The organism is Pseudomonas mosselii, assembly GCF_019823065.1.
Taxonomy (GTDB): domain Bacteria; phylum Pseudomonadota; class Gammaproteobacteria; order Pseudomonadales; family Pseudomonadaceae; genus Aquipseudomonas; species Aquipseudomonas mosselii.
The window spans coordinates 4,224,553-4,282,223 of record NZ_CP081966.1; the positions used below are offsets into that span (position 1 = coordinate 4,224,553).

The window sequence follows — 57,671 nt, forward strand, 5'->3', positions numbered from 1 at the left end:
CCCCACATGCTCCACATCATGGACGCCGAGCTTATCGAGGGAAACTACGTACTCTACCAAGGTGATCTCTCCACTAACTGTATTGGAAAAGCTCAAGGGCGCCCGCCTGCCTGACTGACTGGGCCGGACGCTTGTGGCCTGGACCTGGAAAATAAGTGAGAATGCCGAGCAACCGCGTTCGGCAAACCGAACCTATCATATCCAGAAATCTTCGGCAGCTTAAGGCCCCCAGGTGCAAATGAAACGAACCGCGTTCTTCATCTCCGACGGTACCGGCATCACTGCAGAAACGCTGGGCCAGAGCCTGCTCGCACAATTCGAGAGCATTCCGTTCAATAAATTCACGCGCCCCTACATCGACACGCTGGACAAGGCCCGGGCCATGGTCCAGCAGATCAACGCCGCGGCCGAGCGCGACGGGGTGCGTCCGATCATTTTCGACACCATCGTCAACCAGGACATCCGCGAGGTCATGGCCACGTCCAATGGCTTCATGATCGACATCTTCTCGACGTTTTTATCCCCGCTCGAGCAGGAATTGACCGCCCATTCGTCGTATTCCGTGGGCAAGTCCCACTCGATCGGTGGCAATTCCAACTACATGGAGCGCATCGAGGCGGTCAACTTTGCCCTCGACAACGACGACGGCGCGCGCACCCACTATTACGACAAGGCCGACCTGATCCTGGTCGGTGTGTCGCGCTGCGGCAAGACCCCGACCTGCCTGTACATGGCCATGCAGTTCGGCATCCGCGCCGCCAACTACCCGCTGACCGAGGACGACATGGAGCGCCTGCAACTGCCGGCGGTGCTGAAGAAGCACCACAGCAAGCTGTTCGGCCTGACCATCGACCCCGACCGCCTGACCGCCATCCGCCACGAGCGCAAGCCCAACAGCCGCTACTCGAGCTTTGCCCAGTGCGAGTTCGAGGTGCGCGAGGTGGAGAACCTGTTCCGTCGGGAGAACATTCCCAACATCAACTCCACGCATTTCTCGGTGGAGGAGATCTCGGCGAAGATTCTGGTGGAGAAAGGCGTGGAGCGCAGGTTCAAATAACACACCGTTCCCACAGAGATTGTGCCAGCAGATATGAAAAAGCCCCGGCATCACTGCCGGGGCTTTCTTTTACCTCAACGCCAGGCTCAGGACGGAATCACCGCCGCCTGCCCGCTCATCGCCAGGTCGACCAGCTCGCGGTTGGCCACCGCGTACATCGCATAGTCGGTGCCGCTGGCATTGCGCAGGTCGTCGAGCATGGCGCGCCAGCGCTCGACCATCACCCGGTGCTGCTCGCACCACAGCGCCACCCGTGCATCCATGTCTTGCGGCGCGTCGGCCATCTGCAACACCGAGATGGTGATCGCCCGCTGCTGCAGGTCGATGTCGTCGCGGAACGCCTCACGGGCCAGGGCCTGCCAGTTGTTCTCCACCGGCAGGTTGCTGATTTCCTGCAGGTACCAGGTCAGGTCCAGCGAGCTGCCCACGGCGAAGAAGGCCTTGGCCACCTGCGCCGGATCGTGACCGGTGACGTCCGAGGCCTCGATGATCGGCAACAGGGTGTACAGGTGGGTGGTGCCCGCCACCATGCGCGCCAGCAGTTCCGGCACGCCGGCCTCGACGAAGCCTTGGTAGCGGACCATCCAACGCTCACGGGTCGGACCTTCCAGCAACTCGTCCAGTTTCAGGCCCAACTGGGCGATCTTCGGCCCGAAGTGGGCGACATCGCGACCCGCGTCCTGCTCGTTGCGACGGCTGCGCAGGAACCAGCGGGTGGCGCGGCGGCCCAGGCGCATCAGCTCGTCCATCAGGGTCAGCTGGATCTCGGCAGGGACTTGGTAGTCCAGAGCCTCGATCTGGCGGAACCAGTGCGGCAGGTGGAAGATGTCGCGCACGATCACATAGGCGCCGGCGACGTTCGCCGGGCTCATGCCGGTGGACTCCTTCAGGCGCTGAACGAAGGTGATGCCCATGTTGTTGACCAGATCGTTGGCGATCTGGGTGCTGACGATCTCGCGCTTGAGGCGATGGCGGCGCATCGAGTCGGCGAACTTGCTTACCAGCGACGGCGGGAAGGCCGTTTCCATGTCACGGGTCAGGTAGTCGTCGTCCGGCACCAGCGACTTGAGCAGTTGCTCCTTGAGATCGATCTTGCTGTACGAGATCAGCACCGACAGCTCGGCGCGGGTCAGGCCGTGACCGGCCGCCAGGCGCTCGGCCAGTTGCTCTTCGGTGGGCAGGAACTCGATGGCGCGGTCCAGCTTGCCACGGGCCTCAAGGTCGGCCATCAGGCGCTTGTACTCGGCGATTCGCTCTCGGGCGCGACGGGCAGCCAGCGACAGCGCTTGCGTCTGCTTGTAGTTGTTGCCCAGCACCAGCCCTGCGACTTCGTCTGTCATGCTGCCCAGCAGCTGGTTGCGCTGCTTCTCGGTCATGTCGCCACCCTGCACCACTTCGTTGAGCAGGATCTTGATGTTGACCTCGTGGTCGGAGCAGTCCACGCCGCCGGCGTTATCGATGAAGTCGGTGTTGGTGGCGCCGCCGTTGAGGCCGAACTCGACCCGGCCGAGCTGGGTCATGCCCAGGTTGCCGCCCTCGCCCACCACCTTGCAGCGCAGCTCGTTGCCGTTGACGCGCAGGGCGTCGTTGGCCTTGTCGCCGACATCAGCGTGGCTTTCGCTGCTGGCCTTGACGTAGGTGCCGATACCGCCGTTCCACAGCAGGTCCACCGGCGCCTGCAGCAACGCGTGCAGCAGCTCGGTCGGGGTCAGGCGGTCGGCCTCGATGGCGAAGCGTTCCTTCATCTGCGGGCTGATGGCGATGCTCTTGGCGCTGCGCGGGAAGATCCCGCCGCCTTCGGACATGATGCTGGTGTCGTAGTCGCTCCAGGCCGAGCGCGGCAGGTCGAACAGACGCTTGCGCTCGACGAAGCTGGTGGCCGGATCCGGATTCGGATCGATGAAGATGTGCAGGTGGTTGAACGCGGCCACCAGTTGCAGCTTGTCGGACATCAGCAGGCCGTTGCCGAACACGTCGCCGGCCATGTCGCCGACACCGACCACGGTGATCGGGTCTTCCTGCACGTTGATGCCGCGTTCGCGGAAGTGACGCTGCACGCCGACCCAGGCACCACGGGCGGTGATGCCCATCTTCTTGTGGTCGTAGCCAGCCGAGCCGCCGGAGGCGAAGGCGTCGCCCAGCCAGAAGCCATAGTCGATGGCGATGCCGTTGGCGATGTCGGAGAAGGTCGCGGTGCCTTTGTCGGCCGCCACCACCAGGTACGGATCGTCCTCATCGTGACGCACCACGTTGGCCGGCGGCACCACTCCACCGTCCTTGAGGTTGTCGGTGATGTCGAGCAGGCCGGAGATGAAGATGCGGTAGCACGCCACGCCTTCGGCGGCGATTTCGTCACGGCTGCCGCCCAGCGGCAGGCGGCGCGGCAGGAAGCCGCCCTTGGCGCCCACCGGCACGATCACCGAGTTCTTCACCTGCTGAGCCTTGACCAGGCCGAGCACTTCGGTGCGGAAGTCCTCTTCGCGATCCGACCAGCGCAGGCCGCCGCGGGCGACGTTGCCGAAGCGCAGGTGCACGCCCTCGACCCGTGGCGAATAGACGAAGATCTCGAATTTCGGCACCGGTTTCGGCAGTTCCGGGATCAGCTTGGGGTTGAACTTGAAGCTGAAGTACGACTTGTTCTGGCCGTTGGCGTCCGGCTGGTAGAAGTTGGTGCGCAGGGTGGCCTTGATCAGGTCCAGGTAGCGACGCAGGATGCGGTCCTCGTTGAGTACCTGGACCTCGTCCAGGGCGCTGAGAATCGCCTGCTCCAGGCGCTGTTGCTTGTCGTCCAGGTCCTCCTGGGTCAGCTTGCGCGCCAGGTAGAAGCGGGTCTTGAACAACCGGGTCAGCTCGCGGGCGATGTCGGTGTGGTTGTTCAGGGTGCTGGCGATGTAGCCCAGATCGAAGCCCAGGCGAATTTGCTTGAGGTAGCGGGCATAGGCGCGCAGCAGCGCCACGTCGCGCCACGGCAGACCAGCAGTCAGCACCAGGCGGTTGAAGGCATCGTTTTCGGCGTCGCCCTTGACGATATGGACGAAGGCGTCCTGGAAGGTGTCGTTGAGCTGCTGGATATCAAGATTGAGGCCTTCGCTGTAGGTGAAGGCGAAGTCGTGGATCCAGAACTCGCGGCCGCTGGCGTGGCGCAGGCGGTACGGGAACTCGCCGAGCACGCGCAGGCCGAGGTTTTCCAGGATCGGCAGCACGTCCGACAGCGCCAGCGGCGTATCGGCGTGGTACAGCTTGCAGTGCAGCTGGCGCTCGCCCAACTGGGTCAGCGGCTGGTAGAAGCTCATGGCCAGCGGCTTGGCTTCGGACAGGTTCAGCACATGCTGCATGTCGACCACGGCCGAGTGCGCGGCGAAGCGCTCACGGTAGCCGGCCGGGAAGCCTTTCGGGAAGTCGGCCAAAATATTGGTGCCGTGGGCCTCGCCGAAGTTCTCCACCACCAGCGCCGAGAAATCGTCCTGCCACGAACGGCAGGCCTGGATCACTTCGTTTTCCAGCTGCTGCGGATCGATGTCGATGCGGTTCTTCGGGTCCACCCGCAGGATCAGCTGCACGCGGGCCAGCACCGACTCGGAGAAGAAGGTCCAGAACTCGCAGTCGGTGGCCTTCAGGCGCTCCATCAGCACCTGCTGGATCTTCTGCCGCACCTCGGTGGAGTAGATCTCACGTGGCACGTAGGCCAGGCAGTAGCAGAAGCGGCCGTACGGGTCCTTGCGCAGGAACACGCGGATCTTGTTGCGCTCCTGGATCTGCACGATCGACATGACAGTGCTGAGCAGTTCGTCGACCGGGGTCTGGAACAGGTCGTCGCGCGGCAGCACCTCGAGGACCTGGGCCAGCTCCTTGCCCAGGTGGGCTTTGGGGTCGAAGTTAGAACGGCGTTCGACCTCGGCGACCTTGCCACGGATGTACGGGATGGTGTGCACGCTCTCGCCGTACACCGACGAGGTGTACAGGCCCATGAAGCGGCATTCCTTGATGACCTTGCCGTCCTGGTCGATCTGGCGGATCGACACGTAGTCCGGGTACGCCGGGCGGTGCACGCGGCTTGGCTGCGAGGCCTTGGCGAACGACAGCAGGCGCGGCTCGCGCAAGTAGGCGACGGCGTAGTCCTCGATGCGCAGGTCGTCGGCGCCCAGGCCTGCGCGCAGCAGGCGGGCCAGGCCCAGGAACGAGGCCTCGTCGTAGACAAGGTGGCCGCCGTCGGCATCGGACTCGACAGTAAACTCCTCGTAGCCGAGGAAGGTGAAGTGGTTGTCCAGCAGCCACGACAGGAAGCTCTTGACCTCGGCCTTGTCGTTCTGCGCCGGGCCGAAGGCGTTCTGCTCCACCAACTCCAGCAGCTCGCGGATCTTGGCTTTCATCGGCTCGAAGTCGGCGACCACGCCGCGCACTTCGGCCAGCACCTGCTCCAGCTCCATGCTCAGGGTGTTGAGCTCGGCGGCATTGGCGCAGCGGTCGATCTCCAGGTACATCAGCGACTCATGGCTGACGCCCTCGCCCTGGGTGCCTTTTGGCAGCAGCTCGACCAGCTCGCCCTTGGCGCCGCGGCGCACGCTGAGCACGGTGGTCTGCAGGGTGTGGATGCTGTAGCCGCGGCGGTTGAGTTCGGTGCGCACCGAGTCGACCAGGAATGGCAGGTCGTGGTGCAGCACCTCGACCACGGTATGGGTCGATTGCCAGCCGTGGCGTTCGTAATCAGGGTTGTAGACCCGCACCTGCGGGTGTTCGGGGTCGAAGCGCTCGATGATGCGCCAGGCGGACAGCGTGCAGCCGGCAAGGTCCGACAGCCTGCGCTGAGTGAGTTCGTCCAGAGAGATGATGCCGAAGAACTGCTCGGCGAACAGCGCCACTTGTGGCAGGGACTGTTCGCTGATGTGCTGCGCCAGGGCCGTCTGCAGTTGATGCTGGAAGTCGGCTTTGCTGGCTGCGGTGAAAAACGCCATCTGTGGTACTCCGCTTGGGCTTTGTTATAGGTGAAGCGTCGCGTACGTCCGCCGGGTACGGATCAACGATAGCCAACCCGCGGCAAGCCGGACGGTAAAACCAGGCGTTGGACATGAACGTCATGTCCACCGACTGGGCAGCTTAACGACTGAACGGTCACCGCGGCTTGCAGCGCTGCGACAATTTCGGTCAATGCGCGGTAACTTTACGTTTATCGCGGCCGCCAAGGCTGTCAGAATTCCTTTCCTTTGCCATTGACCCGAGCCGCCCATGCAACTGAAAACCGCCCTGCTCTTCGCCACCCCCTGTGACGATGAGGAAGACAACATGGCGACCCTGTGCTGCCACAGCGACAAGGGCCAGATGTTCCTGCTGACCCGTTATCCGGACGAGGACACCGTCGACCTGACCCTGGATGACGAGCCGTCGACCCTGGACGGGCTGAAGGTGACCCTGAGCGCACAGCGGCTGCTGATCGAGGTGGCGGCGGGGGATCGTGATGCGCTGAAGGGGGATGAAACGCTGGAGATCATTCTGACCAGCGCCGGAACCGACCTGGATGAAGTGAAGGAAACGTTGCAGAACATCCTTGCCGGGACCGGGACATTCGTGTCCGAAATCTGAGCTGTTAAATCGCTCCTACAGGGACCGCGCAAGCCTTCAGGAGATTGACAGGCCACTATCGAGACAGGCATTGTCTGACAACCTGACCAATAAGAACCCCTGTCCATGCTAGAGCTCCAGCGCCCCGACACCCTCGTCGAACGTGTCGTCAGCGCCATCCGCGCCGAGATCGATTCCGGCCGCCTGGCCGCCGAATCGCGCCTGCCCACCGAACAGCAACTGGCTGAACAACTCAATGTCAGCCGCTCGGTGGTGCGCGAGGCCGTGGCGCAGCTCAAGGCCGACGGGGTGCTGATCGCCCGCCGCGGGCTCGGCTCGTACATCTCGCAGACGCCCAGCGGCACGGTGTTCCGCTTCCCCGGCAGCCAGGGGCGCAAGCCCGACCTGGTGCAGATGTTCGAGATGCGCCTGTGGATCGAAACCCAGGCCGCCGCCATCGCCGCCCGCCGCCGCGACGCCGACGACCTCGCGCGCATGGCCAGCGCCCTGGGCACCATGGAAAACCCGCGTAGCGACTTCGCCACGGCCTCGGCCGCCGACGTGGCCTTCCACCGCGCCATCGCCGAAGCCAGCAAGAACGACTACTTCGTCGCCTTCCACGATTTCCTCGGCGGCCAGCTGGCCGCCGCGCGCCGCACCGCCTGGGAAAACTCCGCCACCCCGGCGGTGGGCGGTTCGGCCGATGCCCTGCGCGAGCACCGGGCGCTGTACCAAGCCATCGCCGACGGTGACCGCCAGGCGGCTGCCGGCTGCGCTGAAGCCCACCTGCGCGCCTCTGCCAAGCGCCTGAAACTCGACCTTCCCGACCTCGACTGACTCCGGAGAACCCCATCGCGACCTGGCGAGGCTTTCACGCGAACTACTTAGTCTGACAACCTGATAAGCAGATTCACCGACAAGAATACCAAGGTACCCTGCATGACCTACGACTACTGCATCATCGGCGGCGGCATCGTCGGCCTCGCCACCGCGATGGCCCTGCTCGAACGACGCCCCGGCGCTTCGCTGCTGATCCTGGAAAAGGAAGCCAGCCTCGGCCGTCACCAGACCGGCCACAACAGCGGCGTGATCCATGCCGGCATCTACTACGCCCCCGGCAGCCTCAAAGCCGACCTGTGCAAGCGCGGCGCCCAGGCCACCAAGGATTTCTGCGGCGCGCACGGCATCGCCTTCGAGGTCTGCGGCAAGCTGCTGGTGGCCTCCAACGACCAGGAAGTGCAGCGCATGCAGGCGCTGTACGAGCGCTCGCAGCACAATGGCCTGAAGGTCGAGCGCCTGGATGCCGACGCCCTGCGCGAGCGGGAGCCGAACATCGTCGGCAAGGGCGCGTTGTTCCTCGATGCCACCGGAATCGTCGACTACCAGCAAGTGTGCGACGCCATGGCCAAGGTAATCCGCCAGGCCGGCGGCGAACTGCGCCTGTCCACCACCGTGCGCGCCATCCAGGAACATGGCGACCACGTCGCGATCAGCGCCGACGGCAACGCCTGGCGCGCCCGCCAGCTGGTGGCCTGTGCTGGCCTGCAGTCCGACCGCTTGGCGCGCCTGGCCGGGGTCAGGATCGACCATCAGATCATTCCCTTCCGCGGCGAGTACTACCGCCTGCCAGCGAGCAAGAGCCAGATCGTCAACCACCTGATCTACCCGATCCCCGACCCGGAGCTGCCGTTCCTCGGCGTGCACCTGACGCGGATGATCGACGGCAGCGTCACCGTCGGCCCCAACGCGGTGCTCGGCTTTGGTCGGGAGAACTACCGCAAGTTTTCGGTGAACTGGCGCGATGTCGCCGAGTACGCGCGCTTTCCGGGCTTCTGGAAAACCCTCTGGAACAACCTCGGTTCCGGCACCACCGAGATGAAGAATTCGCTGTTCAAGCGCGGCTATCTGGAGCAGTGCCGCAAGTATTGCCCGTCCCTCGAAGTCGAGGACCTGCTGCCCTATGAAGCCGGCATCCGCGCCCAGGCGGTGATGCGCGACGGCACCCTGGTGCACGACTTCCTGTTCGCCGAGACGCCACGCATGGTGCATGTGTGCAATGCGCCGTCGCCCGCCGCCACCTCGGCGATCCCCATCGGCCAGATGATCGCCGAGAAGATTCTCCAGGCCCGCTGATCCACCCGCTGCATCCACAATTACAAAGACAACAAGGAAAACCTCAATGTCGGTACACGAAACAGCCCTGGCCGCGAGCGAAACCCCCGAACAGCAACGCAAGCGCCTGCGCAAGGTGGCGGCGGCGACCATCTTCGGCTCGATGCTGGAGTGGTACGACTTCTACCTCTACGCCACCATGGCGGCGATCGTCTTCTCGAAGATCTTCTTCGACCCGAGCAACCCGGCGGTGGCCTCGCTGCTGGCGTTCTCCACCTTCGCCATCGGCTTCATCGCCCGGCCCTTCGGCGGCGTGCTGTTCGGCTACCTGGGCGATCGCTTCGGGCGCAAGCACGTGCTGGTGATCACCTTTTGCATGATGGGCCTGTGCACCATGCTGATCGGCCTGATCCCCGGCTACGCCACCATCGGCATATGGGCGCCGATCCTGCTGGTGATCATCCGCATCATCCAGGGCCTGGGCGCCGGTGCCGAACTGTCCGGCGCGGCGGTGACCTCCTACGAGCACGCCAGCGAAGGCAAGCGCGGCAGCCAGGGCGCCTGGCCGGCGCTGGGGCTGAACCTGGGCCTGCTGCTGTCGTCGCTGACCGTGTACCTGTTGACCATGAACGGCAACGAGTTCCTGCTGGCCGGCGGCTGGCGCATCCCGTTCATCGCCAGCATCGCCCTGGTGGCGGTGGGCCTGTGGGTGCGCAAGAGCATCCCCGAGACCCCGGACTTCAAGGAGCTGGACAAGGACGACGACAAGCCGCAGGTGTCGCCGCTCAAGCTGCTGTTCCGGAACGACCTCAAAGGCCTGGCGGTGGTGTTCTTCGTGGCCGTGGGCTACAACGCCCTGAGCTACATCTTCAAGACTTTCTCGCTGGCCTACCTGACCCAGTTCAAGGGCGTCGAGGCCCACGTCACCTCGCTGTCGGTGACCTTGGCCAGCCTGGTGGCGATCTTTGCCGTGCCGTTCTTCGGCTGGCTGTGCGACAAGTGGAGCAGCAAGACCGTGCTGATGCTCGGCGGGTTGCTGTCGGCGCTGTTCGCCTTTCCGTTCCTGCAACTGCTGTCGACCGGCGAGCCGATGATGATCTACCTGGCCATTGCCGTGGGCACCGGGATCCTGGCGCCGATGATGTTCGCCCCGCAGGGCTCGTTCCTCAGCCGACAGTTCCCGACCCAGACCCGCTCGTCGGGGTTCGGCACCGGGCGCGAGGTCGGTACCGCCGTGGCCGGTGGCCTGGCGCCGCTGGGCGGGCTGGCGCTGGTGGCCGGGTCGGCGACTCACTCCACCGATGGCGTGGCGTTGATCCTCGCGGTGGCCGGGGTGCTGGTGGTGGTGTTTGCGTTCCTTGACCAGGGCTGGCGGCATTCGAAGTCGAAGAATTAAGCGACACCAACGATCTTGATCTTGATCTTGATCTTGATCTTGATCTTGATCTTGATCTTGATCTTGATCTTGATCTTGATCTTGATCTTGATCTTGATCTTGATCTTGATCGCAAGGCTAACCCCTCCTCACTAGCGACAGCTACGCCAGCCCAGGCGCCGCCCGTAACTTCGCGACTTCAGGAGGCCGAACGCAGGTCTTGCGCAGGGAGGTGACGGGCATGGATGCCCGTCAAGCGCTGGGGCCCAGGATGGGCCCTGCAGCGCGGTCCTCCCGGGAGCAAGGCCGGAGTGAGGGGACCCGAAGCGAAGCGTAGGGCCGGATGAATGGAGCGAGGATTTTTTGGTTCCTTTTTGATCCTTCAAAAAGGAACTCGCCGTAAGGGCGAAAAGGTGACTATGCGTCGACATCGCAAACGAATGCACTTACAACCATTAAAACCAGCGCCGACCGACTTTGACTTTGACTTTGACTTTGACTTTGACTTTGACTTTGACTTTTAGAGCATGTGTTTTGAAAACTATATGCGCATTCATTCGCGATGGTGACGCGAAGTCACCTTTCCGCCCTTACGGCGGGTAACTTTTTGAAGGATCAAAAAGTCACCAAAAAATCCTCGCTCCATTCATCCGGCCCCTACGCTTCGCTCCGGGGTCCCCTCGCTCCGTTCTTGCTCCCGGGAGGACCGCGCTGAACGCCCCATCCTGGGGCGCAGCGCTTGACGGGCATCCATGCCCGTCACCTCCCTCCGCAAGAACTCCGCTCGGCCTCCTGAAGTCGCAATTGGTGGCGCCTGAACTATTGCGCACTTAGAAGCAAGATCAAGATCAAGATCAAGATCAAGATCAAGATCAAGATCAAGATCAAGATCAAGATCAAGATCAAGATCAAGATCAAGAAATATGAATCACCTGCAGAGCAGGAAAACATCTGTGGGTGAGAGTAGGCGCCGCGTTACGTGTAATGACTACCCCTCAAAGCGACCACCGTCAACAGACAACGAAGCGCACACCCAGCAACCCCATCCAACACCTGTAACAGACTTCCCTGCCACGATAGGTTCCCACTGCCTCACCTCTATCCTTTACACGATTTTTGCAAACCGCCATTGGTCGCCACCCCCCCGGATGGATTAAAGTATCCCCCCTCGCCCGGCAAGCGCCCTCAGCGCGCCAGGGCCCATCCCCAGGAACCGCCAACGATGGAACACCGTGAAGCGCTGATCGCGCTGCGCACCTTTCTCTCCTCCCAGATCCTCGGCCAGGAAAAACTGGTCGAGCGCCTGCTGATCGTGCTCCTGGCCGACGGCCACATGCTGGTCGAAGGCGCCCCGGGCCTGGCCAAGACCAAGGCCATCAAGGAGCTCGCCGAGGGCATCGAGGCGCAATTCCATCGCATCCAGTTCACCCCCGACCTGCTGCCCGCCGACATCACCGGCACCGAAATCTACCGCCCGGAAACCGGCAGCTTCGTGTTCCAGCAAGGACCGATCTTCCACAACCTGGTGCTGGCCGACGAAATCAACCGCGCCCCTGCCAAGGTTCAATCGGCGCTGCTCGAAGCCATGGCCGAGCGCCAGGTCAGCGTTGGACGCAGCACCTACGAGTTGTCGCCGCTGTTCCTGGTGATGGCCACGCAGAACCCGATCGAGCAGGAAGGCACCTACCCGCTGCCCGAGGCCCAGCTCGACCGCTTCCTCATGCACGTCAAAATCGGCTTCCCAGACGCCGCGGTCGAGCGACGCATCCTCTTGCAAGCCCGGGGCGAGGCACTGGGTGGCGAGGTGAAGCCCGAGCGCCGGGTTAGCCAGCAGGCCATCTTCGCCGCCCGCAAGGAAATCCTCGGCCTGTACATGGCAGATGCCGTGGAGGAATATCTGGTGCAGCTGGTCATGGCCACCCGCACCCCGGCCAAGTTCGACAGTGAGCTGGCCGACTGGATCGCCTACGGCGCCAGCCCCCGCGGCTCAATCGCCTTGGACCGTTGCGCACGCGCCCACGCCTGGCTGGCCGGGCGCGACTTCGTCAGCCCCGAGGATATCCAGGCAGTGCTGTTCGACGTGCTGCGCCACCGCATCATCCTCTCGTTCGAGGCCGAGGCGGCCGGGGTCGACCAAGACCGCGTGGTCCAGCGCATCCTCGACGTCGTCGCCGTCGCCTGACCCCATGCCCACCTCGCAGTTGGCCGAACCCGGCATCCGCATCGGCCTGGCCGACCTGATCGACATGCGCCACCGCGTGCGTGAGATCCAGCTGTTCTCCCGGCCCGGCCAGCGCAGCCCGCTGGTGGGCCTGCACCACTCCAAGCTGCGTGGCCGCGGCGTGGACTTCGACCAGGTGCGGGTCTACCAGGCCGGTGACGATGTGCGCAACATCGACTGGCGCGTCACCGCGCGCACCCAGGAGCCGCACACCAAGCTTTTCCACGAAGAGCGCGAGCGGCCGATCTTCATCATGGTCGAGCAGAGCCAGCGGCTGTTCTTCGGCTCCGGGCTGATGTTCAAGTCAGTGCTGGCGGCCCAGGCCGCGGCCCTGTTCGGCTGGGCGGCGCTGGGCCACAACGACCGTATCGGCGGGCTGGTGTTCGGCGACAGCGAGCCCCACGAGATCAAGCCGAGGCGCAGCAAGCAGAGCCTGCTGCAACTGCTCAACCGCCTGGCCAAGGTCAACCAGGCCCTGCACACCGAGGCCGTGCCACAGCCCGACAGCCTGGGCCTGGCCCTGCGCCGGGCACGCGAGGTGCTGCGCCCGGGCAGCCTGGCCATCGTCATCTGTGACGAGCGTGCCCTGAGCGCCAGCGTCGAGCAGCACCTGGCGATGCTGTCGCGTCACTGCGACGTGCTGCTGATGCCGGTCAGCGACCCGCTCGACCATGCCCTGCCCGCCGCCGGCCTGCTGCGTTTCGCCCAACGCGGCGCGCAACTGGAACTCGACACGCTGGATGCCAACCTGCGCCAGGCCTACCGCCAGCAGGCCGAGGCGCGCATCGAGCGCTGGGAATTGCTGGCGCAGAAGCTGCGGGTGGTGCTGATGCCGCTGAGCACCCAGAGTGAGATGATCGAGCAATTGCGCGAATACCTGAACGCGCAGCGTCCCGGGAGCGCCAAATGACCCCCCTGGATCAGTTGCAACCGCTGATCGCACCGCCGGCCATCGGCCTGTGGCCACCGGCCCCAGGCTGGTGGCTGTTGCTCGCCTTGCTGCCATTGCTCGGCTGGGGCCTGTGGCGCCTGCGCCACTGGCGCCCGGGCAAGCGCAAGGTGGTGCGCGCCGAACTGCCGCTGGACCCGATTCGTGTCGAGGCCCTGGCCGAGCTGGCGCGCCTGCCACGCCCCTATGACGGCGCGCCGGCCGGCGCCTGGCTGCAGCAGATCAACGCCCTGCTCAAGCGCCTGTGCCGCAACCACTATCCCGGCGCCAACAGCCACACCCTCAATGGCCGGCAGTGGCTGGCGTTTCTCGACAACCGCTGCCCGGCCGCCGGCCTGACCCGTTGGATGGTACTGGTCGAAGGCGCCTACAAGCCCGAGTGCAAGCTCGACGACAAGGCCATCGCCGGGCTCACCCAGGCGGTCGAAACCTGGATCCGCAAGCATGTTTGAACTGGCCTGGCCGTGGATCTTCCTGCTGTTGCCGCTGCCCTGGCTGGCGCGCTTGGCGCTGCCTGCCGCCGACAGCGGCGAGCCGGTGCTCAAGGTGGGCTTTCTCGACGAACTCGAAGGCCTGGCCGGGCGCCGCGCGCGGCTGAACCTGCCAACCTGGCGCCAGCAGGCGCCGTTCATCCTGATCTGGCTACTGCTGTTGCTGGCCGCCGCCCGCCCACAGTGGCTGGGCGATCCGCTGCCGGTGTCGGCCAGTGGCCGCGACCTGCTGGTGGCAGTGGATGTGTCGGGCTCCATGGACTTCCCCGACATGCAGTGGAAGGACGACGAGATCAGCCGTCTGGACCTGGTCAAGGCGCTGATGGGCGACTTCCTCCAGGACCGCCAGGGCGACCGCGTCGGCCTGATCCTGTTCGGCAGCCAGGCCTACCTGCAGGCCCCGCTGACCTTCGACCGGCGTACCGTGCGCACCTTCCTCGACGAGGCGCAGATCGGCATCGCCGGCAAGAACACCGCCATCGGCGACGCCATCGGCCTGGCGGTCAAGCGTCTGCGCCAGCGCCCGGCGCAAAGTCGGGTGCTGATCCTGATCACCGATGGCGCCAACAACGGCGGGCAGATCCACCCACTGACCGCCGCCCGCCTGGCCGCCCAGGAAGGCGTGCGCATCTACACCATCGGCATCGGTGCCAACCCTGAGGCCAGCGGCACGCCGGGCCTGCTCGGGCTGAACCCGAGCCTGGACCTGGACGAAGCCTCGCTCAAGGAAATCGCCGAAATTACCCACGGCAGCTACTTCCGCGCCCACGACGGCGCCGAGCTGAACGCCATCGGCGACACCCTTGACCAACTGGAACCGGTGGCCCAGCAGCCGACCCAGGCGCGCACCGCCCACGCGCTGTACGCCTGGCCGCTGGCCCTGGCGCTGCTGCTCAGCGTGCTGCTGGTGGTGGCCGTGCAGTGGCCGGACAACCTGCTGCAACGCCTGCTGCGCAAGCCACGCTTCCTGCAGCCCCACCCGGAATGGCGCCAGCGCCTCAAGCGCCTGCGCCTGAGGAGGCGGCGATGATCGAACTCTGGCCCCAATGGCTGCGCCCGCTCTGGCTGCTGGTGCTGCCCCTGCTCGGCTGGCTGCTGTTCAAGCTCTGGCATCGGCGCAAGCGCGCCGGGCGCTGGCAGTTGATCCTGCCGCAGCCGTTCCACGCGGTCTTGCTTGGCGGTGGCAGCGGCAGCACCAGCAAGCTGCCGTGGATCGCCCTGGGCCTGGCCTGGCTGCTGATCGTCCTGGCCCTGCTCGGGCCGAGTTGGCAACGCCTGGAAGAAACCCGCCAACGCCCGGCCGACCCGCTGGTGATCCTGCTCGAACTGACGCCGCAGATGCTCGCCGAGGACAGCACGCCGAACCGCCTGGAACAGGCCCGGCGCAAGATCCTCGACCTGCTTGAGCACCGTCGCGACAGCCAGACCGCGCTGATCGTCTACGCAGGCTCCGCCCACACCCTGGTGCCGCTATCCGATGACCTGGGCACCACGCGCAATCTGCTTGAGGCCGTCGACCCGTCGATCATGCCGCAGCCCGGCCAGCGTGCCGACCTCGCCGTGCACAAGGGCCTGGCCCTGCTCGCCCAGAGCGGCCTGGGCCAGGGCCGCCTGCTACTGATCGGCTCGTCGCTGAGTGAACCGGAGCGCGAAGGCATTCGACAGGCCCTCGGGCGCCAGGGCCCAAACCTGCTGATGCTGGGCGTCGGCAGCGCCGAGGGTGCACCGGTACGTCAGGCCAACGGCGAGTACCTGAAGGACGACCAGGGCGGCATCCTCCTGCCACGCCTGGACAGCGCCTCGCTGAAAAGCTTCATCGGCTCGACCGGCGGGCGCTACCGCCATGCCCGCATCGACGACCTCGACCTGCGCGGCCTGGGCTTGTTCGACAACCCGCGACTGTTGCACAACGATGGCCAGACCCTGCAACTGGACAGCTGGGCCGACCAGGGCTACTGGCTGCTGTTGCCCCTGCTGCTGCTAGCCGCCTGCGCTGGCCGGCGCGGCTGGTTGTTCTGCCTGCCGCTGCTGCTGGCCTTGCCGCAACCGAGCCAGGCCTTCGAATTCAATGACCTGTGGCTGCGCCCCGACCAGCAGGGCCAGCGCCTGCTGGAGCGGCAACGCCCGGCCCAGGCGGCCCACCACTTCGAGGACAGCCAGTGGCGCGGCATGGCCCTGTACCAGGCCGGCGATTTCGAAGGCGCCGCCGCCGCCTTCGCCCAGGCCGGCACAGCGGCCGCCCACTACAATCGGGGTAATGCCCTGGCCCGCGCCGGGGAACTGGAGGCGGCGCTGGACGCCTATGAACAGGCCCTGGAACGCCAACCCGACCTGAAGGCGGCACTGGACAACCAGGCCCTGGTCCAGCAACTGTTGCAACAACGCCAGGCCAGCGCCGAGACCCAACCGAACAACGCCGATGCCCAAGGCACACCCGGCAGCGAAACCGAAGGCAACAGCAGCTCGACCAGCAGCCAGGCCCAGGGCACGCCAGGCAGCGACGAACAGGCCCAGGGCCAGCAGAACGGCGACAGCCAGGGCAACACCCAGGCCCCGCCCGGCGCTGCCGGCGGCGATGACGACAGCCTCACCCAGCCGCCCCAGCGGCCGCTCTCCACCAGCCTCGACGCCGAACAGCGCCAGGCCCTGGAGCAATGGCTGCGGGAGATCCCCGACAACCCGGCGGAACTGCTGCGGCGCAAATTCTGGTACGAACAGCAATTGCATCAGGAAACCCCACGATGAGTCGCCTCGGCGTCTTTCTCCTAGGCCTGCTGTGGAGCCTCGCGGCCCAGGCCGAACCGATCCTGCAGGCCAGCGTCGACCGCACGCGCCTGGAAGCCGGCGAAACCCTGGAACTCACCCTCGAGAGTCAGGACGTCACCCAGTTCGGCAAGCCCGACCTGCGCTCCCTCGAGCCCGACTTCGAGGTGCGCGGCACGCGCCAGCTCAACAGCTTGCATACCCTGGACGGCGAAACCCGCGCCAGCACCCGCTGGATCATCACCCTGCTGCCCCGGCGCAGCGGCAGCCTGCGCATTCCCGAGCTGCAGCTGGGCCAATCGCGCAGCCAGGCCATCGAACTGCAGGTGCAGCAGGCCGACAGCCAGCGCCCGGACGCGGCTGCGCAGGTGTTCGTCGAGGCCACCCTGGACAGCAGCGAGGTCTATGTCCAGGCCCAGGCCGTGCTGACCCTGCGCATCTACCATTCGGTGGCGCTGTACGACGACAGCAGCCTCAGCCCACTGCAGCTGGAAAACGCCAAGGTCGACCCGCTGGGCGAGTCGCGCACCTACGAGAAGGACATCAACGGCGTGCGTCACGGGGTGATTGAGACCCGTTATGCGATCTATCCGCAACAGAGCGGTAGCCTTGAAGTGCCGCCGCTGCGCTTCACCGCCACCGCCGCCGACAATGGCGAACAACCGGCCGGCACGCCGCGGGTCGGTCGCCAGGTGCAGGTCAGCTCGCTGCCGCTGCGTCTGACGGTCAAGCCGATCCCGGCCAGCTACCCAGCCGACCGCCCTTGGCTGCCGGCCCGCAGCCTGACCCTGGAAGAACACTGGAACCCCGACCCGGAGCGCCAGCCGACGCAGATCGGCGACTCGCTCACGCGCAACATCACCGTGCGCGCCGAGGGCCTGTCGAGCACCCAGTTGCCGCCACTGCCGGCCACCGAAGCCGCCGGTCTGCGCCGCTACCCCGACCAGCCGCTGCTGCGCAACGAGATCGGCGAGCGCGGCATGGTCGCCAATCGCGAAGAGCGCGAGGCGCTGGTGCCGACCCACGCTGGCGAGCTGGCCTTGCCGGCGCTGGAGGTGACCTGGTGGAACACCCGCGAAGACCATCTGGAGCACAGCAGCCTGCCGGCCCGCACCCTGAACGTGCAGGACAACCCGGCGCTGAGCGCCGACACCCCGGCCGGCGACGGCAACCTGAGCCCCGGCCCGCTCTGGCCCTGGCAACTGGCCACGCTGGTCCTGGCCCTGACCACCCTGCTCGGCTTCACCCTGTGGTGGCGGGCCCGCTCGCAACCGGCGGTGCTGCGCGCGGCACAGACCGGCCCGAGCCCGCGCACGCTGCTCGATGACCTCAAGCGCGCCTGCCAGGCCAACGACCCGCAGGCCACCCGCCAGGCGCTGGACGCCTGGGCCCGGCAGCAGCCGGAAACCCTGGCCGAGATGGCGGCGCGCTTCGTGCCGTTGTCCGATGCGCTGGATGGGTTGAATGGCGCGTTGTACAGCGAGAGCGGGCAATACTGGCACGGCGACGAGCTGTGGCGCGCGATTGGCGCGATTCCGCCGGCCGAGCAGGTGCTGGCGCCGTCGGGCGAAGCCGGCAGCTTGCCGCCGCTGTATCCCAAGTAGCCTCATCGCGGGGCAAGCCCGCTCCCACGGCCCCGCGATGAGTTACCATAGCGCCCTAATCCAAACGCCCCCTGCCGCTCACCCAACGGATCTTCCATGCGTCTGTTTCACACCTCCGACTGGCACCTGGGCCAGAGCCTGCATGGCCAGGAACGCGATTTCGAACACGCCTGTTTCATTGACTGGCTGCTCGGCCAGCTGCGCCTGCGCCAACCCGACGCGCTGCTGATCGCCGGCGACATCTTCGACACGGTCAACCCGCCGGTCAAAGCCCAGGAGCGTCTCTACGACTTCATTGTCCAGGCCCACGAGCAACAGCCCAAGCTGGATATCGTGATGATCGCTGGCAACCACGACTCCGGCTCGCGCATCGAGCTGCCGGCGCCACTGATGCGCCGCCTGCGCACCCACGCCCTGGGCCGGGTGCACTGGCTAGACGAGGGCCAGCTGGACACCGAGCGACTGCTGATCCCGTTGACCAACGCCCGTGGCAAGGTCGGCGCCTGGTGCCTGGCCCTGCCCTTCCTGCGCCCCGCCGAAGTCACCGGCCCCGCGCTGGGGGACGACTACCTGCAGGGCATCAACCAGGTCCATGAGCAACTGATCGCCGCGGCGCAGAAGAAGCGCAAGAAAGACCAGGCACTGGTCGCCATCAGCCACGCGCACATGGCCGGCGGCAGCATCTCGGAAGACTCCGAGCGCAGCCTGATCATCGGCAACGCCGAGGCCTTGCCGGCCAGGCTGTTCGACAAGGCCATCAGCTATGTCGCCCTCGGCCACCTGCACAAGCCGCAGAAGGTCAACCGCGAAAACCGTATCCGCTACAGCGGCGCGCCGATCCCGTTGTCGTTCGCCGAGATCAACTACCCGCACCAGGTCCTGGAGGTGGAGCTGGACGGTGCCGAGCTGGTCAGTGTCGAGCCGCGTCCGGTGCCCCGCGCGGTGGCCCTGCAACGGGTCGGGCCGGCGCCGCTGGGCGAATTGCTCGAACAGCTCGGGCAACTGCCGGTGATCGACCTGCTCGAAGACCCCAACCGCCAGCCCTGGCTGGAAGTGCGGGTGCGCCTGGACGAGCCGCAGCCCGACCTGCGCCAGCAGATCGAAGGCGCCCTGCAGGGCAAGGCCGTGCGCCTGGTGCGCATCAGCGCCGAATACGCCGGCAGCGGCCGCGCCGAGGACGACGAGCACGCCTTCGTCGAGCTGGCCCAGATGACCCCGCAGGACCTGTTCGGCCGTGCCTGGGAGCAGGCCTATGGCAACCCCGCCGACGACCAGGCCCTGGCCGATTTCGCCGAATTGCTGCAGGACGTCCTGCAAGAGGAGGAGCAGGCATGAAGATCCTCGCCATCCGCCTGAAGAACCTGGCCTCGCTGGCCGGCCCGATCGATATCGACTTCACCGCCGAGCCCCTGGCCAGCGCCGGCCTGTTCGCCATCACCGGCCCCACCGGCGCCGGCAAGAGCACCCTGCTCGACGCCCTGTGCCTGGCGCTGTTCGGCAGCGTGCCGCGCTTGAACGACATCGCCCGGGAAGCCAAGGTCCCGGACGCCGATGGCGAGATCCCCACCTCGGATCCGCGCAACCTGCTGCGTCGCGGCACTGGCAGCGGCTTCGCCGAGGTCGATTTCGTCGGCATCGACGGCGGCCGCTACCGCGCCCGCTGGGAAGCCAACCGCGCTCGCGAAAAGGCCACCGGCAAACTGCAGAACAGCCGCCAGAGCCTCTACGACCTGGACAGCGAGCAACTGCTGGGCAGCGGCAAGAACGAATACAAGCAACTGGTCGAGGCGCGCCTGGGCCTGAACTTCGAGCAGTTCACCCGCGCGGTGATGCTGGCCCAGAGCGAATTCGGTGCCTTCCTCAAGACCGACGACCGTGAGCGCAGCGAACTGCTGGAAAAACTCACCAACACCGCAATCTACACCCGCCTGGGCCAACGCGCCTTCAGCAAGGCGCGGGAAACCGGCGAGGTTCACAACGACCTGAAGAAGCAGGCCGAGCACCTGCTGCCAATGGAAGCCGAAGCCCGCGCCGCCCTCGACCAGGCACTGGAACAGGCCCAGCAGCAGCTCAAGGCCGAACAGGCGCGCCAGCGCCAGCTGGAACAGCAGCGCACCTGGTTTGCCGAACAGCAGCGCCTGCAGGCGCTGCACAGTGAAGCCGGCACGGCCCTGCAAAACGCGGAACACGAGTGGCAACAACTGGCCGAACAGCGCGTCGACCTGCAACGCCTGGAACGCCTGGCGCCCCAGCGCCACCAGTTCCACCGTCAGCAGCACCTGGCCGCGCAACTGGCCCCGGTACTGGCCGATATCGACCAGCAACAGCGCCAGCACACCGAACTGCAGCAACACACCGACGCGCTGCAGCTGGCCCTGGAAACGGCCCGCCAGCACCTGATCGAGCACCAGGCCCTGCACGGCGAAAACGCCCCGCGCCTGCGCCAGGCCTTTGCTGCCCAGGGCGACCTGGCGCGCCTGGACAAGGAGCTTGCCGAGCAACGTGAAGCCTGCACCCGGGTCGAACAGGAAGTCGGTACAGCCCAGCAGCAACTGCTGCAGCTGGAGGACAGCCAGCAGCGCAGCCTGCAACAACTGGCTCGGATCGACAGCGCCCTGGCCGAGAGCGAAGCACTCGGCAGCCTGGCCGACGCCTGGCAAGCCTACCTGCCGCAGCTCAAACAGGTGATGCTGATCGGCGGCCGCCTGGCCAAGGGCCGCGAAGAGCTGCCCGGCCTGCAGGCCCAAGCCAGTCAGGCCAACGCCCAACTGCAAGCCCAGCGCGAGCATTTCGAGTTGCTGTTCCGCGAGGCCGGGGCCGAACCCCAGGCGCTGGCCGAGCAGATCGACCTGCTCGGCGCCATGCTCCAGGACAACCGTAAGCAGCAACGCGCGGTCGAGGAGCTGTCGCGCCTGCATGGCCGCGAAATGGAACTGCGCAACGGCCTCGATGCGCTGCGCGAGCGCCAACAATTGGCCATGCAGCAACGCCAGCAACTGATCGGTGAAGGCACGGCGGCCAAGGCCGAACTGGAGGGCGCCGAGCAGGCGCTGACCCTGACCCGCCAGTTGCTCGAGCGCCAGCGCCTGGCCCGCAACACCAGCGTCGAGGAACTGCGCGCCCAGCTGCGCGATGGCGAGCCCTGCCCGGTGTGCGGCAGCGCCGAGCATCCGTTCCATCAGCCCGAAGCGTTGCTGCACAGCCTCGGGCGCCACGACCAGGCCGAGGAAGCGGCGGCGCAGCAGCAGGTCGAACAGCTCAATACCCGGTTGGTGGAGCTGCGCACCCAGCTGGGCGTGGTCAACGCCCAGCTCAAGGATTACCAGCAGCAACAGCAGCAGTTGGGCGAGCAGCTGCAGCCCGTCCTCGAGCAGGTCCAGGCCCATGCCTTGTGGCCAGCGCTGGCGCCGCAGGACGACAGCGGCCGGGGCAAGTGGCTCGACGGCCAGTTGCGCCGCCTCGGCGACGAGATCGACCGCGACGAGAAACGCCAGGGCGCCCTGCTCGCCCTGCAAAAGGACGCCGCGCGCCTCACCCAGCAATTGCAGGCCGCAGGCGAAGCACAGCAACAGGCCCAGCGCCACCTTGACCAGCAGCACCAGGCCCTGGCCGCCGACGAGCAGCAACTCGCGCAGGCCCTCGAAAGTCTCGAAAGCGTGCTGCCCCCGGACATTCTCCAGGCCCTGCGCGACGACCCGGCCAATGCGTTCCTCGGCCTCGACCAGCAGATTGCCCAACGCCGTCAGCAACTCGACCTGCGCAAGGACGAGCAGGAAGAACAGCAGGCTCGCCAGGTCCAGCTGGACAAACAGCGCGATCAGCAACAGGCGCGCCTGCACAGCCAGCAACAGCTGCAACAGAAGCTTGCCGTGCTGGACGAACAACGCCGCCAGGCCCAGGCCACCCTGGGCGAACTGCTCGGCGATCAGCCCAGCGCCGAAGCCTGGCAGCAGCACATGGACACCCAGCTGGAGCAGGCCCGCGCCGCCGAGGCAGACAGCGCCCGGCAATTGCAGGCGCTGCACACACAAGGTGTGCAACTGGCCGGCGAACTCAAGGCCAACCAGCAGCGCCAACAGGCACTGGAGCAGGAGCACCAGCAGCTGCAGGGCGAAATCGCCCAGTGGCGCAGCGAACACCCGGAACTGGACGACGCCGGCCTCGACCGCCTGCTGGCCATCGACGACAGCCAGGTGGGCGAGCTGCGCCAACGCCTGCAGGCCGCGGAAAAAGCTGTCGAGCAAGGCCGCGTGTTGCTAGGGGAGCGTGAACAGCAACTGCAGCAACACACCGCACAAGCCCACGGCGAACTGTCCGTCGAAGCGCTGGAAACCGCCCTCGCCGAGCTGGCCGTGCAGCTGTCAGCCCAGGAGCAGCAATGCGCTGAGCTGCGCGCCCAACAAGCCGAGGACCAGCGCCGGCAACAGGCCAGCCAGGCCCTGGCCGAACAGATCGACCAGGCCTACCAGCAATGGCAACGTTGGGCACGCCTGAATGCATTGATCGGCTCGGCCTCGGGCGATGTGTTCCGCAAGATTGCCCAGGGCTACAACCTCGACCTGCTGCTGCACCACGCCAACAGCCAGTTGCGCCAGCTGGCCCGGCGATATCGCCTCAAGCGCGGCGGCAGCGCCCTGGGCCTGCTGGTGCTGGACACCGAGATGGGCGACGAGCTGCGTTCGGTGCATTCGCTGTCGGGCGGCGAGACCTTCCTGGTGTCGCTGGCCCTGGCCCTGGGCCTGGCATCCATGGCGTCGAGCACCCTGCGTATCGAATCGCTGTTCATCGACGAAGGCTTCGGCAGCCTCGACCCCGAGTCGCTGCAACTGGCCATGGACGCCCTCGACGGCCTGCAGGCCCAGGGGCGCAAGGTGGCGGTGATCTCCCACGTGCAGGAGATGCACGAGCGCATTCCGGTGCAGATCCAGGTGCGCCGCCAGGGCAATGGCCTGAGCGACGTGCAGGTGTGCGGGTGATCCTCTACTCGTTCCGCCGCTGCCCCTGGGCCATGCGCGCGCGCCTGGCACTGCGCTACGCCGGCTGCGACGTACAGGTCCACGAGGTGAAGATGAAGGAAAAGCCGGCCGAGCTGCTGGCACTGTCGCCCAAGGGCACGGTGCCGGTGCTCGATACCGGGGATGCGGTGCTGGAGGAAAGCCTGGACATCATGCGCTGGGCGCTGGCCCGACATGACCCCGAGGACTGGCGCCTGCAGGCAGACCCCGCCGCCGCGCGGCAGGCCGAAACGCTGATCGCGCGCAACGATGGCACCTTCAAGGCGCAAGTGAACTTGTACAAGTACGCCGAGCGCTACCCCGAGCACACCCGGGCGCACTACCGCGCCCAAGCCGAGCCTTGGCTGGCCGAGCTGGAACGTCTGCTCGAAGGCAGACCCTATCTGCTGGCCGCTCACCCAAGCCTGGCCGACGCCGCCTTGCTGCCCCTGATGCGCCAGTTTGCCGGGGTCGAACCCGAATGGTTCACCGAGGCGGCTTATCCGCGGTTGCGCAGCTGGTTGCAGGGCTGGCTGGCATCGCCGCTGTTCAAGGCCGTGATGGCCAAGTGAGACAGCGTGTCGCTCAAAGCGCCAGGATCGGCGCGGACATCAACAACAGCACTACCGCCGTGATACGCCACATCATGCTCTGCCCCTTTGGCGAGTCAAAAATTTAGCGTCAAATTAAATCACATGGCGTTGTGCTATTACCAATGGCTTTACACACTCAATTGGCATGCTTGCTCAGGGCGGCGTGGAAATGCGCGCTCTGCTGCAGGTATTTCTGGGTGTAGCTGTGGGTGTTGGACGCCTTGGCGCTTTGCTCCAGCTGGGCGTGGGCCGGCAGTACGACGGAGGCGGAGATGGCGGAAGCGGCGATGACCGGGAAGAGATTGAAGTTCATGTGGGCTGACCTCGACTTCGGTGGTTGACGTTGGCCCGTCGGGGGCCTTGGGTCAAAACTTACGCCGATGGACTCGACCACTGAAATTCATTGCAGCAGTAGCGATTATCACGCCTATCGATAATTGGAAGCCCCCCTGTGGGAGCGGCCTTGCGTCGCGAAAGGGCCGCACAGCGGCCCCGGCGATTCTTGCGTCAACGCTGAAATTCTGGGGCTGTTACGCAGCCCATTCGCGACGCAAGGCCGCTCCCACAGGGGGCGAGACAACCCGGCGGAGGATGATCACTCCAGAAACTTGAGGTCCGAAGGCGCCTGCTGGGGCAGTTTCTGCACCGTATCCCCCAACTTGCCGCTGCGCGGGTCGCGGCGCATGACCACGATCTGGTTGCTCTTCTGGTTCGCCACCAGCAGGTAGTTGCCATCCGGGTCGAGGGCAAACTCCCGGGGATGGTCGCCTTCCACCGAACGGCGCTGCAGCAGGGTGAGCCGGCCATCGTCCTTGCCCACGGCATACACCACGATCTCGTTGGCCGTGCCACGATTGCTGACATAGAGGAAACGCCCATCGGCCGACAGGTGCAGGCCGCCCGCGGCCTTCGCCGCGAAGTCCTTGCTTTCGGTCAGCGGCAGGCGCTGGCGCTCGGTCAGCGCGCCGTCCTGCACATCGAACACCACCACCTCGGCGCTCATCTCCAGGGTCAGGTAGGCATGCCGGCCCTTTGCGTCGAACAGCAGGTGACGTGGGCCGCTACCTGGTGGCAGTGTCACCGAGGGCGGGATCGCCGGGCTCAGCGGATGCTCGGGGCTGGCGCCGTCATAGCGGTAGATGAACACCTTGTCGGCGCCCAGATCGCTGGCGTACAGGTGGCGGCCATCGGGCGACAGCACCAGCGAATGCACATGGGCACCGGCCTGGCGCTCGGGATTGACCTGGCTCGGCGCATGCCGGGCCTGCTGCACCACCGGCTTGAGCTTGCCGTCGCGAGCCACCGGGATCACCACCAGGCTGCCACCGGGGTCGGGGGCTACGGCGTAGTTGGCGACGAACAGGTAGCGCTGGTCGTGGCTGAGGCTGGCGTGGGTCGGCTCGTCACCCTCGCTGGGCACCTGGTTCAGCAGCTTGATCTCGCCCTGCTTGCCCAGCGAGAAACCGCTGACCTGGCCCTTGGGTGTTTCATTGACCGCGAACAACTGGCGCCGGTCGGCGGACAGCACCAGCCACGAAGGGCTGACGCTCTTGACCACCTGCCGGGGCGTGGCGTCGATCTGACCGGTGCGGGCGTCGAAGTCGTAGCGGTAGATCCCTTCGCTGCCATTGTCGGTGTAGCTGCCCACCAGCAACGTGGCGGCCTGGGCGTTGACTGAAAACGCCATGAGGCTAGCGCTCAGCAGGTGGGTCCATTTCCTGTTCATCGTCTTCTTCATCCGGGGCACGAAAAGCACTCATACAGACTAGACGATGCTCGCCTTCGTCACTGGCCAGGCTCCAGTCGTCGCCCGCGCCGGTGGCGGCGGCGACCTGGTCGGGGGTGAAGGACCAGCGACGCAGCTGGCGGCCGTCCATGCATTTGATGGTGAGGCCGGATGCGTCGAAGGTGAAGTCGAAGGCGTGCAGGCCATCGATCAGGAGCATGTCGCAGGATGCGAGGGCGGTGGCGAGGGTGGTCATGGAGGCACCGATTGAGAAAATGGCCGCCATTATACGCATCGCGGGGCAAGCCCGCTCCCACGCCATGTAGGTAGTGGGAGCGGGCTTGCCCCGCGATCAGGCCCAGGTCAGTGAGCGAAGATCGAGCCACCCTCCTTGCCCGCCAGTTTCTCCGGCTTGATCAGGAACCGCGCCAGCGCCGGCAGCAGCCACAGGGCGCCGAACATGTTCCACAGCAGCATGAAGGTCAGCATCAGGCCCATGTCGGCCTGGAACTTGATGGCCGAGAAGATCCAGGTGCACACGCCGATGGCCAGGCACAGGCCGGTGAACAGCACCGCCTTGCCGGTGGAACGCAGGGTCTCGTAGTAGGCCTCCTGCAACGGCAGGCCGGCACGCAGGAAGCTCTCCAGGCGGCTGTAGATGTAGATGCCGTAGTCCACGCCGATGCCCACGCCCAGCGCCACCACTGGCAACGTGGCAACCTTCACGCCGATGCCCATGAACGCCATCAAAGCGTTGCCCAGCACCGAGGTCAGCACCAGCGGCAGGACGATGCACAGCGTCGCGGCGAACGAGCGGAAGGTGATCATGCACATCACCGCCACGCAGATATAGACCAGGATGAGGATGGTCAGCTCGGCCGACTTGATCACCTCGTTGGTGGCCGCCTCGATGCCGGCGTTACCCGCCGCCAGGAGGAACTGCAGGCCTTCCTTGTTGTGGCTGTCGGCAAAGGCCTTGGCCGCGGCGGTGACCCGCTCCAGGGTCTCGGCCTTGTGGTCGTTGAGGAACACCAGCACCGGCGCCAGCGAGCAGTCGGCGTTGTACAGGCCGTCGGCGCGGGCGATGGAGTTGTTGAGGATGTCCGGGTTACGCGACAGGGTCTCCCATTTCAGGCTGCCCTCGTTCATGCCCTTGATGACCTGTTTCGACACGGTCACCAGGGAGATGGTCGACTGCACCCCCGGGGTGTTGTCCATGGTCCACATCAACTCGTCGATCGGCGCCATGGTCGAGTGGATCGAGCAGCTCTCGGCCGGGGTCTTGACCATGATCACCAGCACGTCGGAACTGGTCGAGTAGTTGCTGATGATGAAGCTGTTGTCCTGGTTGTAGCGCGAGTCCGGGCGCAGCTCCGGCGCGCCCTGGTCGAGGTCGCCGATCTTCAGGTTCTGGCTGTACCAGAGGCCGCCGACGAAGGCCAGCAGCGCCAGTACCACCGACACCGGCGCTACCTTGGCACTGGCGAAGTTGGACAACAGGCGCCAGAACGGGTGCTCGCGGGTGGCGTCCTTCTTGCTGCGGGCGATGGCCTTCTGGCTGATGCCGACGTAGCTGATCGCCACCGGCAGCAGGATCAGGTTGGTGAAGACGATCACCGCCACGCCGATCGAGGCGCCGATGGCCAGCTCGCGGATCACCCCGATGTCGATGATCAGCAAGGTGATGAAGCCCACGGCGTCGGCGAGGATGGCGATCATCCCCGGCAGGAACAACTGGCGGAAGGTGCGCCGCGCCGCGGTCAGGGCGTTGTCGGCGTCGCTGGACTGCAGGGCGATGCCGTTGATCTTCTGCACCCCGTGCGAGATGCCGATGGCGAAAATCAGGAACGGCACCAGCATCGAGTACGGGTCCAGGCCAAAGCCCACCGCATGCATCAACCCCAACTGCCAGACCACCGCCACCAGGGTGGTGATGAGCACGGCGATGGTGCTGCGGATGCACCAGGTGAACCAGTACAACAGCGCCCAGGTAATCACCAGCGCCACGCCGAAGAACATCGCCACCATCACCAGGCCGTCGATCAGGTCGCCGACCTTCTTGGCGAAGCCGACGATATGGATCTTAACGTTGGGGTTCTGCGCCTGGAACTTGTCGCGGATCTTCTCTTCCAGCTGGTGCGAGAACTGCTGGTAGTCGAGCTTGACCTGGCGCCCCGGGTCCTGCGGGTCGGGGTAGCTTTCCAGCAGCGGGATGTCGATGATGCTGGACTTGAAGTTGTTGGCCACCAGGCGCCCGACCTGGCCGGACTTGAGCACGTTGTCGCGCAGCGTGTCGAGGCTGTCCTGGGAGCCGTTGTAGGTGTTGGGAATCACCTCGCCGCCGGAAAAGCCTTCTTCGGTGACCTCGCTCCAGCGCACGCTGGGGCTCCACAGCGACTTGAGGCCGGCGCGGTCGACGCCGGGGATGTAGAACACCTCGTCATGGATCTGACGCAGGGTCTCCATATAGTCCTTGTCGAAGATGTCACCCTTGGTCGACTCCACCGACACACGCACGGTGTTGCCGAGGTTGGCCAGGTCGTTGCGGTGCTCGAGCATCTGTTCGATGAACGGATGTTGCAGCGGAATCATCTTCTCGAAGCTGGTGGACGGGCGAATCTGCGTGGCCTGCCAGAACAGGAAGATGCTCACCAGCACGCAGATGGCGATGACAATGGGACGGTTGTTGAAGATCAGGCGTTCCAGCAGGGTGGCCTTGTCCTTGTGCTGCATGTCGAAACTCTCCCGGCTGGTCATGGACGCGCCTCCTGGGTACCGTCGGCCGAGGCCAGGTGCACGCCCCCTTGCCCGACCAGCAGCAGACCGCCACCGCCCAGGCCGCTGACGCCCGACAGGGCGATGCGATCGGCGCGGTTGCGCACGCTGAAAGTCTGCCCGTCATCATGGCTGCGCAGCACGCTGCCGCCGTTGCCGACCAGCACCAGGCTGCCGTCTTCGAGAAGCGTAGCGCTTGCCAGGCCGAATTCGAGCGGGCCGCGCTCGGCCTTGAGCTCGATCGGCTGCCAGCTGTCGCCGAAGTCGGTGGAGCGGAACAGGTTGCCGCGCAGACCGAAGGCCAGCAGGGTGTTGGGCTGGGCGGTGCCGATCACGCCGAACAGCGAGCCCTCGTAGGGGCCTTGGACCTTGGTCCAGCTCTGGCCGGCGTCGCTGGAGCGAAACATGCCGCCCTGCTCGCCGACGATGAACAGGCCGGCGTCCTTCACCAGAGTGATGGCGTTGAGGTGCAACTGGTCGGGGTTGTCCAGACGCTCGGCGACATCCTGCCAGTGCTGGCCGCCATCGAGGGTTTCCAGCAAGGCACCGTAGGCGCCCACGGCGAAGCCGTGCTGCGGGTCGAGGAAACGCACATCGAGCAAGGGGGCTTCGCGGGACAGGTCTTCGAACTGCTTGCTCCAGGTCGCGCCGCCGTCGCTGCTGGCGAGGATCTGCGCGTCATGGCCGACGGCCCAGCCGCGCTTGTCGTCGAGGAAGAACACGGCGGTGAGCAGTTGCCGGGTGGGGACCCGGGCCTGGGTCCAGGTCTTGCCCTGGTCGTCGGAGAACAGGATGTGGCCGCGATCACCGACCACCACCAGGCGCTGCCCGGCGTGGGTGGCGCCGATCAGCAGGCTCTGGCTGGCCTTGGCCGACTCCACCGAGTATTCCTCGACGGCCACCGCCGCCAGGACATGCCCGGAACCGATCCCCAGCGTCAGCGCCAGCATAGCGCTGGCCGCCAGGCTGTAGCGTGCCCTTGGCCGCTCTCTCATGACTGCCCCCTGTTGTGTTCTTGTGGTGGGTCAATCTATTGCCAGGCACTGCGAAAACCCTGTTCCAGAGCCCTGGAATAGCTTCGAGCCATCGTATCGGGGTTGTTCGGCGAAACACAACGAGCGGGACGTTATGTTTTGTTAACCACGAGAACAATTGGGGCCGCCTTGCGTCGCGATGGGCTGCGCAGCAGCCCCAATGTCTACCAGGCTTACGCCAGGCTCTTGCTCACCACCTCGTACACATCGCTGGACAGCGCCCCGGACGCGAGAATCCGCTCCAGCTCGCCCTTCATCAGCGCCTGGCGCTTGTCGTCGTACTTGCGCCAGCGGGTCAGCGGGGCGAGTTGACGCGAGGCGATCTGCGGGTTCAGCGCGTTGAGCTCGATCACCAGGTCCGCCAGGAAGCGGTACCCCGAACCATCGGCGGCGTGGAAGTTGACCAGGTTCTGACCGGCGAAGGCACCGACCAGCGCGCGCACCTTGTTCGGGTTCTTCAGGGTGAAGGCCGGGTGCTGCATCAACGCCTGGACCCGCGCCAGGCCACCCGGCAGGGTGCTGGCCGCCTGTACGCTGAACCACTGGTCCATGACCAGCGGGTTGTCCTTGAAGTGCTCGGCGAAGGCTTCCAGCGCCTTGGCCCGCTCGGCCTCGAACGGCGAATTGACCAGCACCGCCAGGGCGGTGAGGCGCTCGGTCATGTTGTCGCAGTGCTCGAACTGTTCCAGGGTCGCCTCGAGCACCGGCGCCTTGGCGGTCAGCATCAGGTACGACAGGGCGATGTTCTGCAGGCTGCGGCGGGCGAAATGCTCGGCCGAGGCCACATAGGCGGTCTTGCGCGAGACCTCGCGGTTGGCCTGGTAGCGCGCCCACAGGGCGTCGAACAGCTGCTCGGCGATCTGCTGGCGGGCGAACTCGCGGGCGGCGTGGATCGCATCGACATCGGCCACCTGGCTGATCTCGATGAGGTACGCCTCGCCCGGCAGCGAAAGCATCTCGGCGACCATGGCCGGGTCCAGCGCCTGATTGCCGAGCACGGTGCCCAATGCAGTGATCAGGCGCTGGTCGAGCGTGAGCGCTTCGCCCCGCTGGTGCTGGCCGATCAGCTCCTGCAGCACCTGTACCGACAGCTGCTGGCCCGCTTCCCAGCGGTTGAAGCCGTCGCTGTCGTGCTGCATGAGGAACATCAGCTGGTCACGGTCGTACGGGAAGCTCAGCTTGACCGGCGCGCTGAAGCCGCGCAGCAGCGACGGCAGCGGCTTGGCCTTGATCCCCTCGAAGGTGAAGGTCTGCTCGGCCTCGGTCACCGACAGCACGCGGCTGCTGCCGACGGCCTGCGCCTCGCCCACCAGGCGCAGCGGCAGGTCGTTGCCTTCGGCGTCCAGCAGGCCCAGGGCCACCGGGATCACGAACGGCAGTTTCTCGACCTTGTCCGGGGTCTGCGGGCAGCTCTGGCGGAAGGTCAGGCTGTAGGTCTGCGCGGCGGCGTCATAGGCCTCGCTGACTTCCAGGCGCGGCGTGCCGGCCTGGCTGTACCAGCGCTTGAACTGGGTCAGGTCGACGCCGTTGGCGTCTTCCATGGCCTTGATGAAGTCGTCGGTGGTCACCGCCTGACCGTCGTGACGCTCGAAGTACAGGTCGCTGCCCTTGCGGAAGCTCTCGGCGCCCAGCAGGGTATGGACCATGCCCACGACCTCGGCGCCCTTCTCGTACACGGTCAGGGTGTAGAAGTTGGAGATCTCGATGAAGCTCGCCGGGCGCACCGGGTGGGCCATGGGGCCGGCATCCTCGGCGAACTGGTGGGTGCGCAGGTAGGCGACATCCTCGATGCGCTTGACCGTGCGCGAGTTCATGTCGGCGCTGAACTCGGCGTCGCGGTACACCGTGAAGCCTTCCTTGAGCGACAGCTGGAACCAGTCGCGGCAGGTCACGCGGTTGCCCGACCAGTTGTGGAAGTACTCGTGGGCGACCACGCCCTCGACCCGCTGGTGGGCGGCATCGGTGGCGGTCTCGGCGCGGGCCAGCACGCAGCTGGAGTTGAAGATGTTCAGGCCCTTGTTTTCCATGGCGCCCATGTTGAAGTCGTTGACCGCGACGATCATGAAGATGTCCAGGTCATACTCACGACCGTAGACTTCCTCGTCCCAGCGCATGGACTTCTTCAGGCTGACCATGGCGTGGTCGCACTTGTCGAGGTTTTCCGGCTCGACGTAGATGCGCAGGGTCACGTCGCGGCCTGACTGGCGAACGAACGTGTCTTCCTTGCACCAGAGGTCACCGGCCACCAGCGCGAACAGGTAGGCCGGCTTCTTGAACGGGTCTTCCCAGGTCGCCCAGTGGCGGCCGTCCTCGCCCGGGCCGCTGCCGACCGGGTTGCCGTTGGACAACAGCACCGGGTAGCGATGCTGCTCGGCGATCACCGTGGTGGTGAAGGTGCTCATCACGTCGGGGCGGTCGAGGTAGTAGGTGATCTTGCGAAAGCCCTCGGCCTCGCACTGGGTGCAGAACATCTTGCCGGACTTGTACAGGCCTTCCAGCGCGGTGTTGCTCTCCGGGTGGATCTTCACGCTGGTGTCCAGGGTGAAGCGCTCGCCCTTCGGCTGCACGGTGAGGCTGTCGTCGTCGAGCTGGTAGTCGTTGGCGTCCAGCGCCTGGTCGTCCAGCTGCACGCTCAGCAGTTCCAGGTGCTGGCCATCGAGCACCAGCGGCGGCAGGCCGGCGCCGCGCTCGGGGTTGCGGCGCATGACCAGCTGTGCATGGACCAGGCTGTGGTCCTCGAACAGTTCGAAGGTCAGGTGGGTCTCGTCGATCAGGTACTCGGGGGCCTGATAGTCCTTGAGGTAGATCACTTGCGGTTGTTCGGTACGCATGGTGACGATCCTTTTACTGGAGCACGGCCAGCTGGTAGGCCGTGTACTTGCGAATATTGATCACGCCGGTGTCGAAGATCAGGTACTGGCCCTTGATGCCCAACAGCGTGCCTTCCACGACCGGGTCCTTGTCGAGGTTGAAGCTGACGATCTTTTTCGGGTAGGCCTCGACCGGGTAGCGCATCTGCACCACCTCGGCGTCGGGCAGCGGCTGGATGGCCTGCAACCCGAAGCGCTCCTGCAGGCCGCGAATGCCGTCGGCGCAGGCGTCGAAGATCTGTTCGCGGATGGCCGGCAGGTCGAGTACCTCGGCATCGCCCTTGAGCAGCGCGCGCCAGTTGGTGCGGTCCGGTACCTGGCTGCGCAGCACGTCCTCGACCAGCCCGGATTGCTGGCGGGTGGCCACGCGCATGATCGGCAGCGCCTGGCTGGCGCCCTGGTCGAGCCAGCGGGTGGGCAGCTGGGTGGCGCGGGTGATGCCGACCTTGATGCCCGACGAGTTGGCCAGGTACACCACGTGGTCGGTCATGCAGAACTGCTCGCCCCACGAAGGCTCGCGGCAGGTGCCTGCGTCGTAGTGGCATTTCTCCGGGGCCATGATGCACACATCGCACTGGGCCAGCTTGGTCATGCACGGGTAGCAGTATCCCTGGCTGAAACTGGTCTTGGTGCGTTTGCCGCAATGGGTGCAATGGATCGCCCCGAGGTATTCCAGACGGATCGACTGGCCGATCAGCGGATTGACCGGCACCTCGGCGTCATCCAGGCGGAAACTGTATTGAACGACCGGTGCGTCCAGGCGTACCGCCATCTTGCTCAAAGAGCCACGAGCGAGTTCGATCAATGTACCGAGTCCGACTTGAACAGGATGTTGGCGATCGGCGCCGACTTCGAGGCGCACTCCTGCGGGCCCATGTAGCCGGTACGCTGCTCTTCGGGGAGGTTCTTCATCTCCCAGGCGATCACCGCCTGCAGTGACAGTTCCTTCTGTTCGGCGGTCAGCTTGCGGCCGTCGGACCATTTGCCGATCTCCACGGCCGTCTTCAGGCTCTCGTAGATCTCGGGGGTGATGTTTTCGATCATTTGCGCGAAAGTGGACATGCTGTCTCCTCAGTCAGGCGGACAGTTTACGCCGGGCCAGCGCGCCACCCAAGAGCCCTGTAAGGCATCCGATGAGCAACCCGCCGACATGAGCGGCGTTGGCGATCTGGCCGAAGCCGAGCTGCCCGACCACGCCGCTCAGGCAGATCACCAGCCAGATCAGCATCATCACCAGAACGCCTTTGGGCAGGTTGAACTGCGGATTGGGCGCCAGCCACTGGTACAGCCAGACATGCCCGAGCAAGCCGTAGAGCACCCCGGACAAGCCACCGAACAGGCTCGGGCCGCTGGTGAAATGCTGGGCCAGGTTGGACACCAGGCTGAACAGCAAGGTCAGGCCCAACAGCATCCACGGGCCCTGGCGCAGCTCGATGCGCTTGCCCAGCTCCCAATACCACAGGCCGTTCATTGCCAGGTGCAGCACGCCGAAGTGCAGCAGCATCGGCGACACCAGGCGCCACAACTGGCCTTCGGCCAGCCCCTGGAGCAACGGGGTGAAGTACAGGTAGTCGCCCTGCACCTTGAACGACAGGAAGGTGAACCAGCCGATGGTCGAGAGGTTGTCGCCCAGGCCGGTCACGGCGGCGACCACCACGCTCAGGATCAGTATCGCGGCGGTGACCTTGCAGGCCAGGACCTGCTCCTTCAGCGAAGGCTGCGCCGGAGCGACTTCCACGGGTTCGGGCATTGCCTGCAGATCGGCATTGCCGTCCGGGAAACGCCGGTACAACTCGAGCACATCCCCGGCCATGGCCGGCGGCGCCCACAGCACCTGTTCCTCGCCCTCCTCCACCACCCGGTGCGGCACCTGCAGGCGGCGCAGCAAGGCGACGAAACCGCTCAGGTCGACCGCCAACGGCAGGCGCAGTACTTCGATCACGTTCATTGGCTGGCCTGCGGACGGTCGACGTCGACCCAGACGAACTTGTGCGGGTCGATGCGCGTTTCATCATCCAGGCGGTAGGCCGCCAGCTTGCCGTAGAGCACGGCGCTGTAGTCCAGGCAGGCCAGGTTGGCGCGAATCGGCGCCGGACGTCCGCTGCGCCAGTAGTGGCCAACGAATAGCAGTGGCTCGTCCTCGTCGTAGCGCAGCAGGGCGTTCTTCTGACTGTGGCTGAGGGGCGTGCGGGCCACCTCGTCGGGTAGCGCGTCGGGCTGGAAGACGATGTCGCCGTAGGTCTGCGGGTCTTCCTCCCAGAACTTGGTGCGGAAGAAAGCGCGGGTCAGGCCGTCGCCGCCGGTAAGCGTCAGGCCGTCCGGCAGCCGCATGTCGGTACCGCGCAGCAGGCGGTTGCACACCGTGGCAGCGAAACTGCCGGACACCGCAGACGCCTGCACAAAGTGCTCGTCGATGCGGCCCGTGGGGTACTGCTGGCGCAGCGGCTCGATCAGCCGAGGGTCCCAGCAGGCGTGCACCAGGCGGAAGCGCCCGGCGTCGACGAACAGCGGCAGTTCATAGAACCACTGGATGAAATCGTGCCAGTCGCCGGGGTGCTGGGCGAACTGGGTGAGGGTCTCGTCGATCAGCCGGGCATGGCGCGGGGTGTGCTCGCGCACGAAGGCCTTGCCACTGCCGGGCAGTGCCGGGGTGACCCAGCCCAGGGCGTTGTACTCGTGGTTGCCCATGATGCAGAAGGCTTGGCCGGCCTCGACCATGTCGTGGACGATGTGCAGCGCCTCGCGGATGCGCGGGCCACGGTCGACGATGTCGCCGAGGAACAGCGCCTGGCGCCGAGGGTGTCGCCAGACCCCGCCGACACGCTTGTAGCCGAGCGCGTCGAGCAAGCGTTCGAGGGTGAGCGCACAGCCGTGCACGTCACCGATGATGTCGAAACTGCGCGCCGGATCAAGCATCAGTCGTCCCTGCCGCCCAGGCGGCTGCCCCAGCCGAGCTTGGTGCGGCAGACCTCGTAGTAGTTGTGGTCCAGCGGATGGATCAGGCGCAGCTTCTGCGGCTTCTTGCTCACCGTGATGGTGTCGCCGGGGGCGCAGGTGAAGTGGTTCTGCCCGTCACAGGAGACCTGCGGGTAAATCTGCAGGTCCTTGGATACGACGATCTTCAGTTCGCTGTTGCCGTCCACCACGATCGGCCGGCCCGACAGGGTGTGCGGGTACATCGGCACGATGACGATGGCGTCGAGCTTGGGGTGCATGATCGGGCCGCCGGCCGACAGCGCGTAGGCGGTTGAGCCGGTCGGGGTGGCGACGATCAGGCCGTCGGCCTTCTGGCTGCAGACGAACTGGCCGTCGATGTAGATCTCGAACTCGATCATTCGCGTCGACTTGCCCGGGTGCAGCACCACATCGTTCAGCGCATCGCCTTGGCCGATGGCCTCGTGGTGACGGCGCACCTCGGCCTGCAGCAGGAAGCGGTTCTCCACCAGATAGTGGCCGTCGAGCACCTCGGCGACCTTCTCTTCCAGCTCGTCGGGGCGGATGTCGGTGAGAAAACCCAGGTTGCCGCGGTTGATGCCCAGCACCGGGATGTTGTGCCGGGCCAGGGCGCGGGCAGCGCCAAGCAGGCTGCCGTCGCCGCCGACCACGATAACCAGGTCGCAGACCTCGCCCAGCAGCTTGCGCGTGGAGGTCTGCAGGCCGTGGCCGGGCAGGACTTCGGCGATGGTGTCCTCGAGGATCACGTGCAGGTGGCGCTCGAGGAGGAATTTTTTCAGTCGGCGAATGGTATCGAGCACCTGTGAGCTGCCAAGGCGTCCGATGATACCGATATTGCGAAATTGCTCCATGGTGCTCCTGCAAAGCTCTGCGGCGGGGGTGACAATGCCGGGATTATGGGCGAAAGGACCGGCCAGCGGCAAACCGGCTATGCTCGCTGGATGATGCCCTTCGCCGATCTCGAGTCCCTGCCCCGCCAGCTGCGCCACCCTGCCGTGCGCGACCTGGCCTGGGCGTTGCTGTCGCCACCGCTGCTGGCCCAGGCCGGCTGCCCCCAGCGCCACCCGCTGCAGGGCAGCGCCTGGGCCGATGATCCACAGCGTCTTGGCCACTGGCTCGCGGCGCTCGACCTGGCGCCCACGCCGCTGCTGAGCTGGCTGACACGCCTGAACAGCCGGCGGCTGGGCTTGTACTACGAAAGCCTGTGGCAGTTCGCCCTGCAGCAGGCGCCAGGCATCGAGCTGCTGGCGGCCAACCTGGCAATCCGCGACGGCGGGCGCACCCTGGGTGAACTCGACCTGTTGCTGCGCGACCGTGACGGCGATCATCATCTGGAACTGGCCATCAAGCTCTACCTGGGCCCACCCGTCGACGATGGCCAGGACCCCGCGCACTGGCTCGGCCCCGGCTGCCATGACCGCCTCGGCACCAAGCTGGCGCACCTGGCCGGTCATCAACTGAGGATCTCCGGTCAGCCGCATAGCCGCGAAGCGCTGGCTGGCCTGGGTATCGCCGAAGTTCAGGCGCACCTGTGGCTCGGCGGTTATCTGTTCTATCCCTGGCCCGGACATGCCGAGGCGCCTTTGGGTGCTCATCCGACGCATTTGCGCGGGCGCTGGCTGCATCGGCGGGATTGGGCGGATTACCTCGAGCACTGCCCCCTCGGACGCTGGCAACCGTTATCCCGGCAGGGGTGGCTGGCTCCGGCGCGGGTTGAAGCAGACCGTTGCTGGGCGGCCGAGCAGTTCGACAGCTGGTTGCTAGGACTGGATGAAGTGGCTCCGGCGCAGTTGCTGGTCAGGCTTGAAGAGGTTGGAGACGGTGCCTGGCACGAAGCCGAGCGGCTGTTCCTGGTGGCAGACAGCTGGCCACACCTTACGGGGTGATGACCGTGTAGCACGAGACATTCTTGCCTGCCCATATCAACACATTTTTTACACCGCACCGTTACGATGACAGCCAGGCGCCAGCAAGAGCGCCCTTTCCAACCTGATGACGAGGACTCACCATGGATTCATCCACCCCCGCAGCCCATTACGCGCGGCTGTCGATCGCCCTGCACTGGCTGATGCTGGTGCTGCTGGCCGCTGTCTACGCCTGCATCGAGCTGCGCGGCCTGTTTCCCAAGGGCAGCGCCGAACGCGACCTGATGAAAGACCTGCACTTCATGCTTGGGCTGACGGTGTTCGTGCTGGTCTGGCTGCGTCTGGCCCTGCGCCTGTCGCGCCCCACGCCGCCAATCGTACCCAGGCCGCCGGCCTGGCAGACAGGCCTGTCGCACCTGGTGCACCTGCTGCTGTACCTGATGATGATCGGCCTGCCGCTGGCCGGCTGGGCGATCCTCAGCGCCGCTGACAAGCCGATCCCGTTCTATGGCCTGGAGCTGCCAGCCATCGTCGCTCCGGATCCGGACCTGAGCAAGTTCATCAAGGGCTGGCACGAGCGTATCGGCAGCTGGGGCTACTGGCTGATCGGCCTGCACGCGCTGGCTGGGCTCTATCACCACTATGTGCGGCGCGACAACACGCTGCTGCGCATGCTGCCCTACAAATAGCCGCGTCGTCCCTGCAGGCCTCCGGTGTGCAGGAACACCAGGCGGGTGCCGGGGGCGAAACGCCCGGCCTCGACCTGGTCGCGCAGGGCCAGCAGGGCCTTGCCGGTGTAGAGCGCTTCCAGCGGCATGCCGGTTTGCCGTTCGGTGTCGGCGATGAACGCCAGCAGTGCATCGTCGATACGGGCAAAGCCGCCACGGCTGGCGTCGTGCAGATCGTAGCCCTGCACGCCCGCCAATGACACGACGGTCTCTGGCACGCCGTGGTCAAACGGCACGGCGAGAGCGCCATGAACGGCATGCCTGCCCGCCTCTTCCAGCACCAGCCCCGCCAGGGTGGTGCCGGTTCCCGCTGCCAGCCACCAGACGTCGTAGTCGGCCCAGCCGAGCGTTGCCAGTTGCGCCCGGCACTGCTCGATGATCAACCCGCAGCCCTGGGCACCAGCCAGGCCGCCACCGCCTTCGGGAATGCAGTGCCAGCCTGGGTACCGGGCCTGCCAGGGCTGCCAGAAGCCGGGTTCATGGCGGGCGCGGTAGCCGCCGAAACCGAGCCAGTGCAGTTCCATGCCCAGAGCTCGCAGGTCCTGTACCGTCGGTGTTTCCTGGGGGTGGCCACGCAGCAGGCCGGCGGTGGCGAAGCCGAAGCGCTTGCCGGCGGCCGCCAGGGCATGGAGATGGTTGGAATGGTTGCCGCCCAGGCTTATCAGGCCCGGGGCATTGGCCGTGCGGGCCTGGAGCAGGTGATGACGCAGCTTGAACCATTTGTTGCCGCTGATCAGTGGGTCGATCAGGTCCAGGCGCAGGACCGCGGCGTTGATTCTCGCGTGGCATAACCAAGGCAGGTCCAGGCGATGCAGAGGGGCTTGGGGGAGTGAATAATCAGACATGAAGGCAGTTTATCTGATCGCGCAGATGCAGACGTGCTGCTCGTTGCCATTGCCGTTGCCGTTGCCGTTGCCGTTACCGTTGCCGTTGCCGTTGCCGTTGCCGTTGCCGTTGCCGATCAAGAGTCTAGCGCCATAGCCCGCTAGCGACAGCTGCGTCAGCCCAGGCGCCGCCCGTACCTCCTAAGGTCGCAATTGGTGGCGCCTGAACTATTGCGCACTTAGAAGCAACAGCAAGATCAAGATCAAGATCAAGATCAAGAAGTGCGAAGTGGTAGTTAGCCGATTGGCAATAAAGAAACGAGCTTGACCCTATTACGTGCAAACCCGCTTCTACAAGTCATGTATAACTTCTTGTAGGAACGGGCTTGCACGAAATCAAAACAGACTTTAACGCGCTGGCGCGAGTTTGCCCTTGTCATCGGAGAAGACGATCTCGACCCGACGATTCTGCGCCCTGCCCCGCTCCGAGGCATTAGCCTCCACCGGATACTGGTCGCCATAACCCTCGACCTGAATACGCTTCTCATCTACCCCCAGATCGACCAGCATATCGGCGACCGACTGGGCGCGATCACGGGACAGCTTGAGGTTCTCTTCCGCAGCGCCAGTGCTATCGGTGTATCCCTCGATCCGCACCACCCGCCGTGGATTGAGCTGAAGGAACTGCACCAGCTTCAGTACAGTACGGCTGGCAGAATTCTTCAGGTCGGCCTGGCCGGTATCGAACAGCACGTCACCCAGAGTCATCACCAGGCCACGATCCGTCTGCTCCGACGCCAGCGCGACAATCTGCGCCTCGACGAACTTGCCCTGCTGCTGGACGCTGGCCAACTTGGCCTCGCGCAGCGCCAACTGCAGGCGCTGGCGCTCCAGATCAAGCTTGGCCAGACGCTCCTGGTTCAACGCCAGTTTGGCGTGCTCGCTGGCAATCTCGCTGTAGCGCTGGCTCAGGTAGGCGTAATGACGCACATCGCTGCCGGTGCCGACATAGCCAGCCAGACGCTCCGCGCGCGCCAACGACTCGCCGGCGCGGATCACATCGCGAGGTGCGCTGCGCAGCACATCGGAATCGTCCTTGACCTTCTGGAACGCGGCACTGGCGTCGTCCAACGCCGACTCGCTGCGCTGGCTGGCACAACCCTGCAAACCGACCAGGGCCAGCAAGGCCAAGGCCGCCATGGGCTTGAGGCGCTTCATGGCTGCGCCTCCAGTTGCTTGCGCAGGCGCTTGATCCGTGACTGCATCACCTGCAGCTGCTCCTCGCTCTTCTGGTTCAGCACCCGCGCCTCGGCCAGGCGCGCATCGAGCTCGGCCTGCTCGGCGCGCATGCGCGCATCGCGATGGCTTTCGCCGAGCATGTTGCTCTTGGCCCGGGCCAGCTTGTCTTCGGCCAACTTGAACTCCGGTACCTGCTCATTGGCGCCGACCGCCTTGGCCTGCTCCAACGCCTGTTCCGACAGGCGCAGCTGTTCATTGGGTGCCGGGTCGTTGGCACAGCCGGCCAGGCCAAGCACGGCCAGGGCGAGCATCAAGGGTTGGATTCTCACTCACGCTTCCTACTGTTTGGGGGCACCCTGCGACGCCTGCATCTGCGCCTTCCAACGCTCGACATTGCGCTGCAGCACAGCCTCGCTCGCCCCGGAGACCGGCAATTCTGTCAGTTTTTTCGCCAGTTGTCCGCGCAACCAGCTGTCGTTGCACGCCGAGTTGTGCGAGACCGCCAGGTACAGCCCCGGACGGTCCACCGGCAAACCCCGGGCGATGAGGTCGTTGCCCACGCCCAGGCTCTGCGCCATGGCCATGCCCGCGTAGCGCCCGGCCAATACATAATCGACCTGGCCGAGCACCAGCTTCTGGAAGGCCTGCGTCAGGTTTTGCGCCGGCTCCAGCTTGAGCTGGGACTTGGCGAAGGCATCGAAGGCCGGGGTCAGGCGGGCCTTCTCGGACAGCGCGCCACGGTACTGGGCGAGGTCTGCCGGGCCCTCGAACACCAATGTGGCGTCGTGGCGGGTCCAGACCAGGTACTCGTTGAGCTGCAAGGCCGGATGGATGTAGTCCAGGCTGGTCAGCTGGGTGACCTGCATCGGCGTGTCGAGCAGCAGGTCCATACGCCCGCTACGCACTTCCTCCAGGGCCTGCTCGCGCTTGCCTGCGTGCAGCACCTCGATCTTCACCCCAAGCTCGGCCGCCACCTGGCGCAGCAGGTCGACATTGGCGCCAATCAGGTGTTTCGGGTCCTGCGGGTCCTGCCAGGAGTACGGCGGCGCATCCGGGCTGCCGGTGGCGACCAGGCGCTCGCACTTGCCCACCGCCAAGGCCTGCGTCGACAGCAGCGCCAGCACGCAGGCCAGCCCTCCCTTGCTCCAGCGAAACGCCATGCAACCTCTCCCCGCCCCTGAAAAAACCATGAAAAAACCCGGACCGCCAAGGGCGGGCCGGGTTCTTTATAAGTGAAGCAGGCGGATCAGACCAGCTTTTCCAGCTCCGGAACCGCTTCGAACAGGTCGGCGACCAGGCCGTAGTCGGCGACCTGGAAGATCGGCGCCTCTTCGTCCTTGTTGATCGCGACGATCACTTTCGAGTCCTTCATGCCGGCCAGGTGCTGGATCGCGCCGGAGATACCGACGGCGATGTACAGCTGCGGCGCGACGATCTTGCCGGTCTGGCCGACCTGCATGTCGTTCGGCACGAAGCCTGCGTCAACCGCCGCGCGCGAGGCGCCGACAGCGGCGCCGAGCTTGTCGGCCAGGGCGTACAGGTGCTTGAAGTTGTCACCGTTGCCCATGCCGCGTCCGCCGGAAACGACGATCTTGGCGGCGGTCAGTTCAGGACGGTCGGACTTGGCCAGCTCTTCGCCAACGAAGGCCGACTTGCCGGCGTCATGGGCGGCAGCGACGGCTTCGACAGCGGCCGAACCACCTTCGGCGGCCACGGCGTCGAAGCCGGTGGTACGCACGGTGATGACCTTGACCGCAGCGCTCGATTGCACGGTGGCAATGGCGTTACCGGCATAGATCGGACGCTTGAAAGTGTCGGCGGATTCAACGGCGATGATCTCGGAGATCTGGTCGACGTCCAGCAGCGCGGCAACGCGCGGCAGGATGTTCTTGCCATTGGTGGTGGCCGGGGCCAGCACGTGGCTGTAACCCTTGGCCAGTTCGACCAGCAGCGGCGCGACGTTTTCCGGCAGGGCGTGGGCGTAGGCGGCGTTATCGGCAACCAGCACCTTGGCTACGCCGGCGATCTTGGCGGCGGACTCGGCGACGCCACCGACGTTCTGGCCGGCGACCAGCACGTGGATATCACCACCGATCTTGGCGGCAGCGGCGACAGTGTTCAGGGTGGCCGGGGCTACGGCACCGTTCTCGTGTTCAGCGACAACCAGGATAGTCATTTAGATTACCTTCGCTTCGTTCTTCAGCTTCTCGACCAGTTCGGCCACCGACTTGACCTTGATACCAGCGCTGCGGGCGGCAGGCGCTTCGACCTTGAGGGTCTTGTTGGTGGAGGCGATGGACACGCCCAGCGCGTCTGGAGTGATGGTCTCCAGCGGCTTCTTCTTGGCCTTCATGATGTTCGGCAGCGACGCGTAGCGCGGCTCGTTCAGGCGCAGGTCGGTGGTGACGATGGCAGGCAGGTTCAGCGCGACGGTCTGCAGGCCGCCATCGATTTCACGGGTGACATTGACCTTGTCGCCAGCGACTTCGACCTTGGAGGCGAAGGTGCCCTGGGCGAAGCCGGTCAGCGCGGCGAGCATCTGGCCGGTCTGGTTGTTGTCGCTATCAATGGCCTGCTTGCCGAGGATGACCAGTTGCGGCTGCTCCTTGTCGACAACAGCTTTCAGCGCCTTGGCCACGGCCAGGGAATTCAGTTCGTCAGCGGCCTCGACCAGGATGGCGCGGTCGGCGCCCAGGGCCAGGGCGGTACGCAGTTGCTCCTGTGCGGCGGTCGGGCCGATGGAGACGACGACGATTTCGCTCGCCACGCCCTTCTCTTTCAGGCGGACGGCTTCTTCCACGGCGATTTCGCAGAAGGGGTTCATGGACATCTTGACGTTTGCAAGGTCGACGCCGGAGTTGTCCGCCTTGACGCGAACCTTGACGTTGTAGTCGACCACTCGTTTGACAGCTACAAGAACCTTCATGGATTCCTCGTTACTCTCCGGTGAAAAGAAGATCGCCTGGGGACTGCCCGGCGAATGCGCGTGGGTACAAGGGCACCTCTAAAAACGTTCCGACGCCGACAAAGCTCAATTGACCGATCAGTCCTGTTTCGACCCTTGCGGGTAAAACCCACGGGTCATTTTCTGTCGTGGCGTGTAGACTCCACTACAAAACCTGATTCGGCCCGTAAACCCTGCTCCACGCCTGGTCTTTAGGGGTGCACCTGCGCCCGACGGTCAGCCTACGGCGAACGCGAAAGCGCTCGTATCTTGACCGTAACACCCAATCCGGTCAATACGGCAAATTGGCCAGCCTCCAGCCGCCCACCTGCGATTCTACGGGCCTTCGGCAAATTCAAACAAACGTTTGTATTGGACCCGCCAAGTGGTGTAGATATAATGCGCGGCCAAGACAAAACGGTGTAGTCCATCACCTGCGAAGCTACAGCCTCTGCACGCCGCACGTGACCGTGAACACCCATAAAAGACAAGCAACGCGATGAGCCTTGAGTAGGAGAGAACCTGTGGAACGCGAATACATGGAATTCGACGTGGTCATCGTCGGCGCAGGCCCGGCGGGTCTGTCCGCCGCCTGCCGCCTGAAGCAGAAGGCCGCCGAAGCCGGTAGCGAGATCAGCGTCTGCGTGGTCGAGAAAGGCTCCGAAGTCGGCGCCCACATCCTCTCCGGCGCGGTGTTCGAGCCGCGCGCCCTGAACGAACTGTTCCCCGACTGGAAAGACCTCGGCGCGCCGCTGAACACCGAAGTGAAGCGCGACGACATCTATGTGCTGAAAAGTGCCGACAGCTCGACCAAGGTTCCCGACCTGTTCGTGCCCAAGACCATGCACAACCAGGGCAACTACATCATCTCCCTGGGCAACCTGTGCCGCTGGCTGGCCCAGCAGGCCGAGAACCTGGGCGTCGAGATCTACCCGGGCTTCGCCGCCCAGGAAGCGCTGTTCGATGAGAACGGCGTGGTCCGCGGCATCGTCACCGGCGACCTGGGTGTCGACCGTGAAGGCCAGCCGAAGGACGGCCTGTACACGCCGGGCATGGAACTGCGCGCCAAGTACACCCTGTTCGCCGAGGGCTGCCGTGGCCATATCGGCAAGCAGCTGATCAAGCGCTTCGACCTGGACAACGAATCCGACGCCCAGCACTACGGCATCGGCCTCAAGGAAATCTGGGAAATCGACCCGGCCAAGCATGAGCAGGGCTTGGTGGTGCACACCGCCGGCTGGCCGCTGGACGTGATGAGCGCCGAGAACACCGGTGGCTCCTTCCTTTATCACCTGGAGAACAACCAGGTGGTGGTCGGCCTGATCGTCGACCTGTCCTACTCCAACCCGTACCTGTCGCCGTTCGACGAGTTCCAGCGCCTCAAGCACCACCCGGTGATGGCCCAGTACCTCGAAGGCGGCAAGCGCATCAGCTACGGCGCCCGCGCCATCTGCAAAGGCGGCCTGAACTCGCTGCCGAAGATGGTCTTCAATGGCGGCGCACTGATCGGCTGCGATCTGGGCACCCTGAACTTCTCCAAGATCAAGGGCAGCCACACCGCGATGAAATCCGGCATGCTCGCCGCCGAGGCGGTGGCTGACGCATTGATCGCCGGCAGCGAAGGCGGCGACCAGCTCAACGGCTATGTCAGCGCCTTCAAGGCCAGCTGGCTGTATGAAGAGCTGTTCGCCAGCCGCAACTTCGGCCCGGCCCTGCACAAGTTCGGCCCGTTGCTCGGTGGCGCGTTCAACTACATCGACCAGAACTGGTTCGGCGGCAAGCTGCCGTTCACCCTGCATGACACCAAGCCGGACTACGCCTGCCTCAAGCTCGCCGCCGACTCGAAAAAGATCGACTACCCGAAACCGGACGGCAAGCTCAGCTTCGACAAGCTCAGCTCGGTATTCCTCTCCAGCACCAACCATGAAGAGGAGCAACCCTGCCACCTGAAGCTGACCGATCCGAATATCCCGATCGCCAGCAACCTGCCACTGTACGACGAGCCGGCACAGCGCTACTGCCCGGCCGGCGTGTACGAAGTGGTCACCCAGGAAGACGGCAACAAGCGTTTCCAGATCAACGCGCAGAACTGCGTGCACTGCAAGACCTGCGACATCAAGGACCCGGCCCAGAACATCACCTGGGTCTCCCCTGAAGGCGCTGGCGGGCCGAACTACCCGAACATGTAAGCCCTGCCCTTGCGGTAAGCAAAAGCCCCCTGGCCGTGCGGCCAGGGGGCTTTTTCATGGTCGCTGATCTCGAGCACAAGACCTGCCCTGAAGTGCCATTGACCGGTCGTCCGTTTATAGGACTGTCAGATCGGAGGTCATAGCCAGATTAGCCTTCTAGTCCACTGCCAGGAAGTCCTGACCATGGGTGAGCATGAACGAAATCTCACTGGGTAGGCCATGCCCCGGAGCCTGATCGCCACTCCTGCCATCCAGTGTTTTCAATAGGGAGAAATCGACCGTCTGCTGGCGTTGCGCACTGTCAGTCAAGAGCACGGCATGGCTGCTGGCGGTCAACTGGATACGGCTGATGTGGCGAAAGTCATGCAGCAGGTGCACGCCGGTCAGTTGCTTGCCATCACCGTAGACCACCATCCAGGCCTGATCAGGGTGCAGGCGGGACTCCAGCACGCAGGCCAGGCTGCGGCCCCAGCGGATCACCGGCGTTCTGGCTTGATCATCCGGTTTCGTGCTGGCGGGATTGGCAGCCGAAAAGCTCATCTGTGGCGGAAACGCAGGCAGCTGGGCCCGCGTCATCCAAGTGATGCTGAAACTGGACATGCATATTTCTCCTGACTGTATGAACGAATGGTCCATCAACGATCAGTCGAAATTACGTGCACAATCGCGAAGGCGCAGTAGGGGAGCAGAGCTGCAGACGCTCAAAATCCCTACCCTGCCTGTAGGACCTGTTGATTGCCTGGCCCGGAAGTCTGCCTCACTGCCCTGCAGCCTTTACCGCTTCATTTGTCACCACACATGAGCGGCATCGGCTGCGCCGCAAACCCCAACGGCTCACGGCGTCTGAAGTAGAGCGCCGTCAGCAATCCGACCATGCCCATGACCAGACAAAAGCCGACGCACACCCATGGGCTCCAGGGCATCAAGGCGATCAGCGCCAACGGCGTGGTGCTGGCCCACAGGGCGTACGCGACGTTGTAGGTGAAGGAGATGCCCGACACCCGGATCTCGGCCGGGAACAGCCCAACCATCACCGACGGCACCACCCCCACCACGCCACAGGACAGGCCAGCCAAGGCATAGGCCGCCCAGGTCTGCCCCCACTGCCCCACCAGGCTGGCGTACAAGGTGCCAATGCCCAAAGGCAGCAGCAGGCAGTAGAACATCAGCGCCCGCCAGGCGCCGATACGGTCCACCAGCAACCCCGCCAACACGCAGCCGATATTGAGGAAGACGATGCCCACGCTGCTCAGGGCGAAGGTGTGCCCGGCTGTCATGCCGAACCGTTGCTGCATCACGGTCGGGGTGATCACTACCAGTACCACCACCGCCGAGGTCAGCACACAGGTCAGCAGCGCGGCTGGAATCAAGGCCCGTCGGTGAGTGCCCAGCACCCGTCGCAGGGGGAAGGCCACCGGCTGCTCCTGCTGCGCCCGCAGGGCCAGGAACACCGGGGTTTCACTCAGCCAACGACGCAGCCAGACACCGATCACGCCAAACACGCCGCCAAGCAGGAAGGGATAGCGCCAGGCGTAGTCGAGGATCTCCTGGGGCGTGAACAATTGCGCCAGCAGGGTCGCGGTCAGCGCCCCGAGCAGGTAGCCGAAGGTCAGCCCGGCCTGCAGGAAGCCCAGCGCATAGCCGCGACGCCCAGGTGGCGCATGTTCGGCGACGAAGGTCCAGGCGCTGGGCACCTCGCCGCCGACCGCCGCCCCCTGCAAGATGCGCAAGGCCAGCAGGATCAGCGGCGCGGCGTAGCCGATGTCGGCGTAGGTCGGCATCACCCCGATCAGCAGGCACGGCAGCGCCATCATCAGGATACTCAGGCTGAACACCCGCTTGCGCCCCAGGTGGTCGGCGAAATGGGCCATGAGGATGCCACCCAGCGGCCTGGCCAGGTAGCCGGTGACGAAGATCCCGAAGCTCTGCAGCAGGCGCAGCCACTCCGGCATCTCAGGCGGGAAGAACAGCTGGCTGAGGGTCAGCGCGAAGAACACGAAAATGATGAAATCGTAGATTTCCAGGGCGCCACCCAGCGCGGCCAGTCCCAGGGTCCGGTGATCGCTACGGCTGAACCGTGGCGGGCGGGTGGTATCGATGGCAGTCATGGCAGCTTCCGCAACGAGGCAAAAGGCCAGAGGATAGCAAATTCACTGATCGCTCAGGGATTGCGGCAAAACACGGTCTGCGCAAGGTTGGTACGCCGCCGGGCATAACTGGACGCCCCCGCCAACCCCGGCGGCAAGGGCAGTTGCCCAACCAGCACCGGCATGTCGATGATCGCCATGAACGACTCCAGCGCCTCGCTGTCGGGCGCCTGGGGCAGGCTGATGCTGACGGCGTGGCGATCGCTCGGCGGTACGGCGGGCACTTTCAGGTGTGACGAGTGGTACAGCAGTGCGTGCTGGATCTGCGAACTGACCCTGCAGAAGCGCGCCAGGTCTACCCCAGCATGACTGGCCAGCTCTATGTTACCCACCAACAGGTTGAAGGGTTCCAGTGCGCTATGCACCAGGCGCTGCAGGTCGTCGAAACTCTCCACCGGGGCGATCCGGTAATAACCCAGCCCATTGAGCATTTTCTCCAGCTGCAGGCGCTGGCCGGGGTGCTCGTCGGCGATGAGGATGCGCATGGATTTGTTAGGCATCGTCCGGACCTGGGCAGTTGGGTGGTAACGGTAGCTCCATGACCATACTGCGCCGGCAACGGCAACGTCGGGCGCAATGCCTGAACGGGGGTCTTTATTGATAGTTGTCGTGATCCCGGGAGAAATCAAGTCGCCCACTCACGGAATTTTCACATCCGCAGGCGGCTCGCTCAGGACTCCCACTGGCGCATGCGCACACGGCAATGCTTCATGGCATTGACGATGTGCTTTTCCACCAGGCTGCGAGAAATACCCAGGCGCTCGGCGATCTGCTGGTGCGACAGGCCATCGAGCTTGCGCAGCAGGAAGCTGTCGCGGCAAGGCCCACTCAATTCATCCAGCGCCTGGCGCATCAGCGCCAGGCGCTGGTCGAGCTGCATGCTCTGGGTCAACGCCGGAGTATGCCAGCGCTCATCGTTGTCCAGAACCTCCAGCGGCTCGGCCTGACGCACCAGATGTCGACGGTGATGATCGACCACAAGATTCATGGCCGTACGATAGAGGTAGGCGCGCGGGTGCTCGATATGCTCGCCCTCCGTGCGCTCCAACACCCGGATGTAGGCATCGTGGGCGACGTCTTCGGCCGACTGGCGATTACCGAGTCGGGCGGACAGGAAGCTCACCAATTCGCGATAGTAATGTTCCACGACGGCACCTGGCGTCACCCTGCCCCAGCGTTGCGAGCCAAGGAAGAGGTCTGGATGATATCAGCGTGCGATCTTACAAATTATAATTATTCGCAGCAACACGCAGCCCCCTTCTCTGCGCTAAATCGTCATCGATATCATTCGTTTAACTGGGACCCCCGAGCGCACGCCCCATCGCGGCACTCGGCCACTACCTCCGGCTGGAAGCCCGCATGACACGCACATTCAATACCCGCCGCAGCGTGCTGATCGGCGCCCTGGGCCTGGCCGGTCTCGGCAGCCTGGTGGCCTGGCAGGTCCTGCCGCTCGGCGGCGCACCGGTCAGCACCGTGCCGGTGATCCGCGCCGACATCGAAAGCAGCGTCACCGCCTTGGGCACCCTGCAGCCGCGCCGCTATGTCGACGTGGGCGCCCAGGCCTCGGGGCAGATCCGCAAGCTGCATGTGGAACCCGGTGACGAAGTGCGCCAGGGCCAACTGCTGGTGGAGATCGACCCGTCCACGCAGCAGGCCAAGCTCGATGCCGGGCGCTACTCGATCGAAAACCTCAAGGCCCAGCTCGCCGAACAGCGGGCGCAGTACCTGCTCGCCCAGCAGCAGTACAAACGCCAGCAGGATCTGGCTGCGGCCGGCGCCAGCCGCCAGGAAGACCTGCAAACGGCAGCGGCGCAACTGAAGGTCACCCAGGCGCGCATCGACATGTACCAGGCGCAGATCCGCCAGGCCCAGGCCAGCCTGCGCAGCGACGAGGCGGAGCTGGGCTACACGCGGATCTACGCGCCCATGAGCGGCACCGTGGTGGCGGTGGACGCCCGCGAGGGCCAGACCCTCAACGCCCAGCAGCAGACACCGCTGATCCTGCGCATCGCCAAGCTCTCGCCAATGACCGTGTGGGCCCAGGTATCCGAAGCCGACATCGGCAAGGTCAAGCCGGGCATGACCGCCTACTTCAATACCCTGGCCGGCGGCAAGCGGCGCTGGACCAGCACCGTGCGGCAGATCCTGCCGGTACCGCCCAAGCCCCTGGACCAATCCAGCCAGGGCGGGGGCAGCCCGGCCAGCACCACGGCTGGCACCACGGGCACCAAGGTGGTCCAATACACCGTGCTGCTGGACGTGGATAACCCCGACGGCGCCCTGATGGCGGAGATGACCACCCAGGTGTTCTTCGTCGCCGGCCAGGCCAGCCAGGTGCTCAGCGTGCCATTGGCCGCGCTGGACGAGACCCCCGAAGAGGGCTTGCGCCTGGCCCAGGTGCTGAACGGCAAGGGCCAGGTCGAGGCGCGCCAGGTGCGCACCGGCTTGAGCGACCGCCTGCGGGTGCAGATCCTTGAGGGTTTGAACGAAGGCGAGCGCCTGGTCATCGGCCTTCCTGCCGCCAGTGGGGGTTGAGATGGCCACGCCCCTGATCCAGCTGTGCGACATCCGCAAGGTCTATGGCGGTGTCGATTCGCCCAGGGTCGAGGTGCTGCGCGGCATCAGCCTGAGCATCCACCCCGGCGAGTTCGTCGCCATCGTCGGCGCCTCGGGCTCCGGCAAGTCGACCCTGATGAACATCCTCGGCTGCCTCGACCGCCCCACCTCGGGCAGCTACCGCTTCGCAGGCCGGGACGTGGCCGAACTGGACAGCGACGAGCTGGCCTGGCTGCGCCGCGAAGCCTTTGGCTTCGTGTTCCAGGGTTACCACCTGATCCCCTCGGGCTCGGCCCAGGAGAACGTCGAGATGCCGGCCATCTACGCCGGCACCCCGCCCGCCGAACGCCATGCCCGCGCCCGCGCCCTGCTCGAACGCCTGGGGCTGGCCAGCCGCACCGGCAACCGTCCGCACCAGTTGTCCGGCGGCCAGCAACAGCGGGTGTCGATTGCCCGAGCGCTGATGAACGGCGGGCATATCATCCTCGCCGACGAACCCACCGGCGCCCTCGACAGCCACAGTGGCGCCGAGGTGATGACCCTGCTCGACGAGCTGGCCAGCCAGGGCCATGTGATCATCCTCATCACCCATGATCGCGAGGTCGCGGCCCGCGCCCAGCGGATCATCGAGGTGCGCGACGGCGAGGTGGTCGGTGACTCGGCCACCCCGTCATCGGCCGATGCCCCGCCCCGACAGGTGCAAGCCGACGACCTGCGCCAACGCCTGGACTTCGGCGCCACCCAGCGCGGCGCCTGGAAAGGCGAACTGGCAGAGTCCCTGCAGGCCGCCTGGCGGGTGATGTGGATCAACCGCTTCCGCACCGCCCTGACCCTGCTCGGCATCATCATCGGGGTGGCCTCGGTGGTGGTCATGCTGGCGGTCGGCGAAGGCAGCAAGCGCCAGGTCATGGCGCAGATGGCCGCCTTCGGCTCGAACATCCTCTACCTCAACGGCAAGCACTCCTCCGAGGAACTGACCGGTATCGTCACCCTCGATGATGTCGACGCCATCGGCGAACTGCCGCAGGTCAAGCGCGTCATGCCGGTGATCGGCGACAAGCTCATGGTGCGCCACGGCAACAAGGGCGAGCAGTTCTATGTCGGCGGCAACAACACCGGATTTCCCGAGATTTTCAACTGGCCGGTGGTCGAGGGCAGCTTCTACAGCGAGGCCGACGAAGCCAACGCCGCCGCCGTGGCCGTGGTCGGACAGAAGGTGCGCGAGAAGATGTTTGGCGCAGGGAGCAATCCGCTCGGCCAGTACCTGCTGATCGGCAACGTGCCGTTCCAGGTGATCGGCGTGCTCCAGGGCAAAGGCGCCAGCTCCGGCAGCGAGGACAGCGACGAGCGCGTGGTGGTGCCCTACTCCGCCGCCTCCATCCGCCTGTTCGGCAGCCGCGATCCGGAATACGTCACCATCGCCGCCCTGGATTCCGGCCGGGTCAAGGAAACCGAGCAGGCGATCGAGCGCCTGATGCTGCAGCGCCACCAGGGCAAGCACGACTTCGTCCTGACCAACGATGCCGCGCTGATCCAGGCCGAGGCCCGCACCCAGAACAGCCTGTCGCTGATGCTTGGGGCGATCGCCGCGATCTCGCTGCTGGTCGGCGGCATCGGCGTGATGAACATCATGCTCATGACGGTGCGCGAGCGCACCCGCGAAATCGGTATCCGCATGGCCACCGGCGCGCGCCAGCGCGACATCCTGCGCCAGTTCCTCACCGAAGCGGTGATGCTGTCGATGGTCGGCGGCGTGACCGGCATCGTCCTGGCCCTGGCCATCGGCGGCGGCCTGTTGCTGGCCGACATCGCCGTGGCCTTCGCCCTGCCCGCCATCCTCGGCGCCTTCGCCTGCGCCGTGATCACCGGCGTGGTCTTCGGTTTCATGCCGGCCCGCAAGGCCGCCCGCCTCGACCCGGTCAAGGCCCTTACCAGCGAATAGTTCATGACGATTCCCAGCCGTACCAGCCTGTTGACCCTGAGCCTTTGCCTGGCCGCCTGCAGCAGCCCGCCGCCACCGGCGGCGAACATCGACACGCCACCCGCCTGGCAGGGGCCGGCCACAGCCCAGCCCCTGCCTGACAGCCAGTGGTGGCGCGCCTTCGCCAGCACCGAGCTGGACCGGCTGGTCGAACGCGCCCGCCTCAACAGCCACGACCTGGCCGCCGCCGCGGCGCGGGTGCGCAAGGCCCAGGCCAGCGCCGTGATCGCCGGCGCGCCATTGCTGCCCGAGGTGCAGTTGGGCCTGAACGGCAGCCGCCAGCGCTTGCTGCGCGGCGAGGGCAACGACCAACTCGACGCCAGCAGCAACGAACGCACCAGTACCTCGTTCGGAACCCGCCTGAGCGCCAGCTACGAGATCGACTTCTGGGGCGGTCTGCGCGCCACCCGTGACAGCGCCCTGCGCAGCCTCGACGCCAGCCGCTTCGATCGCCAGACCGTGGAGCTGACCCTGGTCAGCGCCGTGGCCGACAGCTATCTGCGAGGCCTGGCTCTCGACGAGCAACTGCGCATCGCCCGCCTCAACCTGAGCAACGCCCGCGACGTGCTGGGCCTGGTCGAAGCCCGTGAACGCTCGGGCTCGGCCACCCGCCTGGAACTGGCCCAGCAGCGCAGCCTGGTGGCCGCCCAGGAGCGCCAGTTACCACTGCTCGAACAACGCCGTCAGGACAACCGCATCGTCCTTGCCACCTTGCTGGGCGATCCTGTGCAGGCGCTGCCCGCCACCGACGAAACCATCGGCAACGTGCAGTGGCCAGCCATCGGCAGCGGCGTGCCCAGCGAACTGCTCGGCCGCCGCCCGGACATCGCCGCCGCCGAGGCACGCCTGGCGGCGGCTAGCGCCAATATCCAGGTAGCTCGGGCGGCGATGCTGCCGCGTCTGATACTGGGCGCGGACCTGGGCAGTGGCGCCCGGACCGTGCCCAATATCTTCGACAGCCCCTACTACACCCTCACCGCCGGGCTCACCGCGCCGATCTTCAACAACGGTCGGCTGAGTGCCGCCCGGGACGCGGCCCGTGCCGAACAGCAGGAGTTGCTGGAGCTGTACCGCGCCAGCATCCTGGCCGGGTTCTCGGATGTGGAGAAAGCCCTGAACGCCATCGCCGGCGTGGAGCGCCAGCGCCGCTGGCAGGACCAGGAAGTGGAACAGGCGCGTATCGCCTTTGATTTGGCCCAGCAACGCTACACCGCCGGTGCCGAGACCCTGCTCACCGTACTCGAGACCCAGCGCACGCTGTACCTGGCCCAGGACCAGCAAGCGCAGCTGCGCCTGGAGCAGTTACGGGGAAGCGTGGCGTTGTACAAGGCACTGGGCGGAGGCTGGCAGGCGCCGCAGACGCTGTAGGAGCAGGCTTGTCCCGCAAAAGCGCCAGGCCAGAGAACTTCATTGTCTGGTCTGGCGCTTTCGCACGGAGCCTCAGGAAACGATGTTCTTCAACGAAAGGTGTCGCGCATACCAGGGCCGTTGCGGCACCTTGCGCAGCAGGTTGTCGAGCTTGTCCTCGTCACCGAAGGTGATGCGCAGGGCCAACTTCATGGTCTCCACGTCCATCTCCACCGACTTGCCCGGGCGCATGCCCGGCTGCGTGCTGCAGCCATGGGTATCCGGACCCAGCCAGGGATCATCGACCTCCACCCAGCGCCCGGGAGCGAACCAGGGCACGCCGTTGACTTCGAGGCGACGTACCTGACCGGGGTGATGGCGCTCATGGGCACGGAACCAGTCATCGATGCGATCGTCGATCCAGCCGTGGAACCCCCAGAAGACCGGATGCACATGAGAGGAAAACGGATCACCGAGGAAGTCGTTCTCAGGTTCGAACCAGCGCGCGGCGAAGTCCGCCTGGTCGCGGGCGAACGGCACCGGCGCGCCATTGTTGGGATCGCGCGGCACCGACGCCCAGCACATGTGCAGCCAATCGTGCAGGTTCATCTCCAGTTCCGAGCCGAAGGCGCCCAGGGTCAGTTTCGACAGGTACACCGGATCCTGGTACTGCGACTCCCACACCTGGAAGTTGCTGCAGTAGGTCTCGCCGGCCTTGATCGCTCCCACCCACTGGCCATAGGCGTCGTCGCCCGGCGCCTGCCAGCCTGGCGGCACGCAGTAGCCGTCGTGGTTGTCGAAGTAGCGGGCGAAACCTGCTCGATCGAATTCTACGCTGGGTTGCGGTAGCGGAAAGCGTTGCCAGGAAGGCAGGTCCTGCAGTGTGCGGGCATACATCAGCATGTGCCGGTGCATGAACAGGAAATCGATACCCGAACCATTGCGGTGCTTGCGCGGGCCGCGGGCATCACGCTCACGGTCGCGCGGCCCAGGTTGCCAGCCCAGGCCACGCAGTGCGTTCTGCTTGGTCTGCGGCAACTTGTGCCACTGGTCTCGGGTGGCATGCCAAAGCTGGTGGAACAGGCGATGCTCAGCGCCGACCACCCACTCGCGCATTTCGGGGGTATAGGGCAGACGCTCGCGGGCCTCGGGGAACAGACGCTTGACCGCGACGAAACGGCTGTCGGGCACCGGCAGGGTCAGCGGTCTATCCAGGCGTTGTACGCGGCCACTCAACGTGCCGCTACCGGCATTGGCGAACTCGGCCCAAACCTCGTCGAGACTCGCCACGCATTCATAACCCGGCCCGCCGTGCTGGTTGACCAGCCGCCAACGCACCTCGGTGCTGCTGGCACCGACCAGGTCACCGAGCACACGATAGGCCGGCTCGGCAGCACCGCGAAGACCCTCGCCGGTATCGACGAATCCGCGCAGGCCACGCCCCTTGGTGGCGACGTCGAGGAACATCTCGACGCCCTGTCGAGGCAGCCCGTCAAGTCCTCGTTCTGCACCGTCGAAGCGGATCTCCCACACACCGCGCAGCCGGTCGGCCAGGACCTGCCCGGCATAGTCGGCCAGTTCGACGCTGGCCTCGCCGGGCGTGACGATATCGTCTTCAGGGTCGTGGGTCAGCTGCTGGTGCGCGTAATAGGCCGCCGTGCCTGTGGCGCCCGCCGCTGCCAGGCCAGCGATGAATCCTCGTCGGGAAATTGTCATTGCGCCTCAATCCGTCTTCGCGTGCCGCGACTTCTATCCAAGCTAGGACGTAGATAGGCCGGGAAAATTTAGCCGTCTAATTAACCACCCGGCGCGCTCGTCTGTTGGTTATCTCCCGCTGACAGAGGCATACCCATGACCTCCCTGCACGATCGCCTGACCGAATCGGTCAAGGCCACGCCCTACCGGGTCTTCGACATTGATCTGAAGACCGTTGAACCCTTGAGCCCGTCACTGAGCCGCTTTGTCTTCACTGGCGAGGACGTGGCGCAGATGACCACCCTGGCCCCCGACCAGCGCGTCAAGCTGCTGTTTCCGACGCCCACAGGAGCACCGCCAAGCCTGCCCAAGCACGCGCAATGGCAACAGGCGCGGCGCGAGCTGGCGGCGCAGGACATGCCACCGATGCGCACCTACACCATCCGCGCCCTGCGCCGCGACGCCCTGGAGGTAGAGGTGGACTTTGTCCTGCATGGCGTCAATGGCCCGGCCTCGGCCTGGGCCACCCATGCCCGTCCGGGTGACCGCCTGCAGATGGTCGCACCCAACCTGGCCTATGCCGACGACCCCGGCGGCTACGAGTGGAAGCCGCCGCACAGTGTCCGGCGTATCTTGCTGATCGGTGACGAAACTGCCCTGCCGGCCATCGCCGGCATCCTCGAGCAGTTGGCCACGAACACGCCGGAACTGCAGGTGGAGGCCTTTATCGAAGTGCCGCTGGAAGCCGACTGCCTCGACCTGCGCCACAGCCCGGCCACCCGCCTGCACTGGCTGCCGCGTGACCTGCTGCGCAGCGAACATGGCCAGGGCATGCAGCACGCCGTGCGCGAACTGGCCAGCCTGCCGGCGGTGCGCGGCGCATCGACGGTCGAGCTGGAAGACGTGGATATCGACGAGCGCATCCTGTGGGAACAGGCCAGCGGCGAGCACGGCGACTTCCATGCCTGGATCGCCGGGGAGTCGGGGACCGTCATGGATATCCGCCGGCACCTGATCAAGGAGCGCGGACTGCCAAGGGAGAGCCTGACGCTGATGGGCTACTGGCGCGCCGGGCGCACCTTCGACTAATACCTGCATCCTGCAGGAGATCACCCAGCCCTTCGGCCAGGGCGATCTCCTGCAGGGAATTTCGCCTGGATTCGAACACTCAGCCAGCTGATACCGCCGCCGCGACGGCCTCGGCAAACCTTGCCGCCACCTCGTCGATCTGCTCGGCACTGATGATCAGCGGCGGCAGGAAGCGCACCACCGCACCATGGCGGCCGCCCAGCTCGAGGATCAGGCCACGGCGCAGGCATTCGCGCTGCACCTTCGGCGCCAGCTTGCGGCAGGCCGGCGGATGGCCTTGGACGTCGCGCTTGCCCGCCGGATCCACCAGTTCCACGCCCAGCATCAGGCCACGGCCACGGATATCGCCAAGCTGCGGATAGTCCTGCTGCAACCGTTGCAGGTGCCCGCGCAGACGCTGGCCCATGGCCTCGGCGTGCTCGCACAGGCGGTGCTCCACCAGGTACTTCATCACCGCCGAGCCCGCGGCCATGGCCATCTGGTTACCACGGAAGGTACCGGCATGGGCACCCGGCGACCACTGGTCGAGCCAGTCGCGATAGACCATCACGGCCAACGGCAGGCTGCCGCCAATAGCCTTGGACAGGGTGACCACGTCGGGCACGATGCCGGCGTGCTCGAAGGCGAACATCTTGCCGGTACGGGCGAAACCGCTCTGGATCTCGTCGACGATCAACGCCACCCCGGCCTGCTCGGTGATCCGGCGCAACCCGCGCAACCACTCGATATCGGCGGGGATCACCCCCCCCTCGCCCTGCACAACCTCAACGATCACTGCCGCCGGCAGCGCAACGCCGGCCTCCGGATCGCACAGCAGGTTTTCCAGGTAGTGCAGGTTGGCGCGCACGCCCGCCTCGCCGCCGAGGCCGAACGGGCAGCGGTAGTCATAGGGATAAGGCAGGAACTGCACGCCATTGTTCAGCAACGCGCCGAGCGGCTTTTTCGGCCCCAGGCTGCCCATCAGGCTCAGCGCGCCCTGGGTCATGCCATGGTAGGCCCCCTGGAAAGCCAGCACGGTGCTGCGCCCGGTGACCGTGCGCACCAGCTTGAGCGCAGCCTCGACCGCATCGGTACCGGTCGGGCCGCAGAACTGGATCTTCGCTTCCCGGCGCAGGCCCTCGGGCAGCAGGGCGAACAGGTCCTGGACGAACTGATCCTTGACCGGCGTGGTCAGGTCCAGGGTGTGCAGCGGCAGTTCGTCGGCCAGCACACGCTGGATCGCGTCGATCACCACCGGATGGTTGTGGCCCAGGGCCAGGGTGCCGGCACCTGCGAGGCAATCGATGAACTGGCGGCCCTCGACGTCCTCGACGTACAGGCCACGGGCGCGCTTGAGCGCCAGGGGGATGCGCCGGGGGTAGCTGCGGGCGTTGGATTCCTGCTGCTGCTGGCGCAGCAGCAAGGGCGAATCCTCGAATTCGTACAGGGCACGCGGCGCAGTGGCCGGCAGTACCTGGGCAAGACTGGAAGCGGTCGACATCGGAAAAACCCTCGCAAGCAAGCGAATGTGCCCGCCACGCGCCCTGTAACCGGATGTGTGTCGGGTTCTTATCGCTTGAAAAACGCTTCAGCGAGGTGCGGATTTAGCGGTTGTCATGGGATTTGTCGTAGATGTGCGGCCTTTGTCGCGGAGCAAGCCCGCTCCCACGGGCTCATGACCAAGCTGCTTGGGAGCGGGCTTGCCCCACGATGGGTACAGCGCCGAACTCAACTTCCTGAACGCGCCGGCACCTGCAGGCTCACCCGCAAACCATCGGCCCGGCTGTCGAACCGCAGGCTGCCAGCGCAGCGCTGGACGATGGCCTGGACGATCGCCAGCCCCAGCCCGCAACCTCCGCTCTGGCCGTTGCGCCAGAAACGTTCGGTCAGGTGTTCGAGATCTTCCTGGGCAATCCCCGGCCCATGATCGCGCACCAGGAAGTCCACCTGCCCGTCCTGCGCCTGTACCTCCAGCTCCACGGCGGCGTCGCCGCCATGGCGCAGGGCGTT

The 57,671-nt window shown here is 65.5% G+C and carries 47 protein-coding genes (2 of these 47 only partly in view); 21 read left to right on the forward strand and 26 right to left on the reverse strand.

Features of this window, described 5'->3' with window-relative positions:
• A protein-coding gene (gene ppsA / locus K5H97_RS19610) for a phosphoenolpyruvate synthase (RefSeq protein ID WP_028692935.1) crosses the window boundary here: on the reverse strand, positions 1-60 show its beginning. It extends 2,316 nt beyond the left edge of the window; only the first 60 of its 2,376 coding nucleotides appear in the window; its start codon is at positions 58-60; its stop codon lies off the left edge, out of view.
• Positions 61-238: 178 nt separating this feature from the next.
• On the opposite strand from ppsA, the gene ppsR reads away from it, so the two are divergent.
• Positions 239-1,057, forward strand: a complete 819-nt coding sequence (gene ppsR, locus K5H97_RS19615) for a posphoenolpyruvate synthetase regulatory kinase/phosphorylase PpsR (protein ID WP_028692934.1) — start codon at positions 239-241, stop codon at positions 1,055-1,057.
• Between the two features lie 86 nt (positions 1,058-1,143).
• Here ppsR and K5H97_RS19620 read toward each other — a convergent pair whose 3' ends face one another.
• Positions 1,144-6,009 carry an NAD-glutamate dehydrogenase gene (locus K5H97_RS19620; RefSeq protein ID WP_028692933.1) on the reverse strand — a complete coding sequence of 1,622 codons (4,866 nt, stop codon included), beginning with the start codon at positions 6,007-6,009 and terminating at the stop codon, positions 1,144-1,146.
• A 271-nt stretch (positions 6,010-6,280) separates the two neighbouring features.
• On the opposite strand from K5H97_RS19620, the gene K5H97_RS19625 reads away from it, so the two are divergent.
• The 13 genes from K5H97_RS19625 to K5H97_RS19685 all read left to right on the forward strand — a co-directional run bounded on the left by K5H97_RS19625 (position 6,281) and on the right by K5H97_RS19685 (position 23,694).
• Positions 6,281-6,634, forward strand: coding sequence for a hypothetical protein (locus tag K5H97_RS19625; protein ID WP_028692932.1), 354 nt, complete (start codon positions 6,281-6,283; stop codon positions 6,632-6,634).
• Between the two features lie 105 nt (positions 6,635-6,739).
• Complete coding sequence (locus tag K5H97_RS19630; RefSeq protein ID WP_028692931.1) at positions 6,740-7,450, forward strand: FadR/GntR family transcriptional regulator; 711 nt, start codon at positions 6,740-6,742, stop codon at positions 7,448-7,450.
• 102 nt (positions 7,451-7,552) lie between these two features.
• Entirely contained in the window at positions 7,553-8,746 is a 1,194-nt protein-coding gene (gene lhgO / locus K5H97_RS19635; RefSeq protein ID WP_028692930.1) for an L-2-hydroxyglutarate oxidase, read from the forward strand.
• Between the two features lie 46 nt (positions 8,747-8,792).
• Complete coding sequence (locus tag K5H97_RS19640; protein ID WP_028692929.1) at positions 8,793-10,121, forward strand: MFS transporter; 1,329 nt, start codon at positions 8,793-8,795, stop codon at positions 10,119-10,121.
• Between the two features lie 1,201 nt (positions 10,122-11,322).
• A complete protein-coding gene (locus tag K5H97_RS19645) occupies positions 11,323-12,282 on the forward strand; it encodes an AAA family ATPase (protein WP_011532987.1) in 960 nt (319 codons plus the stop codon).
• 4 nt (positions 12,283-12,286) lie between these two features.
• The gene (locus K5H97_RS19650) at positions 12,287-13,231 is read left to right on the forward strand and encodes a DUF58 domain-containing protein (protein WP_028692928.1); all 945 of its coding nucleotides are present in this window, start codon (positions 12,287-12,289) and stop codon (positions 13,229-13,231) included.
• A complete protein-coding gene (locus K5H97_RS19655; protein WP_028692927.1) occupies positions 13,228-13,722 on the forward strand; it encodes a DUF4381 domain-containing protein in 495 nt (164 codons plus the stop codon). The genes K5H97_RS19650 and K5H97_RS19655 overlap by 4 nt, the downstream gene beginning before the upstream one ends.
• On the forward strand, positions 13,715-14,791 hold the full coding sequence (locus K5H97_RS19660) for a vWA domain-containing protein (protein ID WP_028692926.1): 1,077 nt from the start codon (positions 13,715-13,717) through the stop codon (positions 14,789-14,791). The genes K5H97_RS19655 and K5H97_RS19660 overlap by 8 nt, the downstream gene beginning before the upstream one ends.
• On the forward strand, positions 14,788-16,506 hold the full coding sequence (locus K5H97_RS19665; protein ID WP_028692925.1) for a vWA domain-containing protein: 1,719 nt from the start codon (positions 14,788-14,790) through the stop codon (positions 16,504-16,506). Before K5H97_RS19660 ends, K5H97_RS19665 begins: the two co-directional genes overlap by 4 nt.
• Entirely contained in the window at positions 16,503-18,128 is a 1,626-nt protein-coding gene (locus K5H97_RS19670; RefSeq protein WP_028692924.1) for a BatD family protein, read from the forward strand. The genes K5H97_RS19665 and K5H97_RS19670 overlap by 4 nt, the downstream gene beginning before the upstream one ends.
• 96 nt (positions 18,129-18,224) lie before the next feature.
• Positions 18,225-19,463: an exonuclease SbcCD subunit D C-terminal domain-containing protein gene (locus K5H97_RS19675; RefSeq protein ID WP_028692923.1), complete on the forward strand. Its 1,239-nt coding sequence runs from the start codon at positions 18,225-18,227 to the stop codon at positions 19,461-19,463.
• A complete protein-coding gene (locus K5H97_RS19680; protein WP_028692922.1) occupies positions 19,460-23,104 on the forward strand; it encodes an SbcC/MukB-like Walker B domain-containing protein in 3,645 nt (1,214 codons plus the stop codon). Before K5H97_RS19675 ends, K5H97_RS19680 begins: the two co-directional genes overlap by 4 nt.
• Positions 23,101-23,694: a glutathione S-transferase gene (locus tag K5H97_RS19685; protein WP_028692921.1), complete on the forward strand. Its 594-nt coding sequence runs from the start codon at positions 23,101-23,103 to the stop codon at positions 23,692-23,694. The genes K5H97_RS19680 and K5H97_RS19685 overlap by 4 nt, the downstream gene beginning before the upstream one ends.
• A 157-nt stretch (positions 23,695-23,851) precedes the next feature.
• On the opposite strand, the gene K5H97_RS19690 is transcribed toward K5H97_RS19685, so the two are convergent.
• The 11 genes from K5H97_RS19690 to K5H97_RS19740 form a co-directional block, all read right to left on the reverse strand.
• Complete coding sequence (locus tag K5H97_RS19690; RefSeq protein ID WP_167388412.1) at positions 23,852-24,028, reverse strand: hypothetical protein; 177 nt, start codon at positions 24,026-24,028, stop codon at positions 23,852-23,854.
• Positions 24,029-24,310: 282 nt separating this feature from the next.
• Positions 24,311-25,441 carry a lactonase family protein gene (locus K5H97_RS19695; RefSeq protein ID WP_028692920.1) on the reverse strand — a complete coding sequence of 377 codons (1,131 nt, stop codon included), beginning with the start codon at positions 25,439-25,441 and terminating at the stop codon, positions 24,311-24,313.
• Positions 25,407-25,697 (reverse strand): DUF5629 family protein, encoded by a 291-nt coding sequence (locus K5H97_RS19700; RefSeq protein WP_028692919.1) that lies wholly within the window; start codon positions 25,695-25,697, stop codon positions 25,407-25,409. Before K5H97_RS19700 ends, K5H97_RS19695 begins: the two co-directional genes overlap by 35 nt.
• A gap of 107 nt (positions 25,698-25,804) precedes the next feature.
• Positions 25,805-28,198: an efflux RND transporter permease subunit gene (locus K5H97_RS19705; RefSeq protein WP_028692918.1), complete on the reverse strand. Its 2,394-nt coding sequence runs from the start codon at positions 28,196-28,198 to the stop codon at positions 25,805-25,807.
• Positions 28,195-29,211 (reverse strand): WD40/YVTN/BNR-like repeat-containing protein, encoded by a 1,017-nt coding sequence (locus K5H97_RS19710; protein WP_028692917.1) that lies wholly within the window; start codon positions 29,209-29,211, stop codon positions 28,195-28,197. Before K5H97_RS19710 ends, K5H97_RS19705 begins: the two co-directional genes overlap by 4 nt.
• Positions 29,212-29,423: 212 nt before the next feature.
• The gene (pepN, locus tag K5H97_RS19715) at positions 29,424-32,081 is read right to left on the reverse strand and encodes an aminopeptidase N (RefSeq protein WP_028692916.1); all 2,658 of its coding nucleotides are present in this window, start codon (positions 32,079-32,081) and stop codon (positions 29,424-29,426) included.
• A 13-nt stretch (positions 32,082-32,094) separates the two neighbouring features.
• Complete coding sequence (locus K5H97_RS19720; RefSeq protein ID WP_028692915.1) at positions 32,095-32,925, reverse strand: DUF2797 domain-containing protein; 831 nt, start codon at positions 32,923-32,925, stop codon at positions 32,095-32,097.
• Positions 32,922-33,182 carry a YeaC family protein gene (locus K5H97_RS19725; protein WP_011532970.1) on the reverse strand — a complete coding sequence of 87 codons (261 nt, stop codon included), beginning with the start codon at positions 33,180-33,182 and terminating at the stop codon, positions 32,922-32,924. The genes K5H97_RS19720 and K5H97_RS19725 overlap by 4 nt, the downstream gene beginning before the upstream one ends.
• 13 nt (positions 33,183-33,195) lie before the next feature.
• Positions 33,196-34,068, reverse strand: coding sequence for a rhomboid family intramembrane serine protease (locus tag K5H97_RS19730; RefSeq protein ID WP_028692914.1), 873 nt, complete (start codon positions 34,066-34,068; stop codon positions 33,196-33,198).
• Positions 34,065-35,036, reverse strand: a complete 972-nt coding sequence (locus K5H97_RS19735; protein ID WP_028692913.1) for a metallophosphoesterase — start codon at positions 35,034-35,036, stop codon at positions 34,065-34,067. The genes K5H97_RS19730 and K5H97_RS19735 overlap by 4 nt, the downstream gene beginning before the upstream one ends.
• Positions 35,036-35,926 (reverse strand): NAD(+) kinase, encoded by an 891-nt coding sequence (locus K5H97_RS19740; RefSeq protein ID WP_023632574.1) that lies wholly within the window; start codon positions 35,924-35,926, stop codon positions 35,036-35,038. The genes K5H97_RS19735 and K5H97_RS19740 overlap by 1 nt, the downstream gene beginning before the upstream one ends.
• A 45-nt stretch (positions 35,927-35,971) precedes the next feature.
• On the opposite strand from K5H97_RS19740, the gene K5H97_RS19745 reads away from it, so the two are divergent.
• Together K5H97_RS19745 and K5H97_RS19750 are read left to right on the forward strand one after the other, a co-directional pair.
• A complete protein-coding gene (locus K5H97_RS19745) occupies positions 35,972-36,961 on the forward strand; it encodes a DUF1853 family protein (RefSeq protein WP_028692912.1) in 990 nt (329 codons plus the stop codon).
• A gap of 122 nt (positions 36,962-37,083) precedes the next feature.
• On the forward strand, positions 37,084-37,629 hold the full coding sequence (locus K5H97_RS19750) for a cytochrome b (protein ID WP_028692911.1): 546 nt from the start codon (positions 37,084-37,086) through the stop codon (positions 37,627-37,629).
• On the opposite strand, the gene K5H97_RS19755 is transcribed toward K5H97_RS19750, so the two are convergent.
• The 6 genes from K5H97_RS19755 to K5H97_RS19780 all read right to left on the reverse strand — a co-directional run bounded on the left by K5H97_RS19755 (position 37,620) and on the right by K5H97_RS19780 (position 42,657).
• Positions 37,620-38,513: a 1-aminocyclopropane-1-carboxylate deaminase/D-cysteine desulfhydrase gene (locus K5H97_RS19755; RefSeq protein WP_028692910.1), complete on the reverse strand. Its 894-nt coding sequence runs from the start codon at positions 38,511-38,513 to the stop codon at positions 37,620-37,622. The two genes, K5H97_RS19750 and K5H97_RS19755, sit on opposite strands and share 10 nt — an antisense overlap.
• A 387-nt stretch (positions 38,514-38,900) precedes the next feature.
• Positions 38,901-39,710 carry an OmpA family protein gene (locus K5H97_RS19760; protein WP_028692909.1) on the reverse strand — a complete coding sequence of 270 codons (810 nt, stop codon included), beginning with the start codon at positions 39,708-39,710 and terminating at the stop codon, positions 38,901-38,903.
• Positions 39,707-40,060, reverse strand: coding sequence for a DUF4398 domain-containing protein (locus tag K5H97_RS19765; RefSeq protein ID WP_028692908.1), 354 nt, complete (start codon positions 40,058-40,060; stop codon positions 39,707-39,709). Before K5H97_RS19765 ends, K5H97_RS19760 begins: the two co-directional genes overlap by 4 nt.
• Before the next feature lie 9 nt (positions 40,061-40,069).
• The gene (locus K5H97_RS19770) at positions 40,070-40,891 is read right to left on the reverse strand and encodes a substrate-binding periplasmic protein (protein ID WP_028692907.1); all 822 of its coding nucleotides are present in this window, start codon (positions 40,889-40,891) and stop codon (positions 40,070-40,072) included.
• An 86-nt stretch (positions 40,892-40,977) separates the two neighbouring features.
• Positions 40,978-41,907, reverse strand: a complete 930-nt coding sequence (locus K5H97_RS19775) for an electron transfer flavoprotein subunit alpha/FixB family protein (protein ID WP_028692906.1) — start codon at positions 41,905-41,907, stop codon at positions 40,978-40,980.
• Positions 41,908-42,657 (reverse strand): electron transfer flavoprotein subunit beta/FixA family protein, encoded by a 750-nt coding sequence (locus K5H97_RS19780; RefSeq protein WP_028692905.1) that lies wholly within the window; start codon positions 42,655-42,657, stop codon positions 41,908-41,910.
• A 542-nt stretch (positions 42,658-43,199) separates the two neighbouring features.
• Here K5H97_RS19780 and K5H97_RS19785 point away from each other — a divergent pair.
• Positions 43,200-44,864: an electron transfer flavoprotein-ubiquinone oxidoreductase gene (locus K5H97_RS19785; protein ID WP_028692904.1), complete on the forward strand. Its 1,665-nt coding sequence runs from the start codon at positions 43,200-43,202 to the stop codon at positions 44,862-44,864.
• A 156-nt stretch (positions 44,865-45,020) separates the two neighbouring features.
• Here the strand turns inward: K5H97_RS19785 and K5H97_RS19790 are convergent, their stop codons facing one another.
• From K5H97_RS19790 to K5H97_RS19805, 4 genes are all read right to left on the reverse strand, one after another.
• On the reverse strand, positions 45,021-45,464 hold the full coding sequence (locus K5H97_RS19790; RefSeq protein WP_028692903.1) for a hypothetical protein: 444 nt from the start codon (positions 45,462-45,464) through the stop codon (positions 45,021-45,023).
• Positions 45,465-45,646: 182 nt separating this feature from the next.
• Positions 45,647-46,972 carry an MFS transporter gene (locus tag K5H97_RS19795; RefSeq protein WP_028692902.1) on the reverse strand — a complete coding sequence of 442 codons (1,326 nt, stop codon included), beginning with the start codon at positions 46,970-46,972 and terminating at the stop codon, positions 45,647-45,649.
• A gap of 53 nt (positions 46,973-47,025) precedes the next feature.
• Entirely contained in the window at positions 47,026-47,511 is a 486-nt protein-coding gene (locus K5H97_RS19800; protein ID WP_028692901.1) for a hypothetical protein, read from the reverse strand.
• Positions 47,512-47,681: 170 nt separating this feature from the next.
• Entirely contained in the window at positions 47,682-48,158 is a 477-nt protein-coding gene (locus tag K5H97_RS19805; protein WP_028692900.1) for a sigma-70 family RNA polymerase sigma factor, read from the reverse strand.
• A gap of 212 nt (positions 48,159-48,370) precedes the next feature.
• On the opposite strand from K5H97_RS19805, the gene K5H97_RS19810 reads away from it, so the two are divergent.
• From K5H97_RS19810 to K5H97_RS19820, 3 genes are read left to right on the forward strand one after another with little or no spacing between them, the layout of a single operon-like run.
• Positions 48,371-49,549: an efflux RND transporter periplasmic adaptor subunit gene (locus K5H97_RS19810; protein ID WP_028692899.1), complete on the forward strand. Its 1,179-nt coding sequence runs from the start codon at positions 48,371-48,373 to the stop codon at positions 49,547-49,549.
• A 1-nt stretch (position 49,550) separates the two neighbouring features.
• Complete coding sequence (locus K5H97_RS19815) at positions 49,551-51,512, forward strand: MacB family efflux pump subunit (RefSeq protein WP_028692898.1); 1,962 nt, start codon at positions 49,551-49,553, stop codon at positions 51,510-51,512.
• A 3-nt stretch (positions 51,513-51,515) separates the two neighbouring features.
• A complete protein-coding gene (locus K5H97_RS19820) occupies positions 51,516-52,919 on the forward strand; it encodes an efflux transporter outer membrane subunit (RefSeq protein WP_028692897.1) in 1,404 nt (467 codons plus the stop codon).
• A 72-nt stretch (positions 52,920-52,991) separates the two neighbouring features.
• Here the strand turns inward: K5H97_RS19820 and pvdP are convergent, their stop codons facing one another.
• A complete protein-coding gene (gene pvdP / locus K5H97_RS19825) occupies positions 52,992-54,614 on the reverse strand; it encodes a pyoverdine maturation tyrosinase PvdP (protein WP_028692896.1) in 1,623 nt (540 codons plus the stop codon).
• A 135-nt stretch (positions 54,615-54,749) separates the two neighbouring features.
• Between pvdP and K5H97_RS19830 the strand changes: the two genes are divergently transcribed.
• A complete protein-coding gene (locus tag K5H97_RS19830; RefSeq protein WP_036986832.1) occupies positions 54,750-55,682 on the forward strand; it encodes a siderophore-interacting protein in 933 nt (310 codons plus the stop codon).
• A gap of 79 nt (positions 55,683-55,761) precedes the next feature.
• Here the strand turns inward: K5H97_RS19830 and K5H97_RS19835 are convergent, their stop codons facing one another.
• Both K5H97_RS19835 and K5H97_RS19840 read right to left on the reverse strand, forming a co-directional pair.
• Positions 55,762-57,162 carry an aspartate aminotransferase family protein gene (locus K5H97_RS19835; protein WP_028692894.1) on the reverse strand — a complete coding sequence of 467 codons (1,401 nt, stop codon included), beginning with the start codon at positions 57,160-57,162 and terminating at the stop codon, positions 55,762-55,764.
• Between the two features lie 227 nt (positions 57,163-57,389).
• Positions 57,390-57,671: the end of an ATP-binding protein gene (locus tag K5H97_RS19840; RefSeq protein ID WP_028692893.1), read on the reverse strand. The gene runs 1,041 nt beyond the window's last position; only the last 282 of its 1,323 coding nucleotides appear in the window; the start codon falls outside the window, past its right edge; it ends in the stop codon at positions 57,390-57,392.

Bases quoted from the DNA above. Each gene is read 5' to 3' on its own strand.
- ppsR (WP_028692934.1), top strand. From the start codon at position 239: ATGAAACGAACCGCGTTCTTCATCTCCGACGGTACCGGCATCACTGCA.
- K5H97_RS19620 (WP_028692933.1), bottom strand. From the start codon at position 6,009: ATGGCGTTTTTCACCGCAGCCAGCAAAGCCGACTTCCAGCATCAACTG.
- K5H97_RS19625 (WP_028692932.1), top strand. From the start codon at position 6,281: ATGCAACTGAAAACCGCCCTGCTCTTCGCCACCCCCTGTGACGATGAG.
- K5H97_RS19630 (WP_028692931.1), top strand. From the start codon at position 6,740: ATGCTAGAGCTCCAGCGCCCCGACACCCTCGTCGAACGTGTCGTCAGC.
- lhgO (WP_028692930.1), top strand. From the start codon at position 7,553: ATGACCTACGACTACTGCATCATCGGCGGCGGCATCGTCGGCCTCGCC.
- K5H97_RS19640 (WP_028692929.1), top strand. From the start codon at position 8,793: ATGTCGGTACACGAAACAGCCCTGGCCGCGAGCGAAACCCCCGAACAG.
- K5H97_RS19645 (WP_011532987.1), top strand. From the start codon at position 11,323: ATGGAACACCGTGAAGCGCTGATCGCGCTGCGCACCTTTCTCTCCTCC.
- K5H97_RS19650 (WP_028692928.1), top strand. From the start codon at position 12,287: ATGCCCACCTCGCAGTTGGCCGAACCCGGCATCCGCATCGGCCTGGCC.
- K5H97_RS19655 (WP_028692927.1), top strand. From the start codon at position 13,228: ATGACCCCCCTGGATCAGTTGCAACCGCTGATCGCACCGCCGGCCATC.
- K5H97_RS19660 (WP_028692926.1), top strand. From the start codon at position 13,715: ATGTTTGAACTGGCCTGGCCGTGGATCTTCCTGCTGTTGCCGCTGCCC.
- K5H97_RS19665 (WP_028692925.1), top strand. From the start codon at position 14,788: ATGATCGAACTCTGGCCCCAATGGCTGCGCCCGCTCTGGCTGCTGGTG.
- K5H97_RS19670 (WP_028692924.1), top strand. From the start codon at position 16,503: ATGAGTCGCCTCGGCGTCTTTCTCCTAGGCCTGCTGTGGAGCCTCGCG.
- K5H97_RS19675 (WP_028692923.1), top strand. From the start codon at position 18,225: ATGCGTCTGTTTCACACCTCCGACTGGCACCTGGGCCAGAGCCTGCAT.
- K5H97_RS19680 (WP_028692922.1), top strand. From the start codon at position 19,460: ATGAAGATCCTCGCCATCCGCCTGAAGAACCTGGCCTCGCTGGCCGGC.
- K5H97_RS19690 (WP_167388412.1), bottom strand. From the start codon at position 24,028: ATGAACTTCAATCTCTTCCCGGTCATCGCCGCTTCCGCCATCTCCGCC.
- K5H97_RS19695 (WP_028692920.1), bottom strand. From the start codon at position 25,441: ATGAACAGGAAATGGACCCACCTGCTGAGCGCTAGCCTCATGGCGTTT.
- K5H97_RS19700 (WP_028692919.1), bottom strand. From the start codon at position 25,697: ATGACCACCCTCGCCACCGCCCTCGCATCCTGCGACATGCTCCTGATC.
- K5H97_RS19705 (WP_028692918.1), bottom strand. From the start codon at position 28,198: ATGACCAGCCGGGAGAGTTTCGACATGCAGCACAAGGACAAGGCCACC.
- K5H97_RS19710 (WP_028692917.1), bottom strand. From the start codon at position 29,211: ATGAGAGAGCGGCCAAGGGCACGCTACAGCCTGGCGGCCAGCGCTATG.
- pepN (WP_028692916.1), bottom strand. From the start codon at position 32,081: ATGCGTACCGAACAACCGCAAGTGATCTACCTCAAGGACTATCAGGCC.
- K5H97_RS19725 (WP_011532970.1), bottom strand. From the start codon at position 33,182: ATGTCCACTTTCGCGCAAATGATCGAAAACATCACCCCCGAGATCTAC.
- K5H97_RS19730 (WP_028692914.1), bottom strand. From the start codon at position 34,068: ATGAACGTGATCGAAGTACTGCGCCTGCCGTTGGCGGTCGACCTGAGC.
- K5H97_RS19735 (WP_028692913.1), bottom strand. From the start codon at position 35,036: ATGCTTGATCCGGCGCGCAGTTTCGACATCATCGGTGACGTGCACGGC.
- K5H97_RS19740 (WP_023632574.1), bottom strand. From the start codon at position 35,926: ATGGAGCAATTTCGCAATATCGGTATCATCGGACGCCTTGGCAGCTCA.
- K5H97_RS19745 (WP_028692912.1), top strand. From the start codon at position 35,972: ATGGGCGAAAGGACCGGCCAGCGGCAAACCGGCTATGCTCGCTGGATG.
- K5H97_RS19750 (WP_028692911.1), top strand. From the start codon at position 37,084: ATGGATTCATCCACCCCCGCAGCCCATTACGCGCGGCTGTCGATCGCC.
- K5H97_RS19755 (WP_028692910.1), bottom strand. From the start codon at position 38,513: ATGTCTGATTATTCACTCCCCCAAGCCCCTCTGCATCGCCTGGACCTG.
- K5H97_RS19760 (WP_028692909.1), bottom strand. From the start codon at position 39,710: ATGAAGCGCCTCAAGCCCATGGCGGCCTTGGCCTTGCTGGCCCTGGTC.
- K5H97_RS19770 (WP_028692907.1), bottom strand. From the start codon at position 40,891: ATGGCGTTTCGCTGGAGCAAGGGAGGGCTGGCCTGCGTGCTGGCGCTG.
- K5H97_RS19775 (WP_028692906.1), bottom strand. From the start codon at position 41,907: ATGACTATCCTGGTTGTCGCTGAACACGAGAACGGTGCCGTAGCCCCG.
- K5H97_RS19780 (WP_028692905.1), bottom strand. From the start codon at position 42,657: ATGAAGGTTCTTGTAGCTGTCAAACGAGTGGTCGACTACAACGTCAAG.
- K5H97_RS19790 (WP_028692903.1), bottom strand. From the start codon at position 45,464: ATGTCCAGTTTCAGCATCACTTGGATGACGCGGGCCCAGCTGCCTGCG.
- K5H97_RS19795 (WP_028692902.1), bottom strand. From the start codon at position 46,972: ATGACTGCCATCGATACCACCCGCCCGCCACGGTTCAGCCGTAGCGAT.
- K5H97_RS19800 (WP_028692901.1), bottom strand. From the start codon at position 47,511: ATGCCTAACAAATCCATGCGCATCCTCATCGCCGACGAGCACCCCGGC.
- K5H97_RS19810 (WP_028692899.1), top strand. From the start codon at position 48,371: ATGACACGCACATTCAATACCCGCCGCAGCGTGCTGATCGGCGCCCTG.
- K5H97_RS19815 (WP_028692898.1), top strand. From the start codon at position 49,551: ATGGCCACGCCCCTGATCCAGCTGTGCGACATCCGCAAGGTCTATGGC.
- K5H97_RS19820 (WP_028692897.1), top strand. From the start codon at position 51,516: ATGACGATTCCCAGCCGTACCAGCCTGTTGACCCTGAGCCTTTGCCTG.
- pvdP (WP_028692896.1), bottom strand. From the start codon at position 54,614: ATGACAATTTCCCGACGAGGATTCATCGCTGGCCTGGCAGCGGCGGGC.
- K5H97_RS19830 (WP_036986832.1), top strand. From the start codon at position 54,750: ATGACCTCCCTGCACGATCGCCTGACCGAATCGGTCAAGGCCACGCCC.
- K5H97_RS19835 (WP_028692894.1), bottom strand. From the start codon at position 57,162: ATGTCGACCGCTTCCAGTCTTGCCCAGGTACTGCCGGCCACTGCGCCG.